The sequence below is a fragment of the Streptomyces sp. NPDC034037 genome (assembly GCF_055575715.1).
On record NZ_JBVISC010000009.1, the window covers coordinates 1 to 57,671 of the forward strand.

The 57,671-nt window shown below is 72.1% G+C and carries 45 protein-coding genes and 2 pseudogenes (1 of these 47 running past the window's edge); 21 read left to right on the forward strand and 26 right to left on the reverse strand.

Going from position 1 to position 57,671, the window contains the following annotated elements:
• On the reverse strand, window positions 1–2,726 hold a 2,726-nt coding region (locus ACZ516_RS28120), incomplete at its 3' end, for a type I polyketide synthase (RefSeq protein WP_469012417.1).
• 119 nt (window positions 2,727–2,845) lie between these two features.
• A complete protein-coding gene (locus ACZ516_RS28125) occupies window positions 2,846–3,913 on the reverse strand; it encodes a cytochrome P450 (protein WP_469012419.1) in 1,068 nt (355 codons plus the stop codon).
• A gap of 319 nt (window positions 3,914–4,232) precedes the next feature.
• Between ACZ516_RS28125 and ACZ516_RS28130 the strand changes: the two genes are divergently transcribed.
• Window positions 4,233–5,036, forward strand: a complete 804-nt coding sequence (locus ACZ516_RS28130; RefSeq protein ID WP_361086199.1) for an alpha/beta fold hydrolase — start codon at window positions 4,233–4,235, stop codon at window positions 5,034–5,036.
• 175 nt (window positions 5,037–5,211) lie between these two features.
• Here the strand turns inward: ACZ516_RS28130 and ACZ516_RS28135 are convergent, their stop codons facing one another.
• A complete protein-coding gene (locus ACZ516_RS28135; RefSeq protein ID WP_358588390.1) occupies window positions 5,212–6,231 on the reverse strand; it encodes a streptomycin biosynthesis protein in 1,020 nt (339 codons plus the stop codon).
• 646 nt (window positions 6,232–6,877) lie between these two features.
• A complete protein-coding gene (locus ACZ516_RS28140) occupies window positions 6,878–7,165 on the reverse strand; it encodes a hypothetical protein (protein ID WP_358588389.1) in 288 nt (95 codons plus the stop codon).
• Between the two features lie 317 nt (window positions 7,166–7,482).
• On the opposite strand from ACZ516_RS28140, the gene ACZ516_RS28145 reads away from it, so the two are divergent.
• The 5 genes from ACZ516_RS28145 to ACZ516_RS28165 all read left to right on the forward strand — a co-directional run bounded on the left by ACZ516_RS28145 (window position 7,483) and on the right by ACZ516_RS28165 (window position 13,759).
• Window positions 7,483–8,643: a TetR/AcrR family transcriptional regulator gene (locus tag ACZ516_RS28145; RefSeq protein ID WP_469012192.1), complete on the forward strand. Its 1,161-nt coding sequence runs from the start codon at window positions 7,483–7,485 to the stop codon at window positions 8,641–8,643.
• Window positions 8,640–9,272 (forward strand): transcriptional regulator, encoded by a 633-nt coding sequence (locus ACZ516_RS28150; RefSeq protein WP_358588386.1) that lies wholly within the window; start codon window positions 8,640–8,642, stop codon window positions 9,270–9,272. Before ACZ516_RS28145 ends, ACZ516_RS28150 begins: the two co-directional genes overlap by 4 nt.
• 91 nt (window positions 9,273–9,363) lie before the next feature.
• Window positions 9,364–11,034, forward strand: coding sequence for a pyruvate, phosphate dikinase (locus tag ACZ516_RS28155; protein WP_469012195.1), 1,671 nt, complete (start codon window positions 9,364–9,366; stop codon window positions 11,032–11,034).
• Window positions 11,035–11,277: 243 nt separating this feature from the next.
• Complete coding sequence (locus ACZ516_RS28160) at window positions 11,278–12,981, forward strand: amidohydrolase (RefSeq protein ID WP_469012196.1); 1,704 nt, start codon at window positions 11,278–11,280, stop codon at window positions 12,979–12,981.
• Window positions 12,982–13,012: 31 nt separating this feature from the next.
• Entirely contained in the window at window positions 13,013–13,759 is a 747-nt protein-coding gene (locus ACZ516_RS28165; RefSeq protein WP_469012199.1) for a helix-turn-helix transcriptional regulator, read from the forward strand.
• A 7-nt stretch (window positions 13,760–13,766) separates the two neighbouring features.
• On the opposite strand, the gene ACZ516_RS28170 is transcribed toward ACZ516_RS28165, so the two are convergent.
• Together ACZ516_RS28170 and ACZ516_RS28175 are read right to left on the reverse strand one after the other, a co-directional pair.
• Window positions 13,767–15,140 carry a cryptochrome/photolyase family protein gene (locus ACZ516_RS28170; protein WP_469012201.1) on the reverse strand — a complete coding sequence of 458 codons (1,374 nt, stop codon included), beginning with the start codon at window positions 15,138–15,140 and terminating at the stop codon, window positions 13,767–13,769.
• A gap of 4 nt (window positions 15,141–15,144) precedes the next feature.
• The gene (locus ACZ516_RS28175; RefSeq protein ID WP_469012422.1) at window positions 15,145–16,722 is read right to left on the reverse strand and encodes an SDR family oxidoreductase; all 1,578 of its coding nucleotides are present in this window, start codon (window positions 16,720–16,722) and stop codon (window positions 15,145–15,147) included.
• Between the two features lie 160 nt (window positions 16,723–16,882).
• Here ACZ516_RS28175 and ACZ516_RS28180 point away from each other — a divergent pair, with 160 nt between their 5' ends.
• The 3 genes from ACZ516_RS28180 to ACZ516_RS28190 are packed head-to-tail and all read left to right on the forward strand — an operon-like array spanning window position 16,883 to window position 19,303.
• Window positions 16,883–17,947 (forward strand): lipoate--protein ligase family protein, encoded by a 1,065-nt coding sequence (locus ACZ516_RS28180; RefSeq protein WP_469012203.1) that lies wholly within the window; start codon window positions 16,883–16,885, stop codon window positions 17,945–17,947.
• Between the two features lie 52 nt (window positions 17,948–17,999).
• Window positions 18,000–18,656 (forward strand): TetR/AcrR family transcriptional regulator, encoded by a 657-nt coding sequence (locus ACZ516_RS28185; RefSeq protein WP_361086180.1) that lies wholly within the window; start codon window positions 18,000–18,002, stop codon window positions 18,654–18,656.
• Window positions 18,653–19,303, forward strand: coding sequence for a DUF2867 domain-containing protein (locus ACZ516_RS28190; RefSeq protein ID WP_469012205.1), 651 nt, complete (start codon window positions 18,653–18,655; stop codon window positions 19,301–19,303). Before ACZ516_RS28185 ends, ACZ516_RS28190 begins: the two co-directional genes overlap by 4 nt.
• On the opposite strand, the gene ACZ516_RS28195 is transcribed toward ACZ516_RS28190, so the two are convergent.
• On the reverse strand, window positions 19,296–20,294 hold the full coding sequence (locus ACZ516_RS28195) for a TIGR03842 family LLM class F420-dependent oxidoreductase (RefSeq protein ID WP_361086174.1): 999 nt from the start codon (window positions 20,292–20,294) through the stop codon (window positions 19,296–19,298). The genes ACZ516_RS28190 and ACZ516_RS28195 overlap by 8 nt on opposite strands.
• Before the next feature lie 116 nt (window positions 20,295–20,410).
• Window positions 20,411–21,031 carry a TetR/AcrR family transcriptional regulator gene (locus ACZ516_RS28200; protein WP_469012207.1) on the reverse strand — a complete coding sequence of 207 codons (621 nt, stop codon included), beginning with the start codon at window positions 21,029–21,031 and terminating at the stop codon, window positions 20,411–20,413.
• Between the two features lie 48 nt (window positions 21,032–21,079).
• Here ACZ516_RS28200 and ACZ516_RS28205 point away from each other — a divergent pair, with 48 nt between their 5' ends.
• A complete protein-coding gene (locus ACZ516_RS28205) occupies window positions 21,080–21,628 on the forward strand; it encodes a GNAT family N-acetyltransferase (protein WP_361086167.1) in 549 nt (182 codons plus the stop codon).
• A 130-nt stretch (window positions 21,629–21,758) separates the two neighbouring features.
• Entirely contained in the window at window positions 21,759–24,104 is a 2,346-nt protein-coding gene (locus ACZ516_RS28210; RefSeq protein ID WP_469012208.1) for an Orn/Lys/Arg family decarboxylase, read from the forward strand.
• Between the two features lie 14 nt (window positions 24,105–24,118).
• Here ACZ516_RS28210 and hydA read toward each other — a convergent pair whose 3' ends face one another.
• From hydA to ACZ516_RS28235, 5 genes are all read right to left on the reverse strand, one after another.
• Window positions 24,119–25,510 carry a dihydropyrimidinase gene (gene hydA, locus ACZ516_RS28215; protein ID WP_469012211.1) on the reverse strand — a complete coding sequence of 464 codons (1,392 nt, stop codon included), beginning with the start codon at window positions 25,508–25,510 and terminating at the stop codon, window positions 24,119–24,121.
• Between the two features lie 213 nt (window positions 25,511–25,723).
• Window positions 25,724–27,007, reverse strand: coding sequence for an aspartate aminotransferase family protein (locus ACZ516_RS28220; protein WP_469012212.1), 1,284 nt, complete (start codon window positions 27,005–27,007; stop codon window positions 25,724–25,726).
• Entirely contained in the window at window positions 27,004–27,846 is an 843-nt protein-coding gene (locus ACZ516_RS28225; protein WP_361086158.1) for a nitrilase-related carbon-nitrogen hydrolase, read from the reverse strand. Before ACZ516_RS28225 ends, ACZ516_RS28220 begins: the two co-directional genes overlap by 4 nt.
• A gap of 195 nt (window positions 27,847–28,041) precedes the next feature.
• Entirely contained in the window at window positions 28,042–29,262 is a 1,221-nt protein-coding gene (locus ACZ516_RS28230; RefSeq protein ID WP_361086155.1) for a hypothetical protein, read from the reverse strand.
• 163 nt (window positions 29,263–29,425) lie between these two features.
• Window positions 29,426–29,677: a helix-turn-helix domain-containing protein gene (locus ACZ516_RS28235; protein WP_358590449.1), complete on the reverse strand. Its 252-nt coding sequence runs from the start codon at window positions 29,675–29,677 to the stop codon at window positions 29,426–29,428.
• A 46-nt stretch (window positions 29,678–29,723) separates the two neighbouring features.
• Here ACZ516_RS28235 and map point away from each other — a divergent pair, with 46 nt between their 5' ends.
• The gene (gene map / locus ACZ516_RS28240) at window positions 29,724–30,491 is read left to right on the forward strand and encodes a type I methionyl aminopeptidase (RefSeq protein ID WP_361086151.1); all 768 of its coding nucleotides are present in this window, start codon (window positions 29,724–29,726) and stop codon (window positions 30,489–30,491) included.
• A gap of 215 nt (window positions 30,492–30,706) precedes the next feature.
• Here map and ggt read toward each other — a convergent pair whose 3' ends face one another.
• On the reverse strand, window positions 30,707–32,521 hold the full coding sequence (ggt, locus tag ACZ516_RS28245; protein ID WP_469012217.1) for a gamma-glutamyltransferase: 1,815 nt from the start codon (window positions 32,519–32,521) through the stop codon (window positions 30,707–30,709).
• A gap of 281 nt (window positions 32,522–32,802) precedes the next feature.
• Here ggt and ACZ516_RS28250 point away from each other — a divergent pair.
• From ACZ516_RS28250 to ACZ516_RS28260, 3 genes and pseudogenes are all read left to right on the forward strand, one after another.
• Window positions 32,803–33,355: pseudogene (locus ACZ516_RS28250) on the forward strand (hypothetical protein).
• Between the two features lie 135 nt (window positions 33,356–33,490).
• The gene (locus ACZ516_RS28255; RefSeq protein ID WP_469012219.1) at window positions 33,491–34,684 is read left to right on the forward strand and encodes a L,D-transpeptidase; all 1,194 of its coding nucleotides are present in this window, start codon (window positions 33,491–33,493) and stop codon (window positions 34,682–34,684) included.
• Window positions 34,685–34,797: 113 nt separating this feature from the next.
• The gene (locus ACZ516_RS28260) at window positions 34,798–36,393 is read left to right on the forward strand and encodes a CocE/NonD family hydrolase (protein WP_361086142.1); all 1,596 of its coding nucleotides are present in this window, start codon (window positions 34,798–34,800) and stop codon (window positions 36,391–36,393) included.
• A 32-nt stretch (window positions 36,394–36,425) separates the two neighbouring features.
• On the opposite strand, the gene ACZ516_RS28265 is transcribed toward ACZ516_RS28260, so the two are convergent.
• The 5 genes from ACZ516_RS28265 to ACZ516_RS28285 all read right to left on the reverse strand — a co-directional run bounded on the left by ACZ516_RS28265 (window position 36,426) and on the right by ACZ516_RS28285 (window position 40,182).
• Window positions 36,426–37,295: an amino acid ABC transporter permease gene (locus ACZ516_RS28265; protein ID WP_469012222.1), complete on the reverse strand. Its 870-nt coding sequence runs from the start codon at window positions 37,293–37,295 to the stop codon at window positions 36,426–36,428.
• Complete coding sequence (locus ACZ516_RS28270) at window positions 37,292–37,936, reverse strand: amino acid ABC transporter permease (RefSeq protein WP_358589809.1); 645 nt, start codon at window positions 37,934–37,936, stop codon at window positions 37,292–37,294. The genes ACZ516_RS28265 and ACZ516_RS28270 overlap by 4 nt, the downstream gene beginning before the upstream one ends.
• A gap of 9 nt (window positions 37,937–37,945) precedes the next feature.
• A complete protein-coding gene (locus ACZ516_RS28275; protein ID WP_469012225.1) occupies window positions 37,946–38,851 on the reverse strand; it encodes a glutamate ABC transporter substrate-binding protein in 906 nt (301 codons plus the stop codon).
• A gap of 29 nt (window positions 38,852–38,880) precedes the next feature.
• Entirely contained in the window at window positions 38,881–39,624 is a 744-nt protein-coding gene (locus tag ACZ516_RS28280) for an amino acid ABC transporter ATP-binding protein (RefSeq protein WP_358589813.1), read from the reverse strand.
• A 114-nt stretch (window positions 39,625–39,738) separates the two neighbouring features.
• Window positions 39,739–40,182 (reverse strand): DUF6278 family protein, encoded by a 444-nt coding sequence (locus tag ACZ516_RS28285; RefSeq protein WP_358589815.1) that lies wholly within the window; start codon window positions 40,180–40,182, stop codon window positions 39,739–39,741.
• Between the two features lie 283 nt (window positions 40,183–40,465).
• Here ACZ516_RS28285 and ACZ516_RS28290 point away from each other — a divergent pair, with 283 nt between their 5' ends.
• Window positions 40,466–42,271: a GDSL-type esterase/lipase family protein gene (locus ACZ516_RS28290; protein ID WP_469012228.1), complete on the forward strand. Its 1,806-nt coding sequence runs from the start codon at window positions 40,466–40,468 to the stop codon at window positions 42,269–42,271.
• Between the two features lie 16 nt (window positions 42,272–42,287).
• On the opposite strand, the gene ACZ516_RS28295 is transcribed toward ACZ516_RS28290, so the two are convergent.
• From ACZ516_RS28295 to ACZ516_RS28310, 4 genes are all read right to left on the reverse strand, one after another.
• Entirely contained in the window at window positions 42,288–43,067 is a 780-nt protein-coding gene (locus ACZ516_RS28295) for an exodeoxyribonuclease III (protein WP_361086134.1), read from the reverse strand.
• A gap of 30 nt (window positions 43,068–43,097) precedes the next feature.
• Complete coding sequence (locus ACZ516_RS28300; RefSeq protein WP_361086217.1) at window positions 43,098–43,730, reverse strand: MBL fold metallo-hydrolase; 633 nt, start codon at window positions 43,728–43,730, stop codon at window positions 43,098–43,100.
• A 63-nt stretch (window positions 43,731–43,793) separates the two neighbouring features.
• Complete coding sequence (pcaDC, locus tag ACZ516_RS28305; protein ID WP_469012231.1) at window positions 43,794–45,104, reverse strand: bifunctional 3-oxoadipate enol-lactonase/4-carboxymuconolactone decarboxylase PcaDC; 1,311 nt, start codon at window positions 45,102–45,104, stop codon at window positions 43,794–43,796.
• Between the two features lie 13 nt (window positions 45,105–45,117).
• The gene (locus ACZ516_RS28310) at window positions 45,118–45,426 is read right to left on the reverse strand and encodes a hypothetical protein (protein ID WP_361086128.1); all 309 of its coding nucleotides are present in this window, start codon (window positions 45,424–45,426) and stop codon (window positions 45,118–45,120) included.
• A gap of 587 nt (window positions 45,427–46,013) precedes the next feature.
• Here ACZ516_RS28310 and ACZ516_RS28315 point away from each other — a divergent pair.
• A complete protein-coding gene (locus ACZ516_RS28315) occupies window positions 46,014–47,510 on the forward strand; it encodes a serine/threonine-protein kinase (RefSeq protein WP_469012232.1) in 1,497 nt (498 codons plus the stop codon).
• 850 nt (window positions 47,511–48,360) lie between these two features.
• Here ACZ516_RS28315 and ACZ516_RS28320 read toward each other — a convergent pair.
• Both ACZ516_RS28320 and ACZ516_RS28325 read right to left on the reverse strand, forming a co-directional pair.
• Entirely contained in the window at window positions 48,361–48,930 is a 570-nt protein-coding gene (locus tag ACZ516_RS28320) for a phosphatase PAP2 family protein (protein ID WP_358581613.1), read from the reverse strand.
• 444 nt (window positions 48,931–49,374) lie between these two features.
• Window positions 49,375–50,268: an extracellular catalytic domain type 1 short-chain-length polyhydroxyalkanoate depolymerase gene (locus tag ACZ516_RS28325; protein ID WP_469012236.1), complete on the reverse strand. Its 894-nt coding sequence runs from the start codon at window positions 50,266–50,268 to the stop codon at window positions 49,375–49,377.
• 465 nt (window positions 50,269–50,733) lie between these two features.
• Here ACZ516_RS28325 and ACZ516_RS28330 point away from each other — a divergent pair, with 465 nt between their 5' ends.
• From ACZ516_RS28330 to ACZ516_RS28345, 4 genes and pseudogenes are all read left to right on the forward strand, one after another.
• A complete protein-coding gene (locus tag ACZ516_RS28330) occupies window positions 50,734–52,947 on the forward strand; it encodes a WD40/YVTN/BNR-like repeat-containing protein (RefSeq protein WP_469012239.1) in 2,214 nt (737 codons plus the stop codon).
• Between the two features lie 94 nt (window positions 52,948–53,041).
• Window positions 53,042–54,146 (forward strand): annotated as a pseudogene (locus tag ACZ516_RS28335) (ricin-type beta-trefoil lectin domain protein).
• A gap of 215 nt (window positions 54,147–54,361) precedes the next feature.
• Window positions 54,362–55,765, forward strand: a complete 1,404-nt coding sequence (locus tag ACZ516_RS28340) for a non-reducing end alpha-L-arabinofuranosidase family hydrolase (protein ID WP_469012242.1) — start codon at window positions 54,362–54,364, stop codon at window positions 55,763–55,765.
• An 87-nt stretch (window positions 55,766–55,852) separates the two neighbouring features.
• A complete protein-coding gene (locus ACZ516_RS28345) occupies window positions 55,853–57,517 on the forward strand; it encodes a glycoside hydrolase family 27 protein (RefSeq protein WP_469012244.1) in 1,665 nt (554 codons plus the stop codon).
• A 61-nt stretch (window positions 57,518–57,578) separates the two neighbouring features.
• Here ACZ516_RS28345 and ACZ516_RS28350 read toward each other — a convergent pair whose 3' ends face one another.
• Window positions 57,579–57,671: the 3' end of an ROK family protein gene (locus ACZ516_RS28350; RefSeq protein ID WP_469012247.1), read on the reverse strand. 1,116 nt of this gene lie beyond the right edge of the window; only the last 93 of its 1,209 coding nucleotides appear in the window; the start codon falls outside the window, past its right edge — the gene reads right to left on this strand; its stop codon occupies window positions 57,579–57,581.

Below are 57,671 nucleotides of genomic sequence, written 5' to 3' on the forward strand. Positions count from 1 at the left end.
CCCCACCCACGATCCCCCGGAAAACCAGACACCACATCCCCACCCGACACCACCACATCCCACAAACCCTCCGGCGACACCACCCCACCAGGAAAACGACAAGCCATCCCCACAATCACCACCGGATCAGCCGAGTGATCTCCCACCGGATTGGCGATGGCTTCGCGGGTGGAGTGACGAGTGGGGTTACTGGTTTCGTTGTTGGTGGAATTGTTGGTGGCGTCACTCTGAAGTGTGGCCAGGAAATCGGCGAGAGTCAGCGGGGTCGGGTGATCGAAGACCGCTGTCGAAGGAATGTCCAGGCCGGTCACCTCGGACAGCCGGTCCCGCAATTCCGCCAGCATCATCGAATCGAAGCCCGCGTCCCTGAACGCCGCTCCGCCGTCGAATGCACCGCCACCCAGCACCTCGCGCACCACCGAAAAGACGGTCTCCTCGGCGGAGACCCCGGCGCGGGGCGTGAACCCCGACGCCGCGGCCCCGGACGCCGGGGACCCGGCCGTTTCCGCGCCCGCCTCGGGCCACCAGTACGACTCCCGCTGGAAGGCGTACGTGGGCAGCTCGACGACCGTGGGCCGCGTGCCGGCGAAAGCGGGGCTCCAGTCGATCCGGACACCCCGTACGTGCAACTGCGCGGCGGTCGCCATGAGGTCGGGCTCGGACAGTGCACCGTCCGGGGTGCTCCAGGCCCCCGCGTCCGGCGTACGGACACCGAGCCGTCCCGTGGCGTCCAGCCACCAGGCGTCGGCGGCGGCCTCCCCGGTGAACTCCGCACCCTCGGGCGGCACTTCACCCGCGGCGACCAGACGCGCGCCCTCCTCCGGCGCCAAGAGGCCACGGCTGACCGCGGCGGCCACCGCGCCGGGCCCGTGCGGGGCGCTCACCGCGTCGGGGCGGACCCCGTACGCCCGCCAGATGCCCGCGAGCGCCAGCGTGACGGCGTACACGCAGGCCGCCGTTGTCTCCGGGCCGGACGTCTCGGTCCCGGTGCCGCGCAGCGCCTCGGCGACGGAGGACAGGCCGTAGGGCGCGAACAGCGCGTCGTAATCGGCGAGGGCGGCGGCGAACCCGGGCGAGGAGGACAGCAGCGCGCGCCCGGCGTCAAGACACGCGTCGGCCGTCGTCGGGAACACGAGGGTCAACGGCCCGGTCGTCGACGCGGCGCTGCCGGTGACGACCGCGTCCGTCGTCGTGCCGAGAGCCAAGGCGTCGAGGGCCGCCACGAAGTCCGCGCGGCTCGCCGCGACGACAACGGCCCGCTCGTCGAAGGCGGTTCGGGTGGTGGCCAGTGAGTGGCCGATGTCCTCGGTCCGGCAGGCGGGGTGCGCCACGACGTGCTCCCGGAGCTTGCGGGCCTGGTCCCGCAGGGCCTGTGTGCCACGCCCCGAGAGCACCCACGGCACGGGCGGCGTCGGAGGTTGCCCGCCGTCGGCGGGCCGGCCCGGAGCGGGCACGGCGCTCGGCGTCGCCCGCGGGGCTGCCGAGACGACGACGTGGCAGTTGGTGCCTCCCATGCTGAAGGAGGACACCCCGGCCACCCGCTCCACGCCCTCGGGCGCGGGCCACCGCTCGGCCCGCGTCTGCACGCTCAGGCCGAGGCCGTCGAGATCGATCTCGGGGTTGGCGGACTCGAAGTTGAGGCTGGCGGGGAGGACGCCGTGGGACAGGGCCAGGGTGACCTTGAGCAGGCCGGCGATGCCCGCCGCCGCCTCCAGATGGCCGATGTTGGTCTTGACCGAGCCCACCCGGAGCGGCTCGCGGCCGCGCCGCCGGGGGGCGAAGACCGCGCCGAGGGCGTTCGCCTCGATGGGATCGCCCACCTTCGTGCCGGTGCCGTGGAGTTCGACGTACTGCACCTTCTCGGGGGTGATCCGCGCCTGCCGGTGGGCCGCGAGCAGGGCATCGGACTGCGCCGCCGCGCCGGGTACGGTCAGCCCGGCGCCGTGGCCACCGTGGTTGACGGCACTGCCCCTGATCACCGCGTGGACGCGGTCGCCGTCGGCCAGCGCCTTGGCCAGCGGTTTGAGTACGACGAGACCGGCGCCCTCGCCCCGCACGAAACCGTTGGCGCGGGCGTCGAAGGCACGGCTGCTGCCGTCGGGGGACAGCCCGCCGAAGGCCTCCGCGAGTTCCGCGCCGTCCTCGGTGATGTTCAGCTGCACGCCTCCGGCGAGGGCCAGCGACGACTCGCCGCTCCGCAGACTGACGCAGGCCAGGTGCGCGGCCACCAGGGACGAGGCCTGCCCCACGTCGACGGTGAGGCTCGGCCCGCGCAGGTCGAGGGTGTACGAGAGGCGGTTGGCGATGACGCTGCGGTGGGTCCCCGCCAGGGCGTGGTGGGTGAGCGGGGCCGCCCCTTCGCGCCGGATGACACCGGCGTAGTCGTTGGCCGAGACGCCGAGGAAGACGCCGGTGGAGCTGCCGCGCAGCACGGCGGGGAGCACTCCCGTCGATTCCAGGGCCTCCCAGGCCAGTTCGAGCGCCAGTCGCTGCTGCGGGTCCATGGCGGCGGCCTCGCGCGGCGATATGCCGAAGAAGCGGGCGTCGAACCGGTCACGGCCGGGAAGCGTGCCCTCGTGCCTGCCGGTCTCGGGCGAGCGGCGGATGGCCGAGCGGCCCTCGTGCAGCAGGCGCCAGTAGTCGCCGGGCGCGGGGGCCTCGGGGAAGCGGCACGCCATGCCGATGATCGCGATCGGCTCGTCCTGCGCCGTCTCCGGCTCCGTCATGCCGTCCGCCACGTGTGCAGCCACTTTCGTTCCCTGCCCCTTCTGATCCCACTGGTTCCGCTGATCGCTGGTCGCACTGGTCGCACTGGTTCCGGGCCCCTACCGGGGCGGGCGAGGCCTCACCACGCCACGCGCAACGAGCCGAGTCCCCGGGTGATCAGTCCGTCCTTCCACACGACGGCGGGCGCCGCGGGCTCGTCCTCGGCCAACCGCAACTCGGGGAAGCACGCGAACAGTTCGAGGAGCGCCGTGCGCACCTGGAGCCGCGCCAGCGGCGCGCCGAGGCAGCGGTGAATTCCGTGCCCGAAGGTGAGATGGGCCGACGACCTGCCGTCCCGCAGAACGTCCGGTTCGGCGAATACCTTGTCGTCACGATTTCCGTGCAGCAAGGAGACCACCACCGCTTCCCCCGCACGCACGCGGATATCGCCCAGTTCGACGTCCTCGAGAGCCACTCGCGGAAAGCTGATGGCCGTGGACGGGGTGACGCGGAGCAATTCCTCGACCAGTACGTCCGCCCGCTCCTCGTCCTTGACGAATTCGCGGGGAATGCGCTCCTGGAGTACGGCGAGGACGGCGAGGCCGATCTGCCCGACGGTCGTCTCGTATCCCGCCGTGAGCAGGGCGAGCCCGAGGCTGACGAGTTCGGCCTTGGTCAAGGAGTCGCCGTCGTGCGCCCGGATGAGGTCGGTGAGCAGGTCGTCGTCGTCCCGCACGCGCTTGCGGTCGATGAGGGTGGACATGTAGTCGACCAGCAGGAGCCGCTGCCGGCTCTTCTCCAGGTCGCTGCTGGCGGTGATGTCGAAGAGCACCTCCACCCAGGAGTCGAAGATGCCCCGGTCCTGCGCGGGCACCCCGAGCAGGTTGCCCAGGACGGCCACGGGAAGTGGTTCGGCGAAGGAGGACACCAGGTCGGCCGGGCTGCCGCGGCGGTTCATGTCCGCCAGCAGCTCCGTCGCCGTCCCCCGCACCAGCGGGGCCATGCCGGTCATCTTTCCGGTGGTGAAGGCGGCCGCGACGATTTTGCGCAGCCGGGCGTGGTCGGCGCCGTCCAGGCTCATCATCGAGGTGGGCGAGGGCATCGCCGAGTTGAGCCGAGGGGCTCCCGGAGCCGCCGCGGCGGCCCTGCTGAAGCGCCGGTCGGACAGTACCCGGCGGCCCAGGGCGTAGTCGCTCACCAACCACATCTCGTCACCGGGAGGCGTGCGTATGCGCTGCACCGGAACGGTGTGCGCACCGGCCATGAATTCCGGTAAGGGACCCAGGTGATGGGAACGCAGTACGGCGGACAATCTGACACCTCGCCTTTTCTCCGGAACCGGCTCGACCCGCCAATTCGCCTGTTCCGTGCGATATTTGGTGGCCCCGGTTCGAGCGTCAGCGTAGCCGCGCACAGGGGATGTGACCACGAACGCTCGGAAAGCCCGGACGAGTTCGTCGGCCCGCTGTGCCAAGTGCGTGCGGTACAGCCCGTGCGCCGAACACATCGAGTACGAGAGGTGTCCCATGGATATCGCGACCAAGCAGGGCACATTCAGCACCGGCCTTCCCCATCTGGCCTTCGGTTCCGGGAAGCCGCTGGTCCACCTGTCCGGATTCACGATGACGCACACGGTGCCGCCGCCCGGTGCGCAGCGGCGCAGAGCGGCGCTGCTGGTGGCGCCGTTCGTCGCCGCCGGGTACGAGGTCTTCTGGACCAACCGCCGCCCGGGCACGCCGGTCGGCACGACGATGGGCGAGCTGGCCGCGGAGCACGCCGAGGCGCTGCGCGCGCACTTCCCGGGTCCCGTGCCGGTGCTCGGCCACGGGACCGGGGGCGCGATCGCCCTGCAACTGGCGCTCGACCACCCCGACGTGGTCGACCGGCTGGTGCTGGCCTGCGCCGCGTACACCCTGGGCCCGGTCGGCAGGCGCTTCCACCGGGACCTGTTGGCGGCGGCCGAGCGCGGTCGTTCCGGCATGCACCGGGCGGCCCCCGCCCTCACCGCGAACCCCGTGCTGCAGCGGCTGCTGATGCTTCCGCTGTGGCTGGCGGGACGGCTGGATCCGCCGCCGCGCGACATCTGCGACCTGAAGGCGACGCTGCTGGCCGAGGACGGCTTCGACGTCCGGGACCGGCTGGGCGAGGTGCGGGCGCCCACCCTCGTGGTGTGCGGCGGCCGCGACCGGATGTGGCCCCAGGAGATGTTCGACGAGACCGCGGCCGGGATACCGGGCGCCCGGCTGGTGCGGTACCCCCGCCGCGGCCACAACCTCCTGGGCACCCCGGAGTTCGCCCGTGACGTCCGCGCGTTCCTCGACGCGCCGTGAGCGCGGCGAGCACCGACGGGCCGTAACCGCCGGCCGTACGCATGAGTCGTACGCGCGAGCCCTACGCCCGCAGGGACATGCAGGGACACGCAGGGACCGGTCGCACCTCGCGGCCGGTCCCTGCGTCATTCGGTGCTCCCCGCCGGGTGCGCGGGCGCGGGCCGGGGGCAGCGGCTCAGCCCGCCTCGGTCGGTCTCTCGGCCGTCCGTTCCGACAGCCTGTCCGCGAGACACTGCCAGGCGTTGGCGCACTCCCGGGCGAGGCGGGCCACCACTTCCTGGCGGTGGGGCGGCACCGCGTCCACGATGCGGGCCCACCCGTCGGCGTCGACGGAGCTGACCCGCAGCGCGCGCAGCAGGACCTTGCCGGCCATGGTGAGCCGCAGCGAGGGGTCCTTGCTGAGGCTCACCAGCAGGACGTCGCTGGCCTGGCCGTCCGGCCGGAAGGAGCGCCGGGCCACCGCCCCGGAGGGGTTCTCCCGGGTCCCGGCCTGCCGCTGTTGCGGCGTGACCAGGGGTTCGCCCCGGTTGAGCCGGGCCCGCACGTCGCTGGCGGTGGCCGCCGAGATCCCCGCGAGCCTGGCTATCTCGCGCAGCGAGGCCTCCGGGTTGGCCCGCATCAACTCCCCCGCGCGCAGCCGCCCCTCGGCTCCGTTGCGCGGGCGCACCCGTCCGTCCCGGCCGATGCTGGCGTTCGGTTGCTCATTTTGCGCAGTCGTACGCTGCCGCACGGCGCCCACCGTGTTGGCGGCCAGGCCCACGACCTCGGCGATCCTGCGGTCGGACCACTGCGGGTGGGAGGCGACGATGCGGGCGGCGGCGGCCTTGCGGTCGGACAGCGAGAGCGGCAGTCCGTGCTCGCTGTTGAGCTGGACCGCCAGGACGAAGGCGTCTGCCTCCGGGCCGTCGAAGAAGCGGACCATGATGCGGTCGTCGCCGCGCAGCAGGGCGGCGCGCAGGCGGTGCGCGCCGTCGATGACGTGCATCGTGGGGCGGTGCACCACGATGGGCGGGAGCGGTGTGTCCAGGGCCGCGAGCAGGTGGACGTGCTCCTCGTCCTCCCCGCCGATGCGCGGGCCGCCCGTCGTGCGCAGGGTCTCGACGGGTACGTACTCGGTGGCCGGCGACTGCGCGCCCCCGGCGCCCGGGGCCGCGCCCGTCCCGCCCTCGCGTCCCGGAACATCGACACCGGGCACCGCCGCCGTCCGAACGGCATGGGCTTTTAACCTACCGATCATTGATCAATCACCTCGGGGTGCGTGGTTGAGAGGGCCGGAGGGCGATCGTGCGTCGGTGGAAATGGGCAGCCGGACGCGGCCGCTCCCGCTGTGACGTGTGGTTCCGCGGTGACTCAGCGACGCGGCAGGCCGAGCGGGCGGAGGAGATAAGTCGATAGAACGGCTACGGTTCGGCGGCCGGCCCGGGCGCCGCTCGGGCGCACCGCCTCACCTTTCCCCACACCGTTTCCGCGTCACGTCACCGCGATAATTCCGGCCGGGCGGAGACGGATACGGAAATAGCCGTTACGGTGAAACAAAACCGCAGTCCGCGCAGCCGTCGCATACGAACCTCGCCCCCGTAGCAGAATATCCCCGTCCCGACGGATTCATTGCTCGCCCCTCGGTTACGGAACACCGTGACACTGCGCAAATTTGATCGCTTTCGGCCGATGTCTGTCAAGACGAAGCGCCTATGAGAGCATTCGGTACAGCCCTCACGGACTGCTGGTTTGAACCGCTTCCAACGCCTCTGACCCCGGTCGCGCACGGGTGACACGGCGGCGGCCCGGGGGCGTACCGACCCTGTGGCCCGCGTGGTCCAGGCTGGCGAAACATGCGGTCATCACGTACGGAGAGCGGCGTTCCGATCCCGGCGGCGCACTTCGGCGAGCAGGTCCGGCCATCTGAACGGGGTGCCGCCGTGGGCCCGCCGGAGCCGACGCAGCAAACGCCGGCGCGTGAGCCGGAATGCCATGGCGCACACCATCAACACAATTCCCGGCACCACCGCCATAAAGGAAAGCCCGAAAACATGGCGGGGACGCGGCCTGTAGGCACCGAGGACGGCGCAGCGCGCGATGGCGTCGATCTCATCGCGACTGAGTAACTCATAAGCTGATCGTTCGGCCATCGATCGAGCATCCCAACGCCGGGGAAGTCGGGCAAGAATTCTTCGAGGGAAATTCGGCGGAGGCACGCCGGGCGAACGGCGAAAACCACTTTTCCGAGAATTAAACCTCTGCTTCCGGCCTAGGGCGGCGCCCCCGGGCTGCGGCCGCTGTCGCTGTGTCGACTTCTCCCCGCGGGCGGGACGCGGCAGCCGCCAATCTCGGATGGTGCCACCATCGGGATGTTCCGTGTATCTTCCTTCGTGAGCGCGAACACTTGCGCTCCGGGGCCGCAACGGCTAGGCGCCGAACGGCCACGCACCGACGGAAGGAGTCGCGGATGGGCCGGCTGACCCGGGCCCAGCAGCAGGAGCGCACCCGCGCCGCCGTGCTGACTGCGGCGCAGGCCGAGTTCACCGCGTGCGGCTACGCCGCGGCGAAGGTGGACCGGATCGCCGAACGGGCCGAACTGACACGGGGCGCGGTGTACTCGAACTTCCCGAGCAAACGCGCCCTCTATCTGGCGGTGCTGATCGACATGGTCGAACGCGGCGCCGCCGCGGAGCACGACGACGCCGTCGAGCTCGCCTGTCCGGCGCCCTCCGCCGGAGCCTCCACCGCCCAGGTGCTCGGCGCCTTCGCCCGCAGCTGGCTCGAACGGCTGCCGCTGGCCGAGCACACCCCCGCCGTCGGCCGCGTACGGCTGCGGGCCCTGGCCGAGGTGCTGGACGACGAACCGATGCGCGCCGCGTTCGGCCAAGTGACGCGCCTGGAGGCGCTGTTGCTGGCGCTCGCGCTGGAGTCCCTGGACTCGCACGCGGGCGCCGACGCGCCGCCCGCCCGACAGGTACGACGGGCCCAACTGGTCCTGCGGCTGCTGGACGGCCCGGGCGCCTCGGCGGATCCGGCACTGGGCTTCGGCGACCCCTTCGACATCGCCCAGGCGTGCGCGCACCTGGCGGGGCTCCCCCTCGCCGACACCTGGAATCCGCCGCACCTGCCCTACGTCCCGCCCGCGCGAGCCTGCCGTGACCCGTGGCACCCGCCGCGGGAGCTGCGGGACCTGCTCGACGGGCGGCCGGTCGGCTTCGCCGGGGACGGCGTCATCACGGTCCTCGGCACCCGCCGCCTGGAAGCCGCGGAAGAGGCAGTCCGCGCCGCGCGGGCCGGCGATCTGATCACCGTGGCCGTCACCACGGCCGACCCCGCCGAGATCGGACGCCTCGTCCGGCTGAGAATCGGCGACTTCGCACGTAGCCTGTGGCGCGTGTTCGAACCCGAGGACCGGCCGCGCCTGCGTCTCGTCCTGGACGACCGCGGCCTGGTGGCGTCGGCCGTCGGTGTTCCCGACGCCGACGACACCACCGAGTACGCGGTCCGCGTCCGGCACGACACGATCGTCACCCGAGCCCAAGGACCGGGTGCCGCGCACGCCGCGGCCACCTTCGACCGCATCACCGCAGACGTCTCCCACACCGAACCCGATGGGGCCGCGCCATGACCCAGCCCGTTTCCTCCCACGCCACCAGCACCGATCTGCTGGTCCTCCACGCCCTTCGCTGCATCGGCTTCTCGGGCCTGTCCGCAGTCGCCGGGGCGACGGGACTGTCCGAATCCGACGTCGAGTCGGAACTGATCGACCTCGCCGTCGCCGGACTCGTCACGCGCACCGCGGGCGACTTCGGCGGCTGGGGCCTCACGGACGCCGGCCGCGCCGCCGACGCCGAGCGGATCGCCGACGAGGTGGCGGCGGCCGGGGTGCGGCCCGCGCTCTCCGCCGCCTTCGACCGGTTCCTCGTCCTCAACCCCGAACTGCTCGACCTGTGCACGGCCTGGCAGACCCGCACCGTCAACGGCACCATGACGATGAACGACCACAAGGACTCCGCGTACGACGCCCGGGTCCTCGACCGGTTCACGGAGTTCCACCAGCGTGCCGAACCGCTGTGCGCGGAGCTGTCCGCGGCGCTGCTCCGGTTCCAGCGCTACCCCGTCCGGCTCGGCGACGCGCTCGCCCGCGCCAGGTCCGGGGCGCTGGAGTACGTGACGGACAGCACCGCCTCGTACCACACGGTGTGGTTCCAGCTCCACGAGGATCTGCTGGCCACCCTCGGCATCCCGCGCCACTGAGCCCCCGACTCCCTCGCCCCCGGCTCCCCGGCCCGTGGCATCCCGCTCCCCGCAGCCGAATCAGCAGAGGCGACGCAGAGGTGACGAAGCGATGACCTGGATCCACCCGCTCTCGGCAGAGGTCGAGGAGAGCGCGGACGTCCTCGGCGGCAAGGCGCACGGGCTCGTCGTGCTCCGGCGTCTGGGACTGCCCGTGCCACCCGGGTTCGTCATCGGCACCCGGGCCTGCCGCGCCTACCTCCGCACCGGCCGGTCACCCGACGGCCTGGACGCCGAACTGGCGGACGCGGTACGCGACTTGGAGGCCGCCACACGCCGCACGCTGGGCGGCTCCGAACGCCCGCTGGCCGTGTCGGTCCGCTCCGGCGGGCCGGTGTCGATGCCCGGCATGATGAGTACCGTGCTCAACCTCGGACTCACCTCCAAGGCGACCGCCGCGCTGGCCGCGGAGAGGGGCGACCAGCGCTTCGCGCTGGACTCCCGGCTGCGGTTCCTGACCAGCTACGCCTCCGAGGTCGTGGGCGTGGGTCAGGAGGCCCTGGCGGCGGTCGAACGGGCGATCGCCGGCCAGGAGGGCCAGGTGAGTGCCTTGGAGACGGCGATCCACCAGGTCGAGCGGCTGATCCAGGAACAGAGCGGCGAGCCCGTACCGGAGGACGCCACCCGGCAGTTGGCACTGGCCGTCGAGGCGGTGTTCTCCTCGTGGGACACCCCTCGCGCCAAGACCTACCGCGCCCTGCACGACATCCCCGGCGACCTCGGCACCGCCGTGACCGTTCAGGCGATGGTGTTCGGCAACCGCGACGAGCGCAGCGGTACGGGCGTCGCCTTCAGCCGGGACCCCAACACCGGGGAACGCCTCCCGTTCGGCGAGGTCCTCTTCGGCCGGCAGGGCGACGACGTCGTCTCCGGCACCTCGCTCACCGGCCCCCTGCACGAGCTGGCCGAGCGGGAGCCCGACGTGTGGGTCGGGTTGTTGGCGGCCCTGGACCGGCTGGAGGAGCACTACCGCGACGCCTGCTACGTCGAATTCACCTTCGAGGAGGGTGAGTTGTGGATCCTCCAGGTGCGCCCCGGGCGGTTCGTCGGGCGTGCCGCGGTCCGGGTCGCGGTGGAGCTGGCCGAGGCGGGGACGATCGACCGCGCCGAGGCCCTGCTGCGCGTGGCGCCCCAGCACCTCGCCCAGGTACGAACCCCGCGGATCACGGCCGTGGAGCCGGGTGACGTCCTCACCCGGGGGCTCGGCGCCTCACCGGGAGTCGCCGTCGGCCGGATCGCCACCACGGCCGACAGCGCGGCGCGGCTCGCGGCCGGCGGGCCGGTCGTCCTGCTGCGCCCCGAGACCTCCCCGCTCGACATGCACGGCCTGGCCGCCGCGGCCGGGGTCGTCACCGCGCGCGGCGGACCGACCAGTCACGCGGCCGTCGTGGCGCGGGCGATGGGCAAGCCCGCCGTCGTCGGGGCCTTCGGCCTGACCGTCGACGCCGCCGAGGGCTGTGTCCGGGTGGGCGGCCGTACCCTGCCCGAGGGCACCCTGATCGCCCTCGACGGGACGAGCGGCGAGGTGGTCGTGGGCGAGCCCCGTGTCACCGCGGCCGCGACCGACCCCCATCTGCGCCGGCTGCTCGCCTGGGCGGACGCCGTCGTGGGCGCCCCCGCGGACGCCGTCGCGGGCACCTCCACCGACGGCCGTGCCGAGGAGGACCGCCTGGCCGCGGCGCAAGAGGCCCTCCGCGCGACGGGCCACGGCGCGCGGCCCTGAACCGGGGAGCGGCGCCCGCGATCAACCGTCCCCGCCGAACGCCCACGCGCGGCACCTCGTCTGCCCGGGTTTCCGTCGTTCGCCGTCTGCGGACACGCCGTGGCCGGTCGCGCAGTTCCCCGCGCCCCTTGGGGACGTATCGGTGAAACGACCGATGTGCCTCGCACCGGAGTCCCGTCATAGTCCTCGGGAAGATCGTTTGTGGGCCGGCGTCGTGCCGGCCGCCCGGGAAAGGACGCTTCTGTGGACACGTACGCGGATCTGGTGTTCGTCGGCGGCCAAGTGGTCACCGTCGACGCGGAGTTCTCCGTAGCCTCGGCCCTGGCGGTGACCGGTGGGGTCATCAGCGCCGTCGGCGGGCGGGACGATGTCGCGCCGTTCGTCGGGCCCGGCACCCGCGTCGTCGAGCTGCGGGGGGCGACGCTGCTGCCCGGGATCAACGACTCCCATCTGCACGGATGCGCCTTCGGCATGGCGTCACCGCCGCTCTCCCTGGACCTCGGGCACCCCGCCGTGGCCTCCCTTGCGCACGTGGCCGACGCGGTGCGGGAGGCCGTCGGGCGCGTGCCGCGCGGGCAGTGGGTCACCGGGCACGGCTGGGACACCGGCTACCTCGCGGAGTGCGTCCGCGACCCCGCCCGGACGCCCTCGCGGCACGACCTCGACGCCGTGAGCCCGGAGCACCCCGTCGTCCTCTACTCCTTCTCCGGGCACGCCACCTGGGTCAATTCCAAGGCCCTGGAACTCATCGGGATCGACCGGCACACCGTCGCGCCGCCCGGCGGGGCCATCGTCGTGGACGGCGCCGGGGAGCCGACCGGGCTGCTCCATGAGGGGGCCCAGGCCCTCGTGCAGAACGCGCTGCCCCCGCTGAGCCGGCAGGAGCGCGCCGACGCCATCAGGTCGACCCTGCGCACGCTCGCCGGACTCGGCGTCACCAGCTACACCGAGCCCGGGCTCGGCCCCGGCGGCGACGGCATCATGCGCGGCGCGCTCGGCACCGGGACCCTGGACGTCTACCGCCGGCTGCTGGCCGACGGCGAGCTGACCGCCCGCCTCGGCGTCCTGCTCCTGCCCACCGCAATGGCCGGCACCGCCGAGGAGTTCGCCCGCGCTCTGGGCACCCTCGGCGAGTACGGCGACACCGATCCGCGCCGCCTCGCGGTCCACGGCGTCAAGATATTCGCCGACGGCATCGTCCCCAACAAGACGGCCTGGATGCATGAGCCGTACGTCGGCGGCGGCTGCGGCGCCCTGTGCGTGGGCGGCGCGAGCGACACCGAGCGGACCGCCGAGATCGACGCCATGATCCGGTACGCCCATGTCGCGGGCCATCAGCTGGGCGTCCACGTCACCGGCGACCGGGCCTGCGACACCGTCGCGGACGCCTTCGCGGCGGCCCTGGCCGAACACCCGCGGCCCGACGCCCGCCACTACCTCATCCACGGCGACTTCCTCACCCCGCACAGCATGAAGGTGCTGGCCGCGCACGACCTGGGCGTCAACATGAACCCCACCATCAAGTGGACCGTCGCCGACATGGAGGAGGAGTTCGTCGGCGCCGAGCGGGCCGCGTACGCGTGGCCCTACCGCGACGCCCTCGACGCCGGCGTGCGGGTCGCCAGCGGATCCGACGCCCCGGTCACCGACCCGGACTGGCGCCAGGGCATCGCCACCATGGTGCTGCGCGAGTCGAAGGCCGCCGGCCGGGTCAGCGGCCCCGAGCAGCGCATCGGCCTGGCCAAGGCGATCCGTACGTACACGATCGACGCGGCGTGGCAGGACTTCGCCGAGGACTGGAAGGGCTCCCTGGAGCCGGGCAAGGTCGCCGACCTGTGCGTGCTCGACGGGGACCTGCTGGGCGCCGATCCCCACGACATCCCCCGGATGCCCGTCGTCCTGACGGTCATGGACGGGCGGGTCGTGCACGACACCCTGGGCGATTGACGTCCTCCGCGCACAAGATCATCCTTGGGGGATGGCAGGGAAGCGGAGCACGGCGGACATCCTCGACGCGGCCGTCCACGTCCGCGCGGCCGCCCGGAGCGCCACGAGCGGCGCGGCCGGTGTCGACACGGTCCTGACGGCGCTGTCGCGGGTGGTGGAGTACGACCACGCCTCCCTGGCCCGCTGGGACGCGCGGCGCCGGCGCCACATCACCTTGGCCGGGAGCTACCCGGCCGACGCCACGGCGTACATCGAGACCCGCCTCCACCACGACCCCGTGTTCGCCGTGCTCCGCGGGCCGGCCCGGGGCGGCCTCTGGCTCGGGGACGTCCCCGGGCACCTCCTCGCGGCGTCCCCCGGCTTCCAGGAGGTGCTCTCCCCGCTCGGCATCGCGGACGGGGTGGCCCAGTGCCTGTTCGCCGAAGACGGACGGTACGTCGGCATGCTGAACGTCAGCACCCGCCGGCCACGGAGCACCCCCGACCCGGCGCGCGCCGTCGTCACGCTCCTCACGGAGGCCCTCGCCGCGACCCTCGACGCGGGCACCCGTTCCACCGCGGCGCCGCATCAGCGGCCCGGCGGGCTCTCGCCGCGCGAGCTGGAGGTGCTGGCCGAGCTGACCGCCGGCCGCACCAACCGCGAGATCGCCGAGCGGCTCCACGTCACGCCGCGCACCGTGGGCACCCACATCGAGCACATCCTGGCCAAGCTCGACCTGCCCAACCGCGCGGCGGCCGCGGCCAGAGCGGCGGCCTGGGGCATCGCGCCCGCCCCCTGACGCGAGGTCAGTCCAGGCCACGGGCCCGCCGGAACCGGGCGAGCCCGTCGGCCAGGTCGACGACCGGCTCCGGATAGTCGTGGCGCGCTCGCTCGGCGGCCGTCAGCTTCCACGGCTCGTGGACGGCGGCGCCGCGCACTTCGGCGAGTTCGGGCACCCAGCGCCGGACGTACGCGCCGTCGGGGTCGTACCGCTTGCCCTGGAGCACGGGGTTGAGGACCCGGTTGGGGCGGCTGTCGGTGCCGGTCCCCGCCATCCACTGCCAGTTCAGCTGGTTGTTGGCGAGGTCACCGTCGACCAGCAGCCGCTGGAAGTGCCGGGCGCCCACCCGCCAGTCGACGTAGAGCGTCTTGGTGAGGAAGCTCGCGGTGAGCAACCTGCCGCGGTTGTGCATCCAGCCCTCGTGCAGGAGCTGGCGCATGGCGGCGTCGACGACGGGATATCCCGTACGCCCCTCCTGCCACGCGCGGATGTCCCGCGCCGCCGACTCCGGTGAGCGCCAACGGTCGCCGCGCGTGCGGTAGTCGGCCGTCGCCGCCCGGGGTCGGGCCGCGAGCACCTGGTGGTGGAAGTCGCGCCAGCACAGCTGGCGGACGAAGTCCTCGGCGCCCGGCGTCGCCCGGGAACGGGCCCCGTGGACGAGTTCGGTGCAGGAGAGCGTGCCGAAGTGCAGATGCGGCGACAGCTTGGAGGTGGCGTCGCCCGCGAGGTCGTCGTGGCGTTGCCCGTACGCGTCGATGCCGCCGCGCAGCCAGGCCTTCCACCGCGCTCTGCCCTCGCTCTCGCCGCCGCGCGCGAGCCCCGGCGAGAGGCCCGCGACGGCGTCGCGCCCGGGAAGGGGGTCCGAGCGGACGTGGTCGGGGACGCGCACGGCGCGCGGGGCGCCGAGCACCGGGCGGGGCCCCTGGGCGGACCAGCGGCGGAAGTACGGGGTGAAGACGGCGAAGTGGTCGGAGTTCGCCGGGGTGGCCCCGCCCGGCGGGAGCACGGTGATCACACCGTCGTGGACGTGCAGCCGGCGGCCGTCCGCCTCCAGCGCCTCGCGCAGGCGCCGCTCCCGGCGGTGCGCGTACCGGCTGACGCCCGCCGCCAGGTGGAGGTCGCCCGCGGCCGCCTCCGCCATGACGGCCCGCACCTGCTCGACGAGGTCGCCGCCGCGCACCACCAGGCGCCCGCCGCGCTCCCGCAGCCGCCGGTCGAGGTCGGCCAGGCAGTCCGCGAGGAACGCCTGCCGGTTCGGCCCCGCGAAGCCGGTGCCCTCGATGGCCCGGTCGCGGACGAAGAGCGGGACCACGGCGTCGCCGCCCGCGAGGGCGGCGCGCAGCGGCGGATGGTCGTGGACGCGCAGGTCGGAGGTGAACAGGACGACGGAGGTGTTCATGGCGCTACTCCTGTGGGTCCGGCGCCGGTACGGCGGCCGGGGGCGGCGTCGAGGGTGACGCCTGTCTTTCGTCCCGCCGCGCCTCTTTGGACGCGGCCTTGGCGATGTTGCGGGCCATGCCGCCGAACACGACCGCGTGGAAGGGCGACACGCTCCACCAGTAGGCGTGGCCGAGGAGGCCGTGCGGGTGGAAGAGGGCACGCTGGCCGTAGCGGGTGCGGCCGTCGTCGTCGCGGTCGGCGCGCATCTCCAGCCAGGCCAGGCCGGGCAGCCGCATCTCCGCCCGCAGCCGCAGCAGCCTGCCCGGTTCGATCTCCTCGACCCGCCAGAAGTCGAGGGAGTCGCCGACCCGCAGCCGTGCCGCGTCCCGGCGGCCGCGGCGCAGCCCGGCGCCGCCGACCGCGCGGTCCAGCCAGCCCCGCACCGCCCAGGCCAGCGGGAAGGAGTACCAGCCGTTGTCGCCGCCGATGCCCTCGATGACCCGCCACAGGGCGTCCGGCGGGGCGTCGACGGTGATGTGGCGGTGGTCGGTGTAGAGACTGCCGCCCGCCCAGTCGGGGTCGGTGGGCAGCGGGTCGCTCGGCGCGCCGGGCAGCGCCGCCGACGACCAGCGGGTGGTGACCTGCGCCTCCTTCACGCGCCGCAGGGCGAGGCTGAGCGCCTCGTCGAAGGGGACGGGGGTGCCGGGCGGGTCGGGCACGTACCGCGCGATGTCGTGTTCGTCGCAGACCACTTCGTGCCGCAGTGATTCGGCGAGGGGCCGGGCCAGGGCGCGGGGCACGGGGGTCACGAGGCCGATCCAGAGGCTGGAGAGGCCGGGGCTGAGCATCGGCACGCGCACGATGAGGCGGTGCGGCAGCCCGGCGACCGTCGCGTACCGGCGCATCATCTGCTCGTACGTGACGACGTCGGGGCCGCCGATGTCGAAGGCGCGGTTCACGTCGGACGGCATGCGCGCGCTGCCGACGAGGTAGCGCAGGACGTCGCGCACGGCGATGGGCTGGACGCGGGTGCCGACCCAGCTCGGCGTGACCATCACCGGGAGCCGTTCGGTGAGGTGGCGCAGCATCTCGAAGGAGGCGGATCCGGAGCCGATGATGACGGCCGCGCGCAGGACGGTCGCGGGGACCTTCCCGCGCAGGAAGATCTCGCCGACCTCCGCGCGGGAGCGCAGGTGCGGCGAGAGCGTCTCGGGCGGTACGTCCGCCGGGGTGAGGCCGCCGAGGTAGACGACCCTGCGGACGCCGGCGGCGTGGGCCTGTTCCGCGAAGGTCCGCGCCGCCTTCCTGTCGGTCTCCTCGAAGCGGTTGCCGGTGCCGAGGGCGTGCACCAGGTAGTACGCCACGTCGATGCCCCGCAGCGCCTCGGCCAGCGAGGAGGCGTCGGTGACATCGCCCTTCACGACCTCCGCCCGTGGCGCCCAGGGGTGGTCACGGAGTTTCTGCGGCGTACGGGCCAGGCAGCGCACGCGGTATCCGGCGTCGAGCAGCTCGGGCACCAGGCGGCCGCCGATGTACCCCGTCGCCCCGGTCACCAGGACATGCCGGCCCGTTTCGGCGCCCTCTCGCGCGTGCACGCTCACGGTCTCCTCCACCTGCTCGCCCTCGTCCCGACGTCGGTCCGGCACCGCGTGGTGCGTCGTCCTTGCCCCATCTTCCGTCGGGGAGGACATTCCGGCACTCGGCTAGCGTGGAGGGACGATGCGGAACAGCGGGGCGCCCCGCGGGCTTGGAGGAAGCACGGTGCACGGTGAGTACAAGGTCCCCGGCGGCAAACTGGTCGTGGTGGATCTGGACGTCGAGGGCGGTGAGCTGCGGCGCACCCGTGTGGCCGGTGACTTCTTCCTGGAGCCGGACGAGGCGCTGGAGGCGATCAACGGCGCCCTGGACGGCGCCCCCGCCGACACGGACGCCGCGGGCCTGGCCGCCCGTGTCGACGCGGCGCTCCCCGAGGGCACCGTGATGTACGGCCTGACGTCGGAGGGCATCGGGGTGGCCGTGCGCCGGGCGCTGGCCCACGCCACGGACTGGACCGACTACGACTGGCAGCTCGTCCACGAGGGGGCGCAGCCGCCCGCCCTGCACATGGCCCTGGACGAGGTGCTGACCCAGGAGGTCGCGGCGGGGCGGCGCCCGCCGACGCTGCGGGTGTGGGAGTGGGGCGCCCCATCGGTGATCATCGGCAGTTTCCAGTCGCTGGCCAACGAGGTCGACGCGGAGGGCGCCGCCCGGCACGGGATCGAGGTCGTGCGCCGCATCTCCGGCGGCGGCGCGATGTTCGTGGAGCCGGGCAACACCATCACGTACTCCCTGTCCGTCCCGGACGCCCTCGTGCAGGGGCTCTCCTTCCAGGACAGTTACGCCTATCTGGACGACTGGGTGCTCGGTGCCCTCGCCGACATGGGCATCAAGGCGTGGTACCAGCCGCTCAACGACATCGCGACGGACGCCGGGAAGATCGCGGGCGCCGCGCAGAAGCGCATGGTGGCGCCGGGCGGCGGCCCGGGCGCGGTCCTGCACCACGTGACGATGTCCTACGACATCGACGCGGACAAGATGCTCGACGTGCTCCGCATCGGCAAGGAGAAGCTGTCCGACAAGGGCACCAAGAGCGCCAAGAAGCGGGTGGACCCGCTGCGCCGGCAGACCGGTCTGCCGCGTGAGGCCGTCATCGACCGCATGATCGACTCCTTCCGTTCCCGGTACGGCCTCGCCCAGGGGCAGGTCACCGAGGCGGAGCTGGCCCGCGCGCGGGATCTCGTACGGACCAAGTTCGCCACCGCCGAATGGACGGCCCGGGTGCCCTGAGCCGAACGGGGGCCGCCCCGTCGGGTGTTGACGCGCCCAGTAACATACATACATGGATGTAGGTGAAGGGAGAGTCACCCAGGCGGAGCGGCGCGCCCGCACCCGCGGCGCGCTCCTGGTCTCGGCCGCCCGAGGCCTGTCGCGCTACGGCTACGGCAACCTCGCGCTCGAGCAGGTCGCCCGCGACGCGGGCTATACGCGCGGCGCCCTGTACCACCAGTTCAAGGACAAGCAGGACCTGACCCTGGCCGTGATCCGGTGGATCGGGGAGACCTGGCTCCAGGAGGTGGCGCCGCGCGTCGAGCGCGAAGCGCACCCGGTGGCGGCCCTGCTCACCCTGGCGCGCGGCCACGCCGTCTACTGCCGGCACACCGGCGCCCGGGTGGCGAGCGCGCTCCGGCTGGAGTTCAGCGGCCAGGACCACCCCGTCGGCCAGGAGATCGAGCAGGCGTACGAAAAGCTCGTCACGCGCTGCACCCGCCTCATCGAGGCCGCGCGGCGCGCCGGCGCCCTGCCCGACGGCCCGCCGGCCCGGACCCTCGCCCTCGCCTTCGTCGGCGCGCTCGACGGCACGGTGATCGCCCTGGCCGGCCAGGAACCGCACGACGAGCTGCTCACCGTCCGCGCCGTCGCGGGCGTCCTCGGGCTCGACCCCTTGTCGCACCGCCCCGCCGGGCGGCCGACCGACCAGACGGAGGCACCGTCATGAAGCTCCCGAAGAGCGCGCACACGTCCCGGCCGTGGCGGATCCACGAGATAGCCCCCGACTTCCGCCTCTACGACGTGTGGGCGCTGCCGACGCCCGGCGGCCCCGGCGACTTTCCGCTGCTGATCCAGGACACCGTCGACGGCGACACCTCGGACAGCCCCTCCCCGGTGGCCCGCGCCCTCTTCAAGATCCGCTGGAAGCTCGGCGAGCTGTTCGGCTGGGACGACCCGGCCACCGGCGTCGGCACGCGCGTGCCGACGCTGCGCGACCGGCTCCCGCGGGACCTGCGCGAGGGCCCGACCGGCCCGAAGTTCACGACGCTGCCCTTCAGGCCGGTCTTCCTGACGGACGACGAGTGGGCGTCCGAGATGGGCAACCGCACCGTGCACGCGGTGATGCACCTGACGTGGGTGCCGGACGGCTCCGGTGGCCACCGGGGTCAGATGGCCGTCCTGGTGAAGCCCAACGGGCTCTTCGGGAGGGCCTACATGGCGGCCATCGCCCCGTTCCGGCACTGGCTGGTGTACCCGCCGCTGATGCGCAGGATCGACGAGAAGTGGCGGACGCACGGCGGAGGTCCAAACGCGCCCCGCTCACCCGGAGTGCCGCCCTCATCCCCGGGTTCACCCGACGCGCCGCTCAGGTGAACTCGGGGATGAGCGAGGTGCCGTAGGCGTCGATGACGTCCTCCCGGGCGTCGTGCATCGCGTACACCGCGAACTGGTCGACGCCCAACTCCCGCAGCTCCCGCAGCCGTTCGCGGTGCGCCTCGACGGGGCCGAGGAGGCAGAACCGGTCGACGATCTCGTCGGGCACGAACGCGGTGTCGGGGTTCCCGGCCCGCCCGTGGTGGCTGTAGTCGTAGCCCTGCCGCGCCTTGATGTACGCGGTGAGGGCCTCCGGCACGAGCGAGGAGTGCTCGCCGTACCTGGCGACGAGGTCGGCGACGTGGTTGCCGACCATGCCGCCGAACCAGCGGCACTGCTCGCGGGCGTGCGCGAGGTCGTCGCCCACGTACGCCGGGGCGGCGACGCAGATCTTCACGTCGGCCGGCTCGCGCCCCGCCTCGGCCGCCGCGTCGCGCACCGCCTTGACCATGTACTCGGTCAGATAGGGATCGGCGAGCTGGAGGATGAACCCGTCCGCCTTCCGGCCGGCGAGCGCGAGCGCCTTCGGGCCGTACGCCGCCATCCACACCGGCAGCCGCCCGTCCCGCACCCAGGGCAGCCGCAACGGGTGCCCCTCGACGTCCGCCTCGCGGCCCTCGGCGAGGTCGCGGATGACGTCGATCGCCTCGCCGAGCCGGGCCAGCGTGTTGGGCCGGCGGCCCGCGACGCGCATCGCGGAGTCGCCCCGCCCGATGCCGCAGACGGTGCGGTTGCCGTACATGTCGTTGAGCGTGGCGAAGGTGGAGGCGGTCACCTCCCAGGTCCTGGTGCCCGGGTTGGTGACCATGGGGCCCACCGTGAGCCGCGTGGTGTGTTCGAGGATGCGGCTGTGGATGACGAAGGGCTCCTGCCACAGCACCGCGGAGTCGAAGGTCCAGCCGTAGCGGAAGCCGTTGCGCTCCGCCCGCCGCATGAGCCCGACGACGGTGGAGGCGGGCGGGTCGGTCTGCAGCACAAGTCCGAAATCCACGGCGGGACCTCCTGGTCGGGGCACTGGCCCACGTACCGAACCGATCTCCCCGGGTGATCCGGGAAGGGACAATCGTGGACTTCCCCCCAGGCCTTGGCAAGAGGACCTCGCCGGGGTCAGCCGCCGGGTCGCCCGCCCGGCGGGACGCCGTGCGCGACCGTGAGCGCGGCCAGGTGCGCGTCGAGGAGTTCGACCTGTCGGGACGGCGGGAACGCCGGGGGGTCGAGCAGCGACTGCACCACCAGGCCGAGCACGAACGCCTGGGCGCCGGCGGCGACGCTCGCCGGGTCCCCGGGGGCCAGTTCACCAAGCCGCTGGGCCTGCTCGACAAGGTCGCGCAGCCTCTCGCGGCCCCGCGCGTACCTGCGGGCGTGGCCGGCGCTCAGCTCGGGGTCGGCGAGCGCGGTGTCCCAGGAGGAGACCCAGACGCGGTTGCTGTCGGTGGCCGCGTCCGTCAGCGGCAGGATGTCGAGGAGCGCGGCCCGTACGGCGGCCAGACCCTCCCCCGCCGTACGCCGGGGGCGGGCGGCGGTGCGCCGGTCCAGCAGGTCCAGGGCGTGGGCGACCAGGTCGCGCTTGGTGCGGAAGTAGTGGGTGAGCAGGCCGGTGCTCGCGCCGAGTTCGGCGGCGACGGCGCGCATCGTCAGCCCGCCGAAGCCGTGCGCGGCCAGCACCCGCCACACCGCCTCGGAGACGTCGCGGCGGCGGGCCTCGTGATCGCCCTTGGTACGTGGCATGCTGCTACGGTACATAACCGTAACGCTTGTTGTGTGAATGGGGTCCCGATGTTCTCCCTCCCGCTGCGGGGCGACGCCCGCCTGCGCCCTTTGGAGATATGGCACGCCGAGGAGTTCGCCGCCCACCTGGACCGGGCGCGCGAGCACATCCGGCCCTGGGTGGGGAGCGCCTTCGTGGCCACCGGCGTGGACGGCGCCCGGGCCACCCTGCGCCGGTACGCCGAGGGGCAGGCCGCCGACGGCGCCCGCCTCTACGGCATCTGGCTGGAGGGCACCCTGGTCGGCGGCGTGTTGTTCGTGTCCTTCGACGCGGCGGCCGGCACCTGCGAGGTGGGCTGCTGGCTGGAACCGGCCGCCGAGGGCCGCGGCCTGGTCACGCAGGCGTGCCGCGCCCTGCTGGAGTGGGCGTTCACCGAGCGCGGCCTGCACCGCGCCGAGTGGTGCTGCCGCGGCGACAACGCCCGCAGCGCGGCGGTCGCCGAGCGCCTTGGCATGACGCTGGAAGGGGTCCAGCGCGAGTCCTGGCCCTACGAGGGCACGCGCCACGACACGCAGAACTGGGCGGTCCTCGCCTCCGAATGGCCCCCCTCCGCCTGACCCCGGTCGGCCGGTCGTGGGCCGTCTTTCCCTCCATTGGGGTCATTTGGCCCCCGCCCGGCGAGCCGCCGCGTCGCGGGCCGCGGAGACTGGGCGGGGCGTCGCCGTACGCCCGGAAAAGAGGGGCACCATGTCGGACAACGTGGTTCTCGTCGCCGTGCCCGAGCATTCCCGGGACGACGGCGCGGGCGTGGGCCAGCTGGCCCGGGTCCGTGACGCGCTCGCGTCCCAGGGTTTCGACGTGCGCCGGGTGGCCGGTGCCCGGGACGCCGAGGCGGTGCTCCGGACCGAGGCGGGTCTCGCCGCCGCGCTGGTGGCCTGGGACCTGCCCGCGGGGCCCGGCACGGACGGCCTCGGCGGGGACGGGGCCACCGGTGGCGCCGAGGTGCTGCGGCGCATCGGCCGGCGCTTCACCGGTCTGCCGGTCTTCCTCGTCATGGCGGACGAGGGCCTGCGTGAGCTGCCGCTGTGGGTCTCGCAGACCGTGGTCGGCTACGTGTGGCCGCTGGAGGACACCCCGGGCTTTGTCGCCGGGCGGATCGCGACCGCCGCCCGCGCCTACCGGGAAGCGCTCCTGCCGCCGTTCTTCAAGGCGATGCGCCACTTCGACGACGCGCACGAGTACTCCTGGCACACCCCGGCGCACTCCGGCGGCGTCGCCTTCCTGAAGTCACCGGTGGGGCGGGCCTTCCACGACTACTTCGGCGAACGCCTCCTGCGCAGCGACCTGTCGATCTCGGTGGAGGAGCTGGGGTCGCTGTTCGAACACACCGGCCCGATCGGCGAGGCCGAGCGCAACGCGGCCCGCGTGTTCGGCTCCGACCTCACCTACTTCGTGCTGCACGGCGACTCCACGTGCAACCGCCTGGTCGGCCACTTCAGCGTCACCCGCGACGAGGTCGCGCTGGTCGACCGCAACTGCCACAAGTCCGTGCTGCACGGCCTCGTCGTCTCCGGCGCCCGGCCGGTCTTCCTGATCCCCACACGCAACGGCTACGGTCTGGCCGGGCCACTGCCCCCGGCCGAGATCGCCGCCGGCTCCGTGGCCGCGCGGATCGCCACGAACCCCCTCACCCGCGACCTGCGGACCCCGGACTGCCAGTACGCGGTGTTCACCAACTCCACCTACGACGGCCTGTGTTACGACGCCGCCACGGCCGCCAAAGCCTTCGCCGCCAGCACGCCCCGGCTGCACTTCGACGAGGCGTGGTTCGCCCACGCCCGCTTCCACCCGCTGTACGCCGGGCGGTACGGCATGTCGGTGGACCAGGAGAGCTTCCCCGGCCCCGACCGGCCCACCGTCTTCGCCACCCAGTCCACGCACAAGCTGCTGGCGGCGCTCTCGCAGGGCGCGATGGTGCACGTCAGGCCCGCGCCCCGGGCGCCCGTGGAGCACGACCGGTTCAACGAGGCCCTGATGATGCACGGCACGACCTCGCCGCTCTACCCGATGATCGCCTCCCTGGACGTGGCCACCGCGATGATGGACGGGGCGCAGGGGCACTGGCTGGTCGACGAGGCGGTGAGCGAGGCGGTCCGCTTCCGTCAGGAGATGGTGCGCATCGGCCGCCGGATCCAGGCCGCCGGGGACCGGCCGCCCTGGTTCTTCGGCGTGTGGCAGCCCGGGACGGTGACGGATCCGGCCGGCGGCGCCCCGATGCCCTTCGACGAGGCCCCGGCCGACCTGCTGCGCACCGAACCCGCCTGCTGGCGGCTCGAACCGGGCGCGGACTGGCACGGCTTCCCGGGCCTGACCGACGGCTACTGCCTGCTCGACCCCATCAAGGTCACCCTGACCTGCCCGGGGATCGACGCCACCGGCCGCATGGGCGACTGGGGCATCCCCGCCCGGGTGCTCACCGCCTACCTCGCCCAGCGCGACATCGTCGTGGAGAAGACGGACAGCTACACCACCCTGGTCCTGTTCTCCATGGGCATCACCAAGGGCAAGTGGGGCACGCTGCTCGACGCCCTGATGGACTTCAAGGCCCTCCACGACGAGGACACCCCGCTCGACCGGGTGCTGCCGGACCTCGTCGCCGCACACGGGCGCCGGTACGCGGGCCTGACCCTGCGCGGGCTGTGCCAGGAGATGCACGACCAGCTGCGCTCGGCCCGCCTGGTCGCCCTGCTGGACGACGCCTTCCAGCAGCTGCCCGAGCCCGTCGCCCCGCCGCAGTGGTGCTACCAGCGGCTCGTCCGCGGCGGCACCGAACGCGTCCGGCTGGCCGACGCGGCGCACCGGGTCGCCGCCGCCATGGTCACCGTCACCCCGCCCGGCATCCCGGTGCTGATGCCGGGCGAGAGCGTCGGCGACCAGGGCGGTGCGCTGCTGCGCTATCTCACCGCCCTGGAGACGTTCGACCGCCGCTTCCCGGGCTTTCGCAGCGAGACCCACGGCGTGACGGTCGACCCCGACACCGGCGACTACCTGATCGAGTGCCTGCTCCCCCAGGAGGTTCGGCCCACCTACTGATCAGCCCCTGCCAATCAGCCCACGTACTGACAGGTGGAGCGCGGCGTGTACACGCCGTGCCCGGCCCGTCCGGTGTAGGTGCGGCGGTCGATGACGACCTCGCCGCGCGAGAGGACCGTCTCCACCTGCCCCATGACCCGCCTGCCCTCGTACGCCGAGTAGTCCACGTTCATGTGATGGGTCTCGGCGGAGATGACCTGTTCGGCATGCGGGTCGTAGATCACGATGTCGGCGTCGGAGCCCGGGGCGATGGTGCCCTTCTTGGGGTGGAGGCCGAACATCCGGGCCGGGGCGGCGCAGGCGATCTCCATCCACCGGCGGCGGTCGATGTGCCCGTCGACGACGGCCTGGTGCAGCAGGTCCATGCGGTTCTCCACCCCCGGCAGACCGTTGGGGATCTTGGAGAAGTCGCCTCGTCCCAGCTCTTTCTGGCCGGTGAAGCAGAAGGGGCAGTGGTCGGTGGAGACCACCTGGAGGTCGTTGGTGCGCAGGCCCCGCCACAGGGCCGCCTGGTGCTCGCGCGGCCTCAGCGGCGTGCTGCACACGTACTTGGCGCCCTCGAAGCCGGGCTCGGCGAGGTTGTCGGTGGACAGGAAGAGGTACTGGGGGCAGGTCTCGCCGAAGACGTCCAGGCCCTTGTCGCGGGCGGCGGCGATCTCGGCGACGGCCTCCTCGGCGGAGACGTGGACGACGTACAGCGGGGCCCCGGCGACCCGGGCGAGCTGGATCGCGCGGTGCGTGGCCTCCGCCTCGAGCAGCACCTTGCGCACCTCGCCGTGGTGGCGGGGGTCTCGCTCGCCGCGGGCCAGCGCCTGCTCGACCAGGACGTCGATGGCGATGCCGTTCTCGGCGTGCATCATGATCAGCCCGCCGTTCACCGACGCCCGCTGCATGGCCCGCAGGATCTGGCCGTCGTCCGAGTAGAAGACCCCCGGATACGCCATGAACAGCTTGAACGAGGTGACGCCTTCCTCCACGAGGCGGTCCATCTCCTTGAGCGACCGCTCGTCGACGTCGGAGAGGATCATGTGGAAGGCGTAGTCGATGGCGCACTTGCCGTCGGCCTTGGCGAACCAGGCGTCGAGCCCCTCGCGCGGGCTGCGCCCCACGCTCTGGACGGCGAAGTCGACGATGGTGGTGGTGCCGCCCCAGGCGGCCGCCCTCGTGCCCGTCTCGAACGAGTCCGACGCGAACGTTCCGCCGAAGGGCAGCTCCATGTGCGTGTGCGCGTCGACACCGCCCGGGATCACGTACTTCTGCGCGGCGTCGATGACCCGGTCGGCGGTCCACCGCTGACTTCCCGGCAGCGCCATGGCCACCACCCGGCCGTGCTCGACCAGCACGTCCGCGTGCACTTCCTCGCCGGCGGTGATCACCAGGCCGCCGGTGATGAGAGTCCGAGTCATGGGCGAGCAGTCCCTTCACGTCGTGTCCGACGAAGAGCACGGTCGGCCGGCGGGCTCCGGCGGCCGGGCGGCGAGATGAACTAGGGCGTGTTTCGAAAGTAGCGTCGTCCGCCCGCAGGGCGGGCCTGGCGGCGTCTGGTGCGTGCGATCCCGACAACGCGGCGAGCGTGCGTGCCAGGCGTCGCCAGGCAGACGGGACTTTCGAAACATGCCCTAGGCGCTGTGCAGGGCTTGTTCGAGGAGCGCGGCGCCCTCTTCCGCCTCCGCGACGGTCAGCGACAGGGGTGGGGCGACGCGCAGCACGCTGGTGTTGTGGCCGCCTCCCTTGCCGATGAGCAGACCGCCCTCGCGGGCCGCCTCGAGGACGGCGGCGGCCGCCCGCTGGTTGGGCCGGTCGGTGCCGGGCTCGACCAGTTCGATGCCGATCATCAGGCCGCGCCCGCGCACCTCGCGTACGACGGGCAGCTGGGCGCAGATCGCCCGTACCCGCTCGATCAGCAGGCCGCCGACGCGTCGCGCGTTGCCCTGGAGGTCGTGCTCCAGGAGGTACGTGAGGTTGGCGAGGCCCGCCGCCATGGTGACCGGGGAGCCGCCGAACGTCGAGATGGAGTTGGCGTCCAGACAGTTCATGACCTCGGCCCGGGCGACGACACCGCCGATCGACATGCCGTTGCCGATGCCCTTGGCGAAGGTCAGCATGTCCGGCGGGCCGCTTGCCGCGTGGGCCTGCCAGCCCCAGAAGTGCTCGCCCGTGCGGCCCCAGCCGGTCTGCACCTCGTCGGAGATCCACAGGACGCCGTGCTCGGCCAGGACCTCGCGGAACGCCGCGTACAGCCCGTCGGGGGGCGAGGTGAAACCGCCCACGCCCTGGATCGGCTCGGCGATCAGCGCCGCCGCTCCCCCGCGCGCCTGCCCGAGCATGTCCCGCAGGTCGGCGACGCAGGCCGCGGTGAACTCGGCGTCACGCAGACCGGCGTAGGGCCCCCGGCTGCGGACGCCCCCGTGCACGTACAGCGTCTGGAGCGGCGAGAGGCTGGTCGGGGACCACGACTGGTTGCCGGTGATGCCGACGGACGTGAACGAGCGCCCGTGGTAGCTGTTGCGCATCGCCAGGATCTGGTTGGAGCGGCGGTGGGCGGTGGCGAGCAGCAGGGCCGCGTCGTTGGCCTCGGTGCCGGAGGTCGTGAAGAAGACGCGGGCGTCGGGGATGCCGGACAGCGCCGCGATGCGCTCGGCGAGTTCGACCATCGGCCGGTTCAGGTAGAGCGTCGAGGAGTGGATGAGCCGGCTCGCCTGCTCGCTCACCGCCTTGGTGACCTCGGGCAGGGCGTGCGCGGTCATGGTGGTGAGGATGCCGCCGAAGAAGTCGAGGTACTTCCTGCCGTCGGCGCCCCAGACGTGGCGGCCCTCGCCGTGGGTCAGTTCGAGGGGCCGCTGGTAGTAGAGCGCGAGCCACTCGGGCAGCACCGCCCGGTGGCGGTCGTACAGTTCACTCACGGCCGTACCAGCCCTTCATAGGCGTCGGGGCGTCGGTCCCGGTAGAACGCCCACTGTTGGCGCACCTCTTCGATGAGCCCGAGGTCGAGGTCCCTGATCAGGAGTTCCTCCGCCTTGTCGCTCGCGGGTTCCCCGACGAACCGGCCGCGCGGGTCGACGAAGTAGGAGGTTCCGTAGAAGTCGTTGTCGCCGTACTCCTCCTGGCCCACGCGGTTGATGGCGGCGACGAAGTACTCGTTGGCGACGGCCGCCGCGGGCTGCTCCAGCTGCCACAGGTGCGCGGAGAGACCGCGGTGGGTGGCGGAGGGGTTGTAGACGATCTGCGCGCCGTTCAGGCCGAGTTGGCGCCAACCCTCGGGGAAGTGGCGGTCGTAGCAGATGTAGACGCCGACCTTGCCGACGGCGGTGTCGAAGACGGGCCAGCCGAGGTTGCCCGGCTTGAAGTAGTACTTCTCCCAGAACCCCTTGACCTGGGGGATGTGGTGCTTGCGGTACTTGCCGAGGTAGTCGCCGTCGGCGTCGATCACGGCGGCGGTGTTGTAGTAGAACCCGGACTGCTCGACCTCGAAGACCGGGACGACGATCACCATGCCGGTCTCACGGGCGAGCGCCTTCATGCGGGTGACGGTGGGGCCGTCCGGCACGGGCTCGGCCCAGCGGTAGTGCTCGGGCTCCTGGACCTGGCAGAAGTAGGGGGCGTTGAAGACCTCTTGGAACCCGATGACCCGCGCGCCCCGGCGGGCCGCCTCGCGGGCGTGCTCCTCATGTTTGGCGATCATGGATTCGGTGTCGCCCGTCCAGGTCGCCTGGACTAGTGCGGCGCGTACGACGCTGGCCATGAGCTGCTCCTTCACTGCCCCGGGAGGACGTGTCCTCCCGGCCTTGAGAAGATGTCAGAGAGCTTCTACGCCCGTAGACTCGCTACGTGGGTCAGGAGAACGTATGCCCGTGGTGACGGGCTGAGCAAGACCATCGTCACCGACCGGCGGAGTCGATCACGTTTCGTACCCATGCGGACGAGACGGGCGCGGACGTCAGGCGGTGAACCCCGCCACGCGCAGGGCGTGCAGGAGGTCCCAGTGGTGCGCCTCGGAGACCGCGCGGGCCGTCTCCAGGAGCAGCGGCACGAGGCGCTCGGGGTCGGTGAGCGCGCAGCGGGCCGCGTCCTCGGGGGTGCGGACGCGGACGTAGGAGTCGAGGAGCGCGCGGGCCTCGCGCTCACGGCCCGCGTCGATCAGCGCGAGGAGCGCCTCGGCTATCTCGGGGGCGGGACGGGTCACGCCCTGGCGCAGCAGCGTGCGGCAGTCGTCGGCGCGGCCCGCGCCGGCGAGCGCGTCCGCGAGGGCGACCAGCCGGTCGGGCGGGAGCGAGGCTGCCTCCCACAGGAGGGTCGCCCAGTCGGCGGCGAGGCCTGCGCGGTCCAGTTCCTCGGCGAGTGGGGGCAGGTCGGCCGCGGGCCAGGCCGCCGCCTCCGCGAGGACGGCGTGCGCCTCGCCGGTGCGGCCCTCGTGGCGCAGGCGCAGGAGGGTCTGGGCGATCCCCTCCTCACCCGGGGGGAGGTCGGTGGCCTGCGCGTCGTCCGAGGGAACCTGGGCAGCTGCCCAGTCGTGCCCCGAGGCCGGGCCGGGGGACCCCTGGTGGGCCCGCGCGGCGGCGTCCTCCGGGCGAAGGCCGGGGCGCAGTCCGTGGAGGTGCGAGGCGCGGTCCTCGCCCGAGGAGAGGCCGGGGGCGTGCCACGCGGAGCGTTCCGCCGCGTCCAGGCGGGCCAGCCGCTCCTGGAGTTCCACGCAGCGGGCGGTCGCCCGTTCGTGGTCGTCCCGCACCCACGCCAGGTCGAGGTTGACGCGGTCGGCCTCTTCGGGGCCGGTGGCCTCGGCAAGTTGCCGGCTCAGGTCCGCCTGGCGTTCCAGGGCGAGCCGCTGCTCCCCGAGCATCGCGTCGAGCCGGGCGCGGAGCAGGTCGCGGGCGCCGGGCCGGGTGTCGTACGCGGTGAGCGACGCGCGGTGCAGGACGCGGGCCCGGTCGGTCTCCCGCTGGTCCTCGGGGGTGCCCCGGTCCGCCGCGAGGTCGTGGAGCAGCGCCTGCACCACGTCCCAGGGCGGCACTTCCGTGCCCTCCAGGCAGGCCCGCATGCCGTCCGGGTCCCGGTGCCAGAACACGCCGCACCAGCCGGTGGACTGGTCGAGCCGCCCCACCAGCTCCCGCAAGTACCTCGCGAACTCCCCCACCTGGTCCGGGAGTTGTCCCACTGTCATCAGTTCAGCACCGCCCCGTGGAGACCTGGAGTCTTCCGGTCCGGAAGATAACACCTGCCGTGTCACGGGACGGCTACACGCAGTTTTCCATGATAGTTCTCACGCCCCTCGGGGCCCAGAGGGCCTACGGGGACCACCGGGAGCGAGGCGCGCCGGGGAGTCGTCACGCCGGCGCCGGCTCGCACCGTACGACCAGCTCGTCCAGCGAGAGCCCCAGCACGGTGGCCAGCGCCGCCACGGTGAACAGCGCCGGCGTCGGCGCCCGTCCCGTCTCGATCTTCCGCAGGGTCTCCGCGGAGAGTCCCGCCTCCGCGGCCACGGAGACCATGCTTCGCGCGCCCCGCGCGTCCCGCAGCAGCCGTCCGAGCCGCTCGCCGCGCTCGCGCTCTTCGGGGGTCAAGGGTGTCCGCACCATGCGGCCATCGTACGGCCCCCATTTAAATACCGGTATAGTAATGGGCATGGTGGAACTCAAGACGGAACAATCGATCGACGCGATGCGTGAGGCGGGCCGCGTCGTGGCACAGGCCCTGACGGCGGTCCGGGAGGCCGCCGCGGTCGGCGTGTCCCTGCTCGACCTCGACGCGACCGCGCACGCCGTGCTCCGCGAGGCCGGCGCCTCCTCGCCCTTCCTCGGCTACCGCCCGGACTTCGCGCCGGTCCCCTTCCCCGCCGTCCTGTGCACCTCGGTGAACGACGCGATCGTGCACGGCGTCCCGACGGCGTACCGGCTGCGCGACGGCGACCTGGTCTCCGCCGACTTCGGTGCGCAGCTCGGCGGCTGGGCCGGCGACTCGGCGATCAGCTTCACGGTGGGGACCCCGCGCCCGGAGGACCTGCGCCTCATCGACACGGCGGAGCGCGCTCTGGCGGCGGGCATCGCCGCGGCGGTGGTCGGCAACCGCATCGGTGACATCGCGCACGCCATCGGCACCGTCTGCCGCGCGGCGGGGTACGGCATCCCCGAAGGGTTCGGCGGGCACGGCATCGGGCGGCGCATGCACGAGGACCCGGGCGTGCCGAACGAGGGCCGCCCCGGCCGCGGCATGCCACTGCGGCCCGGCATGGCGCTGGCCATCGAGCCGATGGTGATCGCGGGCGGCGGCGACGACTACCACCCGGCGCCGGACGGCTGGACGCTGCGCACGAACGACGGCAGCCGCGCGGCCCACGCCGAACACACCGTCGCGATCACCGAGACCGGCCCAAGGATCCTCACGGCCCTGTGACCCCGGGGCGTACGCCGAGGGCCGCGCGCCGGGCGCCGGGCGCCGAGGGCTCAGGGCCCTACCGCCGAGGGCTGTACGCCGAGGGCCGCGCGTCGGGGCCCGGCGCCGGAGGCCGTGCGCCCAGGGCCCCGCGCCGGGGCCCGAGGGCCGTGCGCCGGGGCCCGAGGGCCCTGCTACCGAGGGCCCTGACCGTGCGAGGCCCCCGCGCGCGGCGGTCACTCGGAGGGGTGGACCACCATCGCCGAGCCGCCGCCCCTGCGCTCCTTCTCTGCCGCCGCCAGCCACTTCCCGCCGGGCAGCCGCTGCACGCCCGTCGCCGCCCCGATCTCGGGGTTGCGCTTGAAGGAGTGGCCGAGCGCCTCCAGGGAGGTGCGCAGCCCGCTGTCCCACAGGCCCGGTTCCAGCTCGGTCTGCGCGGCGTTGCGCTGGCTCGCGCGCGGCGCGGCGATCGCCTCGACCAGGGGCAGGCCCCGGTCCACGAAGCCGGTCAGGGTCTGCAACACGGTCGTGATGATCGTCGCGCCGCCCGGCGAGCCGAGCGCCACCACCGGCCGGCCGTTCTTCAGCACGATGGTCGGCGCGATCGAGGAGCGCGGGCGCTTGCCCGGGCCCGGCAGGTTCGGGTCGTGCACCGCCGGGTCGGCGGGCGCGAAGGAGAAGTCCGTCAGTTCGTTGTTGAGCAGGAAGCCGCGCCCCGGCACCGTGATGCCGCTGCCGCCCGTCGACTCGATGGTGAGGGTGTAGGCGACGACGTCGCCCCACTTGTCGGCCACCGTGAGGTGCGTGGTGTTCTCGCCCTCGTACGTCGTGGGGGCCGCCTTGTCCGCCGTCGCGCACGCGCGGGGCCGGCGCGGGTCGCCGGGCGCCAGCGGGCTCTTGAGCACCGCGTCGTCCTTGATGAGGCACTCACGGCTGTCGGCGAACCGCTGCGAGAGGAGTTCCTTCGCCGGTACGTCCTCGAAGGCGGGGTCGCCGACCCAGCGGCCCCGGTCGGCGAACGCGACGCGGCTGGCCTCGATGTATCGGTGCAGGTACTTCTTCTTGGAGGCCTTCGACAGGTCGGTGCGCTCCAGGATGTTCAGCGCCTCACCGACGGTCGTGCCCCCGGAGGACGAGGGCGCCATGGAGTAGACGTCCAGCCCGCGGTAGGTGGTCCTGGTGGGCTTCTGCCGCTTCACGCCGTACGAGGCGAGGTCCCGAAGGGAGAGGTCGCCGGGGCGCACGACGCGGCCGGACGCCGGGTCCACGGGCGGCTTGTTGACGGTGCGCACGAAGTCCTTGGCGAGCTCGCCGTGGTACAGGGCGCCCACGCCCTTGCGGCCCAACTCCGCGTACGTACGGGCCAGGTCGGGGTTCTTGAACGTGGAGCCGACCACCGGGAGCTTGCCGCCGGGCAGGAACAGCTTCGCCGAGGCGGGAAAATCCCTGAACCGCTTCTCGTTCGCCTCGGTCTGCGCACGGAAGGTCGCGTCGACCTCGAAGCCGTCGCGCGCGAGGCGCTCGGCGGGCTTCAGGAGCGTGCCGAGCTTCTCGGTGCCCCAGGCGTCCAGCGCCGACTGCCAGGTGGCGGGGGTGCCCGGCGTACCGACGCCGAGGCCGCTGGTGACCGCGTCCGCGAAGGGGATCGGCCTGCCGTTCTCCAGGAACAGCCCGGAGTCGGCGGTACGCGGGGCCGTCTCGCGGCCGTCGATGGTGCTCACCTTGCGGGTCCCGGCGTCGTAGTGGACGAAGTACCCACCACCGCCGACCCCCGCCGAGTACGGCTCGGTGACGCCGAGCGCGGCGGCGGTGGCGACGGCCGCGTCCACGGCGTTGCCGCCCTTGCGCAGGACCTCGATGCCGGCGGCCGAGGCGTCCGGGTCGACACTGGCGACCGCGCCCCCGTACCCGACGGCGACGGGCGCCTTCTTCGGGGCCGCCGGGGTGTGTTCCGCCGAACGCGCGGGCGAAGGGGGCGTGGCGGCACCGACCGACACCAATACCCCTCCGACCGCCAATAGCGTCAGATGACGTGCGACAGCGCGACGCATTCGTACCTCCAGTCAACAGCCGTCCGCGCAGCGTAACTTCGCGCGAGCCCTTCCGTCAGGACCGCCTCGAACACTGCTCCGAAAGGGCGCTAGGGCGTGTTTCGAAAGTAGCGTCGTCCGCCCGCAGGGCGGGCCTGGCGGCGTCTGGTGCGTGCGATCGCAAGGCGGAGGGTCGCCCCGATACTGGTGGTATCGGGGCGATCCCGACAACGCCGCGAGCGTGCGTGCCAGACGCCGCCAGGCAGACGGGACTTTCGAAACATGCCCTAGCATGCGCCCCCATGACTGAAGGGGTGCGCGATATCGTCCTCGGCTGGCTCGCGCGCGGCCGGCTGCGCGGGCGCGGGCTCCGCCGCGAGCAGGCCTTCTTCGGGCTGCCGGACAACGCCGAGTCGCTGCTCGTGGTCAACCGCGACCCGCCGGATGGCGGCCCACCTGCACTCGCTGCTGCCGGGCGTACGGGTGAACACCGAGCCGGAGCCGGTCCCCGATCGGGGAGCGTTCCAGATCGGCGCCGAGCGCTACCGCCTGGAGGCCGGCCTGACGGAGTACGTCATCCTCGCGCGGCTCACCGCCGACCAGGACGGGGACGCGCGGCCCGTCTTCCTCCTGTGCGGTCGGCGCGCGGTCACGAGCCAGGCGGCCGCCCGCTACCTGGCCCGCCACCACGAGAAGCTGGCGCGCAAGCACGGCGGCCGCTCCTTCGTGCTGCTCCTGAAGGTCGTCAACTCCCAGGCGTACGGACCGGACGTCGTCGAGCTGGTCGGGGACGTGACGCACGCCGCCCGGGCCCCGCTGCCCGCCCCGGTCCGCGCCTCCCATCGCGGCACGTGACACCATCCGCACGGACCGTCGATCCCGCAAAGGCCCCATCTGTGACCTGGCAGTCAATTTCCGGACATGGGGCAACCCGTCCCCGCTCCGCGGCCTCTTCCCGTGCGGTCCACATTCGCATGGAGGTACGTTTCCTTGTCCCCGCAGAGCTCTTCGAGCCGCCGACGCCCCCTTCGCACCCGCCACGCGGCTGCCGCGGGCCTCGCGGTCCTCACCGCCGCCCTGACCGCCTGCTCGGGCGGCGGCGGCTCGTCCGGCGCCGGTGCGGCCGACGAGAAACCGCGGATCTCGGTGAACCTCACGGGGCGGCAGGCCGAGGCGGGCGGCCCGGTGATCGTCAAGCTGGCCGAGGGCAGGCTGAAGCAGGTGACCGTCACCGACGCCAAGGGCGGGAAGCTGCCCGGCGAGGTCGCGGCGAACGGCACCACGTGGACGTCGCGACGCGTGGCGGCGCCCGGTACCGCGTACCGGGTCGAGGCGGTCGGTGACGGGGGCGGCAGCGCGAAGGCGTCCTTCGGGACGGCCCCGCCCGACAAGGTCAACAAGGTGACGCTCGCCCCGAGCAAGGGCACCACCGTCGGCATCGCCCAGCCCCTGTCGATCACCTTCGACCACCCGGTGCGCAACAAGGCCGAGGTCGAGAAGCGGCTCAAGGTGACGACCTCGAACGGCACCACCGGCTCCTGGGGCTGGATCAAGAACTACGACGGCAAGGACCGCGTCGACTGGCGGCCCAAGGAGTACTGGAAGTCGGGCACGCAGGTGAAGCTGGACGCCCGGCTCAGCGGCGTCGACTCCGGTGGCGACGACTGGTTCGTCCGCGACTACGCCACCCGCTTCACCGTCGGCGGGAGCCAGGTGGTGAAGGTGAACCTGGACAGCAAGACCGCGACGCTGGTGCGGGACGGCCGGACGGTCAGGTCGCTCCCGATGTCGGCGGGCACCCCCGGTGGCGAGAAGGCCTCCTGGGGCGGCACGTCCGTCCTGATGTCGAAGGAGGGCACGATCAACATGCGCTCCGAGACCGTGGGCCTGTCGGGCAGCGACAGCTACGACAAGATGGTCGACTACTCGATGCGGCTGACCTGGTCGGGCATGTACGCGCACGCCGCGCCCTGGAACGTCGCGTACTTCGGCAACACCAACCACAGCTCCGGCTGCGTCGGCATGAGCACCGGCGACGCGGGCTGGCTCTACCGCGAGGTGCGGCCGGGCGACCCCTTCGAGGTCACCGGCAGCGGCTCCAAGGGCATCCCGGACCCGGGCAACGGCTACGGCGAGTGGAACCTCTCCTGGGCCGACTGGCAGGCCAAGAGCGCCCTGAGCTGACGGTACGACCGTCAACAATCGTTACCGGGGCGTAACTTACCCACGGGTTACCCCCGGTAAAGCCCTGCGGTTACCGTCGGGTCACTTTGCACCGTCCGAGTGAGGAGTGACCCGTGGGACTGCCGCACCATGCCTTGCGTACGACCACCGTGGGGGCCGTGTCGGCGGCCCTCGTCGCCGGGACCGCCCTCGGTCTCGCCCCGGCGGCCCAGGCGGCGCCGGCCGCCGCGCCGCGGGCCGCGAGCTCCGCCGACGTGCGCTTCGTCGACATCCCCGGCGAAGGCGGGACGATCCTCAAGGCGAACGTCTTCACGCCGAACGACGCGCGGCCCGGCGGGAGATACCCCGCGATCGTGCTGCCCACCAGCTGGGCCATGCCCCAGATCGAGTACGTCGCCCAGGCCCAGAAACTGGCCGACTCCGGCTATGTCGTGGTCAGTTACAACTCACGCGGCTTCTGGCAGTCCGGCGGCGAGATCGAGACCGCGGGCCCCAAGGACCTCGCCGACGCCTCCAAGGTCATCGACTGGACGCTGGCGAACACCCCGGCCGACCCGTCGAAGGTCGGCATGGCGGGCGTCTCCTACGGCGCGGGCATCAGCCTGCTGGCCGCCGGGCACGACAAGCGGATCAAGGCCGTCGCCGCGCTGAGCGGCTGGGCCGACCTGATCGACTCGATCTACAGCGGGCGCACCCAGCACGCTCAGGCCGCCGCCCTCCTCGGCGGCGCCGGCGCCCTCACCGGCCGGCCGAGCGCCGAACTCCAGCAGACCCTCAAGGACTTCCTCGCCTCCAACCTGGACAAGGAGGACGAGATGATCGCCTGGGGCGCCAAGCGCTCCCCCGTGACCCGCCTGGACCAGATCAACGACAACGGCGCGGCCATCATGCTCGGCAACGCCTGGGGTGACACGCTCTTCCCGCCCAACCAGTACGCCGAGTTCTACGAGCGGCTGACCGGACCCAAGCGCCTGGAGTTCCGGCCCGGTGACCACGCGACGGCCGAGGCGACCGGCCTGCTCGGTCTGCCCAACGACACCTGGACCTCCACCCGGCGCTGGTTCGACCACTACCTCAAGGGCGAGGCCAACGGCATCGACAAGGAGCAGCCCGTCCAGCTCAAGTCCCGTTCCACGGGCGGCTACGAGGGCTATCCGGACTGGAAGGCGGTGGGCCCCACCCGCGCCAAGATCGCCATGGCGGGCTCCACCACGATCCGTACGAACGTCGACTCGGGCGCCAACGGCGGCCTCGCGATCCTGTCCAACGCCCTGGACCAGTTCCTGAAGATCCCGCCGACCGCCTCGGTGCCGCTGCTGCCGCGCCGCTACACGGGCGTGTGGCAGTCGGAGCGGTACTCCGCCACGCAGCGGGTGCGCGGGACGGTGAAGGTGCACACCACGCTCACCGGCACCGAGGAGAGCGGCACCCTCGTCGCGTACCTGTACGACGTGGGCCCGCTCGGCCTCGGCAAGCTGGTCAGCAACGCGCCGTACACCTTCCACGGCAAGACGCCCGGCGAGCCGTTCGGCGTGGACCTGGAGCTGTTCTCCACGGCCTACGACGTGCCGGCGGGCCACCGGCTCGCCCTGGTCGTCGACACGGTCGACCCGCTCTACATCGAGCACAACCCGTCCGGCGCGCAGCTGACCTTCTCCTCACCGGAGGCGGACCCGTCGTACGTGTCCGTCCCCCTGCGCGAGCAGTGATCTCCGGCTGCTGCCGGGTGGGCCTGCCTTCGCTACCGCCCGCCGGGCAGCAGCGTCCCTGGTTCGGCCGGCGCGACTTCCGCGGCCTCCGTCTTGGGATTGCGCCGCTGACGCTTGGACACCCACTGGGCGAGCCACGACAGCAGCATGCACATCCCGATGTAGACAGGTGAGATCACCATGACCACGGGGATGAAGGGCAAATCGTAGTCGAGATTCGACGCGATCAGTTTCCCGGCGTGGAGGAACTCCTCGTAGGTGATCAGAAAGCCGAGCGAGGTGTCCTTGAGGGCCACCACCAACTGGCTGATGATGGCGGGCAGCATGGCGCGCAGGGCCTGGGGCACGAGGACGTGCGTCATGACCTGGGTCTTGCGCATCCCGAGCGCGTACGCGGCCTCCTCCTGGCCGCGCTCCATGGAGTTGACGCCGGAGCGGAAGACCTCGGCGAGGACCGAGCCGTTGTAGAGGGTGAGCCCGGTGACGAGCGCGGGCAGCGGCTGCACCTTCAGCGCCACGAAGACGAAGAAGATCATCACCAGGACGGGCATCGCGCGGAAGAACTCCACGAGGACGGTGGCCGCCCAGCGCACGGGCCGGTGGTCCGAGAGCCGGCCCATGGCGAGCAGCCCGCCGAGCGCGAGCGCGAGCACCGCGGAGATCGCGAACGCCTTGAGCGTGTTGCCGAGCCCCCGCAGGAGCAGCTCCTGGATGCCCTGGTACTCGAAGGGCGTCCACTTGGTGGCGGTGAACTGGTCGGTGTCGAAGAGCAGATACACGAGCCAGCCGACGAGGGCGAGCACGGCCAGGGTGGAGAGCGCCCCGTAGAGCTTGTGGCGCCGTACCGTCTTCGGGCCCGGGAAGTCGTACAGGGCGGTGGAGTCGTGGGCGAGGGCTTTCATCGGGCGACTCCCCAGCGCTTTTCGAGGACATTGAAGATCGCGCTGATGGCGAGGGTGATGATGAGGTAGCCGAGGGCGATCCAGACGAACGTCCAGATGATGTTGTAGCCCAGCTCGTTGAGCGTCTTGTACGTGCCGAGCAGTTCGGTGACGCTGAAGGCGCCCGCGATCGCGGAGTTCTTGGCGAGCGCGATGAGGTTGGAGCCGACCGGTGCGATGACGGCCCGGAAGGCCTGCGGCAGGACCACCGTCGACAGGGTCTGCCCGAAGGACATCCCAAGGCTCCGGGCCGCCTCGCCCTGCCCCTTGGGCACGGTGTTGATGCCCGAGCGCAGCGCCTCGCAGATGAAGGCGGAGGTGTAGCAGCCGAGGGCGAGGACCGCGAACACCTTGAAGGGCAGCACGAGCCCGAAGCGCGGCAGGCCGAGCAGCACGGCGAAGAAGAGCAGGGTGAGCGGCGTGTTGCGCAGGACCGTCACCCAGGCCGTGCCGAAGGCGCGGAAGGAGCCGATGGGCGCGACGCGGAACGAGGCCATCAGGAAGCCGAGCACGAGGGCCAGGAGCGAGGCGTAGACGGTCAGTTCGACGGTGCCGAGGAAGCCGTCGCCGAACGTGGAGAAGTTGTCGGTCAGTACGTCCACGAGGCCTCCTCAGTTCGCCGGGTAGCGGTCGATGGCGGGCGGTTTCGGCGCCGGTACCCCGGAGAGCCCGAGCGTGGCGTCGTAGGCCTTCTTCCAGTCGCCGTTCTTCTCGCCGGCGCCGAGGGCGTCGTCGACGGCGAGGCGCAGCGCGTTGTCGCGCCGGGGTACCCCGATGCCGTACGGCTCCTTCGAGAACGGCTTGCCGACCACCTTGAGTTCGTCGGGCACCTTGGCCGCGTAGCCGATCAGGATGGCGTCGTCGGTGGTGACGGCGTCGACCTGATAGGTCAGCAGGTTGTCGACGCAGACGGAGTAGGTGTCGTAGGCGACGAGGTCGGCCTTCGGGTAGTCCTGCTGGATGCGCTGGTAGGGGGTGGACCCGGCCGCCGAGCAGACGCGTTTGCCGTCGAGGTCGCCCGGCCCGGTGATGTCCTTCTCGTCGTGCCGCACGAGCAGGCCCTGGCCGGCCAGGTAGTACGGGCCGCCGAAGCCGACGAGCTTCTTGCGGTTGTCGTTGATGGTGTACGTGCCGACGTAGAAGTCGATCTGCCCGTTCTGCAGGGCGGTCTCGCGGTTGGCCGAGGCGATGGTCCTGAACTCGATGCGCCGGGGGTCGAGGCCGAGCGACGCGGAGACCATCTTGGCGATCTCGATGTCGAAGCCGGAGTAGGTGCCCGTCGCGGGGTCCTTCTCGCCGAGGTAGGGCTGGTCCTCCTTGGCGCCGACGATGAACCGGCCGCGGCTCTTGGCCTTGCGCCAGGTCGACGACCGGGGCAGTTCGAAGCCGGCCGCCACCCGGTACTCGGGGAGTTTCCCGGCCGCGGGGCCCTTCGTCGGCGGGCTGCCCTCCTTGCCGCAGGCGGCGCAGGCGAGTGCGGCGAGGACGAGTGCGGCCGCGAGCCGGGCCGTGCGCATGGTGTGTCTCTTCACGAGCGTCGCCCCCGTCAGTGCTTGAGGATCTTGGAGAGGAAGTCCCTGGCGCGTTCGCTCTCCGGGTGCGTGAAGAAGTCCTCCGGGGCCCGGTCCTCGACGACGCGGCCGTCGGACATGAAGACGACGCGGTTGGCGGCGGAGCGGGCGAAGCCCATTTCGTGGGTGACGACGACCATGGTCATGCCCTCGCGGGCGAGCTGCTGCATGACTTCCAGGACTTCGTTGATCATCTCGGGGTCGAGGGCCGAGGTCGGCTCGTCGAAGAGCAGCGCCTTGGGGTCCATGGCCAGCGCGCGGGCGATGGCGACGCGCTGCTGCTGGCCGCCGGAGAGCTGCGCGGGGTACTTGTCGGCGTGGGTGGACAGGCCCACGCGCTCAAGGAGTTCCCGGGAGCGGCGGTCCGCCTCGTCCTTCTTGCGGCCCCGCACCTTGGTCTGCGCCAGGGAGACGTTCTGCAGCACGGTCTTGTGGGCGAAGAGGTTGAAGGACTGGAAGACCATGCCGACCTCGGTGCGGAGCCGGGCGAGCGCCTTGCCCTCGTCGGGCAGGGGCCTGCCGTCCAGCCTGATCTCCCCGGACTGGATCGTCTCCAGCCTGTTGATCGTCCGACACAGTGTGGATTTGCCCGACCCCGACGGGCCGATGACCACGACCACCTCCCCCTTGCCGACGGTGAGGTTGATGTCCTGGAGGACATGCAGCTCTCCGTAGTACTTGTTCACATCGCGCAGTTCGATCAACGGATCGACGGCCATGGCGAGACCTGCCCACTCTCAGCTGTGTACGTCCGCGCAAACTATCCACGTGAAAACGGGACCTAATGGACGACACGCACGCATGGGCATTAACCGTATTTGCGGCAGCCGCGGCTACGTCTCGGAGGCCTCGGAGTAGATCTGCGACAGCTCGGGCGCCCCCTGCACCGCCCAGTCGAGCCCCGCCTCGACGACCGGGATGTCCCGCCCGGACCTCAGCCGTACGACGGGGCTGCCGCCGGGCCACACGTGCCAGACGGCGCCCGGCACGGTGCGCACCACGACCGTCCCCAGGTACAGCCCGGCGTCGTTGCCGAGCCAGGGCAGCAGTTCCGGGTCGTCGCGCCAGCGGGGCAGCAGCTGGTCGAGGGCGGTCAGTGAGGCCGGGGAGTCGTCCAGTTCGAGGCCGGCCGCGGCCGCCTGGGACCGCAGCAGCTCGCACTCCGAGAACAGCTCGGCCACGGCGTCCGGGTTCCGCGCGAAGGCCGCCGCGAGCCCGTCGGCCGGGTCCGCCACCACGTGCCGACGGCGCCACTTGGCGAGGAACGGAATGTTCATGATCGGCCTCTCCGTCGAGTGGCGCCACCGGTCGCGCGGCCGGACGCTGCCGCTGTGGTGTCCCAAAGGTAACCGGCATCAGTTGATCACGAAATCCTCCGAATCACCCTTCGGGGGCCGCCGGGTGGACCATCCGCGGGCCCGAGGGGGCGGGAGCCGGCGGCGGGCGGTGACCGGACGTCACATGAAGCGGGCGGGCAGCGTGTTCGCGTGCCCCGTGCGACGAGTTCGCGTCGTGTTCCCGCCCCGCTCATTGACGCGCCTCCGACGCCTCCTTAGCTTCATGGCGCATCCACCATCACCCTCGGGAGGGTCCGTCGTGCGCCGACACATCTGGGGAACGGCCGCCGTGCTCGCCCTGCTCGCGGGTGCCGTGCCCGTGGCGTCGGCGCACACCACGGCCGCTTCGCCCCGGCCACTCCCCTTGGAGCGGCTCTTCGACAACAGGGCGGTCAGCGACGACGCCCGGCCCGGTGCCGCCGACTTCGACGGGGCGGGCGGCTCGCTCTCGGCGCGGGACCTTCGGGCCGCGGGCTGGACCCCCGGCCGCTCCCTGGACCTCGACGGAGCGCGGCTCGCCCGGCCGCGCACCCGGCCGGGCGAACGGGACAACGTGCGGGCCGACGGCCAGTCGGTGCGGGTGCGCGGCCGGGGCCATGCTCTCGCCTTCCTGGTCGCGGGCACCGGCGGCGCGGCGAGCGGCACCGGGACGGTGCGCTACCGGGACGGCTCGCTCAGCCGCTACCGGCTCACCGCACCGGACTGGCGTTCGGGCCCGCTCGCCACCAAGGCCGTCGCCCTGCCGCACATCAACACACCCGGCGGCCAGCTCGCCGAGAAGGCACGGCTGTACGTGGTGACCGTGCCGCTTGTCCGGGGGCGCGAGGTGGCCTCCGTCACCCTGCCGCCCGACCCGGGCGCCCCTGACCTGCACGTGTTCGCCCTTTCGGTAAGGGCGCGGACCCAGGGGTGGACCGGCAGCTGGTCGGCGGCGAGCGCCGGGTACACGGCGGTGGGGCCCTGGAGCGACCGCACCGTGCGGCTCGTCGTGCACACCAGCGCGGGCGGGCCGCGGGTGCGCGTCCGGCTGGCCAACACCTTCGCGGCGGCCCCGGTACGGATCGGCTCCGCGACCGTGGCGGTGCAGCGGGCCGGGGCCACGGCCGCGGGCGTGCCGCGGCGGCTCTCCTTCCGGGGCCGGGCGGGCACGGAGATCCCGGCGGGCGCCCGGGCGGTCAGCGATCCGCTCGAGTTCCGGGTGCCCGCGGACACGAACCTGCTGGTCAGCTTCCATCTGCCCGGTCCGGTGGCGACGGCGCCCGTGCACAGCCAGGCCGTCCAGCGCTCGTACGTCAGCGGGCCGGGCGACCACGCGGCGGACGCCTCCCCGGCCGCGTACACCTCGACGATCACGACATGGCCGCTGCTCACGGGTGTCGACGTAGGGGGCGGGCCCGGCTCCGTGGTGCTGCTCGGCGACTCCATCACCGACGGCGTGAAGTCGACGCCGGACGCCAACCGGCGCTGGCCCGACGTCCTCGCCACCCGGCTCCTGAACCAGTCGCGGGTTCCGCGCTACGGCGTCCTCAACCAGGGGATTTCGGCCAACCGCGTGGTCGCCGACCGCTATCCCGGCGACGGCGTCTCCACGGACACGGGCGGGGTCAGTGCCCTGCACCGCCTGGACCGCGACGTCCTCGCGCAGACGTCGGCGCGCACGGTCGTGGTCTTCGAAGGGGTCAACGACGTGCGCTGGGGGGCCTCGGCGCGGGAGGTGATCGCGGGCCTGCGGGAGATCGCGGAGCGCTCCCGGGCCAGGGGGCTGCGGGCGGTGGCGGCGACGATCGCGCCCTGCGAGGGCGAGTCGCTCTGCACGGCGGCGGCGAACACCCGGCGGGAGGCGGTCAACGCCTACCTCCGCGGCGGCGGGGACTTCGACGCCGTGCTCGACTTCGACGAGGTGCTGCGCGACCCCGCGCACCCGGCGCGGCTGCTCCCCTCCTATGACAGCGGGGACCACCTGCATCCGGGGGACGCGGGGCTCGCGGCGCTGGCGGACTCGGTGGACCTGCGCCAGCTGGTGCCCTGAGGGGGCCCTGAGAGGCTCAGAGGTCCAGGTCGACCACGACCGGTGCGTGGTCGGAGGCGCCCTTGCCCTTGCGCTCCTCGCGGTCCACGTACGAGTCGGTGACGGCCTTCGCGAACGGTTCGTTGCCGTACACGAGGTCGATGCGCATGCCCTTGTTCTTCGGGAAGCTGAGCTGGCGGTAGTCCCAGTACGTGTACGGGTGGTCGTACTTCAGGGGGCGGGGCACGACGTCGGTCAGGCCCGTCTCGCGCAGGGAGGCGAGGGCGGCGCGCTCGGCGGGGGTGACGTGCGTGGCGCCGACGAAGAGCGCCGGGTCCCAGACGTCGTCGTCGGTCGGCGCGACGTTGAAGTCGCCGAGGACGGCGAACGGGCGCGAGCCGCCCGCGTCCCCGGCGACAGCGGCCTTCAGGGCCTCGAACCACTGGAGCTTGTAGGCGTAGTGGGCGTGGTCGACCTCGCGGCCGTTCGGCACGTAGACCGACCAGAGGCGGACCGGGCCGCAGGTGGCGGAGACGGCGCGGGGCTCGTCCGCGCCCTCGTACCCGGGGTCGCCCGGCAGGCCCCTGACGACGTCCTCCAGGCCGACCCGGGAGATCAGCGCGACGCCGTTCCACCGGCCGGTGGCGTGGACCGCCGACTCGTAGCCCAGCTCGCGCAGCTCGGCGGCGGGGAAGCCCTCGGCCGTCGTCTTGGTCTCCTGGACGCACAGCACGTCCGTGCCGGTGCTCTCCAGCCAGGCCAGGAGCCTCGGCAGCCGAGCGGTGATCGAGTTCACGTTCCAGGTCGCGATGCGCATGCCTCACAACCTACCGGCCGCCACCGACAGTCAGAGTTCGGCCGTCTCCCCCGGCGTCAGACGCAGGTGCTCGGCGCCGCCCAGGGCCCCGATCTGGTGGTCGTAGATCGGCCGGGCGAGGTCGGTGAGGAGCGCGTCGTGGATGTCGTAGGCGCGCTGCGGCCTGACCTCCCGTACGTAGTCGATCACCTCGGAGATCTTGTTCCAGGGCGCCATGACCGGGAGCAGCAGGGTCTCCACGGGCTGGTCGGGGACGGTCAGGGCGTCGCCCGGGTGGAACACCGAGCCGTCGACGAGGTACCCCACGTTGGTGATGCGGGGGATGTCCGGGTGGATCACGGCGTGCAGCTCGCCGTGCACCTGGACGTCGAACCCGGCGGCCGTGAAGGTGTCGCCGTGCCCGACGGTGTGCACGCGGCCCGGGAAGGCGGCGGTGAGCTGGTCCGCGACCGACTTCAGCGTCCAGATCTCGGTGTCGGGGCGGTCCTCCAGGGCGGTGCGCAGCCGGCTCTCGTCGAAGTGGTCGGGGTGCTCGTGGGTGACCAGGATCGCGTCGGCGCCGAGAGCCGCGTCGCCCTCGCTGAAGCCGCCCGGGTCGATGACCAGCGTGCGTCCGTCCTTTTCGAGACGCACGCACGCGTGGGACTTCTTCGTGAAGGTCATGCGCTTCGCGCGCGAGGAGGAGCTGTCGGCGGGGTTCGTCATGCCAGTCATCCCCCCATCCTGCTACTCCGGGGGCGTGGTTTCCTCACGGATCACGGCCTGGGCGACCTTGAAGGCCGAATTCGCCGCGGGAACGCCGCAGTAGACGGCGGCCTGGAGCAGCACTTCCTTGATCTCGGCCGGGGTGAGGCCGTTGCGCAGGGCGGCCCGCGTGTGGAAGGCCAGCTCGTCGAGGTGGCCGCCGGCGACGAGGGCGGTGAGGGTGACGCAGCTGCGGGAGCGGCGGTCCAGACCCGGGCGGTTCCACACCTCGCCCCAGGCGTAGCGGGTGATGAGCTCCTGGAAGTCGCCGGAGAAGTCGTCGGCGGCGGCCAGCGCCCGGTCCACGTGGGCGTCGCCGAGCACCTCCCGGCGGACCTTGAGCCCCGCCTCGTACGGGTCGCTCCTGACCGGGCCGGCCACGGCCTCGGGCTGCTCCGGCGAGGCGATCTCCGCCACGGGTGCCACGGGAGCCATGGGCGTGACGGGGGCTGCGGGCGGCGGGGTGGTGACGGGCTTGCCGAGCGTGGGTGTGATGATCGCCGTCTGCGTGTCCTGCCAGGCCGTGGAGAAGTGGCGCACGAGCAGGTCGGTGACGGCCGCGGGCTGCTCCACGGGCGCGAGATGCGAGGCGCCGGGCACGACGGCGAGCCGCGAATCGGGTATCCCGGCGACGAGGGTGCGGGCCTCGCCCTGGCCGGTGACCTGGTCCTCGGAGCCGACGAGGACCAGCGTGGGCACGCCGATCCGGCCCAGTTCGGCGCGCACGTCGAAGGCGGCGAGGGCCTCGCAGGCCGCGATGTAGCAGCCGGGGTCGGTGGTGCGCACCATCTGCACGGCCCAGTCGGTGATCGCGGGCTGCGCGGCGGCGAAACCTGGCGTGAACCAGCGCTCGGGCGCGGAGCGGGCGATGGGGTCGAGGCCGTTGCTGCGCACGATCACACCGCACCGGCGGAACTCGTCGGCGGTGCCGAACCTGGGCGACGCGGCGATCAGCGCCAGCGAGGCGACCCGCTGCGGATGCCGCAGCGCCAGCTCGGCGCCGATGGCCCCGCCGAAGGCGCAGCCGGCGTACCCGAAGCGCCGCACGCCCAGCTCGTCGAGGGTCGCGAGCAACCGCCCGGCCAGCTCCCCGACGGACCCGCACGGGTGTGCGGGGGCGCCGCCGTGCCCGGGCATGTCGAACCGGAAGACCCGCCAGTGCCGGGTCAGCTCGGGTATCTGGCGGTCCCACATGTGCCATGTGGTACCCAGTGAGGCACCCAGGATCAGGACCGGGGCGTCTTCTGGCCCGTCAAAGCGGTATTGCAGGGTGTTCATCGGTGTCTCACTCACCCGCCAGACCCTCTCATCTGTCACGAGATGTCACATCGCCGGGGTGAACGTAGCTCACCTCAGCCCTCTCGCGACGGCGGATCGCCGGCCGCCCGTTCGCCGCCGACCGGAGCAGCCGGAACGGCTGCGAGGAGATCCCCACCACCGACGGGTCGAAGTCCAGCAGCATGACCTGGTCGCGCTCCAGCCAGGACTCGTACCCGACGTGCCCGTTGGTGGTGGCCGACCTCAACAGGCCCGGCAAGTTGCGCTGCCGTCGGTACGACGCGAAGGCGCGTACGGGAAGGGCGTGCTCGAACGGCAGGGCCCACGCCTCCACCATCGGGCGCCGTAACTCCGTCCTGTCCGGGGCGACGTAGAGCTGACGTATGCAGGGGCAAGCAGTACCGGACACTGGGCACGGCCACGCACAGCGGTCTGGCCGGGGGCACTTTTCAGCTCCGGTCGCGTCAGACGCGCGGAAACCGGTCGCCGGCACGTCATGCACGGAGACGACACATCGACTCTTGGCACCCAGCGAGTGCCCTGTTCCAGTCAGCGGGTGAGATTCGTCGCACGCCACTCGCACATCGGGTACCGCGTTGGACAGTCGGCAGCAGGCCGCCGCTTCTCGTCGGTTTCACCCTGCGCCTGCACGTCCTTCAGGGGGTGTCATCGCCAGCCGTTCGTGGCCCACGGCAGCAGCAGGGACGAGTCGGCGTACCGGCACCGGCTCGCGCACCCGGTCGTCGGCGACATCGGTTCGCCGGGCGCTCTGCGGCGGCAGCGTCGACGCCTCTCCCCCGCGGGCCCGAGCAAGCGTCGGCTGGCGGCGCCAGGGATGGCTCAATCTTTCCGGGGTACTTGCGTTCGGGGCCGTGTCGACCACCACCTGGACGAGCCCCCGCCTTTGCAGCGATGGGAGATGGCATGGGACTCCGTGAGTCGGCTCTCGCACTGACCTCGCGGTTCTCCGCCGAAGTGCTGGCCGGTCGGTATCGTCTGGACGCGCTCATCGGCTCGGGCGGTGCGGCCGACGTACACCGCGGTGTGGACCTGCGTCTCAAGCGGCCGGTGGCGGTCAAGGTCTTCCGGCCGGGCACCGACATCGGCATGGAGGAGCGCTTCCAGAGCGAGGCCGTGATCCTGGCCCGGCTGCAGCACCCCGCGCTGGTCACCGCCTACGACGCCGGAACACACCACGGCCACGCCTACCTGGTCATGCAGCTGATCGACGGGCCCACGCTGAAAGACCGCATCGCCGAAGGCACCCTGACCCCCGGGGAGACCGCCGCACTCGGCGCCGCACTCGCCGAGGCGCTGGCCCATGCCCACGAGGCAGGGGTCGTGCACCGTGACGTCAAACCGTCCAACATCATCCTGGACGCCTCGGGCCGCCCGCACTTGACCGACTTCGGTATCGCCCGGCTGCTCGACGCCACCACTCACACCGCTACCGGCGCACTCATGGGCACCGCCGCCTACCTGTCTCCCGAGCAGGTGCTCGGCCGGCCCGTCGGCCAGCGCGCCGACATCTACGCTCTTGGCCTGGTGCTCCTCGAATGCCTCACAGGCAGGCTCGAATACGACGGCGGGCCCCTGGAGGCCGCGATCGCACGACTGCACCGCCAACCCGCATTGCCCAGTTCTCTGCCGGAACAACTCGGGCATCTGCTGCGGGACATGACGGCCCTGGACGAACCAACTCGGCCGTCGGCACAGGACTGCGCCACGGCACTGGGCACTCTCACCGGCACGACGGGGCCCGCACTCCTCTCTTCTGCGGCATACGTCACGAACGCCGTTTCGCACCCGGTTCCGGCACGGGACACGAATCCCACGCACACGGACCCCGCGCGCACCGCCCCCTCGGCCGCCGCCGCGGTCGCCGTCACGCCGAAGGCCACACCCGCCCGGCGCCATGCCTTGGTCGCCGGGGGAACCGCCGCACTCGCCACTGTCCTGGCCGTCACCCTCGGCATCTCCGACAGCCCGCGGCACCAGGGAAACAACGAGAGCGGGAAACGAACCACCAGCGGCCCCTCCGCGAAATCCGATTCCCCCAGCTCTTCCGAGGGACGGAACGACACGTATCCCACGCCCCCGCCGTCATCCGCTCAGGAGACCTCCGCCACGTCGTCCGGTGACGCCGCCCACGACTCACGCACCCGTTCCGCCACTGCCCCTCCCCCGGCCGGGCGGGAACGATCCGTCAGCGCTACGACCGGTCCTGGTGCAGCCGCCAGGGGACCCGCCGGGTCAGCCGGTCCCCGAGCGGCCCCCACAGAGCGAGCTCCCCACACGGCAGGACAGGCGAAGACGGAATCGCCCGGCGGGAAGGCCGGTAAGCCCGCAAAAGAGAAAAAGGTCAAGAAGGCGCAGAAGAACGAGAAGGCAGGCAAAGAAAAACCGTCCAGGGCGCGTTGAAGGCCCGCCTGTGCCGCACAGCGCTGCGGCTGAGCGCGGCCGATGGCGGCTGCTCAGTACGTACAGCAAGTCGTCGCGCTCAGTTGCCCCAGCGCTGCGGCGCAGCCCCCACTTACGCACGCCTCAGTCGCAACGACGATGCCGCCCGGCACAGCGCGCCGACTTCAATGAGAGAAAAGTACGACCGTTCCCATGTACAGCGCTCGGCAGCGCATCGCTTCCGTGCCCGCCAAATCCAGACCGGACCGGCGCGGAACGCGCTCCGGAGCCCACCCGCCCGTGAGCGCTGCCGACATCGCGCTTGTGCGAGCCAGTCTCCCGGTCGCGAACCGCATGTCACCGAACTCGACGTCCAGCGCGAACGTCTGGTGCGGGCTCTGCTGCGCATCGCCCACACGGCGGAACTCCCCCGTCCCCTCACAGCGACCGCGACGTCGGCGGACAGAACGATGAGTACACCTCGGTGCGGTGAGCACACGCAGGCACGCCGGCTCCTTGGAGCTTGAGCATCTCGCAGAAGCCTCCGGCCTGATTGACCAGGTCCCGGTAGGTACCGCTCTCGGAAATGCGGCCCTGGTCGGGGACGATGATGCGGTCGGCGAGTGGGGCGTTGCGGCGGTCGGCTCATCCTCACAAGCACGGGGGCGGTGCAGTGGAACCCCCGGGGAGGGGCCGGGAATGCGGCCCGTACGTGAGCGAGAAGGCCGTGCGTGCAGTCCTCGGCGACGCTGTGGCCTGAGCGGTGCCGTACCGTCGAACGGCCGATACTGTCCCCCTTGGGGGGCCGCAACCGCGATGGGCCACGGGAGATCTCGTGGCCCAACGTCGCCTCCACAAGGTCGCGGCCGGTCTACGTCAGGAGGAACACTGCGGTGGTGGCCGCGCCGAGCGAGGCGCCCGCCACGGTCTGGGCGGTGGAGTGGTAGGTCAGCGCGACGCGCGACCAGCACACGGCGGCGACGAGCACGTACGCGGCGATCCACCACGGGGAGGCAATGACCGCCAGCATCGCGACGACTGCGGAGGCGACCGCGGAGTCGACGCTGATCTTCCAGGCGGAGTTCACTGCCAGGAGGACGACGGTCATCGCCCACAGCGCGATCATCGCGACGAGGATACCCGTGGGCGCGTGGCCAAGGATCATCGCCACGGAGCCGAGGCCGATGGAGCCGAGGATCACGAAGAAGATCGGGGCGCGCTGCGTGCGGTCGACGACGTGCCTGTCGCCCCAGGTTCCGCGTTTGCGGTGCCACTCGATGTAGGCCGCGGGGATGATCCCGGCGCAGACGGCGCCGAGGAGCCCCCAGGGGAGGCCGGTCCAGTCGCCGGCGGCGGCCAAGCCGATGCCCAGCATGCCGACGAGGAGGACGTTGCGGGGTTGGAGTGCGTCGGTGATGGTGCGAGCTGCGGTGGTGCTCATGCGTGTGCTCCGATAGCGGCGAGCAGGGTGTGTGTGCCGGGTCGGCGGTGGTCTTGACGTAAGCCTTGGCGACGAGGCGGAGCCATGCGACTTCGCTGCTCTGGCTCGTTGCCGGGGCCTGTTCGAACGCGGCGAACTTCGTTCCGGTGGGGCGGCCTAGTCACCAACCACGTTGACATATCTGGACCGCAAGGCCCTGACCTGCTCTTACGCCCCTGACCTGGACCACCTAGACCCCACAGGACGCACTCGCCCACCTGTGCCATGTGGTCCCCAGTGAGGCACCAAGGATCAGGACCGGGGCGTCCTCCGGCCCGTCAAAGCGGTATTGCAGGGTGTTCGACGGTGTCTCACTCACGCCCCAGACCCCCTCACGTCTCCCGGACGCCCCTATAGCGTGGGGGTACGGGGGACCTGTCTGACCAGGTCGAAGACCTCGCGGGCCTAGCGTGCCAGGCCCATGAATCTCAGGGCCAGCAGTGCCATGCCGGGTTTGGGCAGCTCGTGGCCGTAGCCCTGGAAGCTGTTGGCCTCGACCGGTGGCTGCGTGCCGGCGTCACCGTAACGGGTCCTTGTCCAGTTCGGCTGGGGCTGGTCGGTGAAGACCGGGGTCTGGCCGACACCGTGGACGTTGGTCCACTGTTTGATCTCTTCGCCGAGGTTGTGGTGGTCGAGGGCCTCGTCCTGAGTGCCGTGCCACAGTTGGATGCGCGGCCGCCGCCCGGTGTGGCCGGGGTGGGCGGCGCGGGCCAGGTCGCCCCACTCCTGCGGGGTCTTGGTGATGTTGCCTGTGGAGCAGTCACTGTTCCAGCCGCGGAAGGTGCCGGTGTAGAAGCAGTGGTACGGCACGCCCATGAACGCCGATCCGGCTTTGAACACGTCCGGGTAGTCGGCGAGCATGACATTGGTCAGCATCGCGCCGGAGGAGATGCCGGTCATGTAGACCCGGTGCTGGTTGGCGCCGCGTTTCGCGACCTCCCACCGCACCATGGACATCACGCCGGCCGGGTCGCTGGAGCCGTCGTGCTTCAGCGCGGCGTCCGACGCGACGTCCCAGCACTTGATGTCACCCGTGATCGAGGGGTAGACCACGATGAATCCGTACCGGTCGGCCAGTGACGCGAATTCGGTGTTCTGGTACACGTCAGGGCCGGAGCCGGTGCACCAGTGCGCGACCACGAGCACGGCCGGATGACGGGGCAGCTTGGCCGGCACGTACTCGTACATCTGGAGGTTCGTCGGGTTGTGGCCGAAGTTGTCGACCAGGGTCAGCGTCGCCGTGGACGCCGGTGACGCAGACGTCACGCCGCCCGCCATGACGCTCAGGGCCACAGCCACCGCAGTGGCCGCCCTCCTCAACCACCCTCCGGCCCTGCCGACGGGTGTCGCCCCCGCCAGGCGGGCGGCCGCGCCCGCGAATCGGCGCCTTTGTCTGCTCATGCTTCCTCCACCGTGCGGGACGTGTCGAAGCGCTTGAACAGACGCGAGGTTAGCGACACACCGTTCCGTCCGACAAGCCTCGCGACCCATCAAATTCTGGTTCAGGCAACCCCGTTGGAGGAGCAGTTCCGATGCCAGACAGAGGCAGGGGAGGAATCTCCGTACCGACCCTTGTAGGCCCCTGGGCGTTCGCCTAGCCTGGCAGCCACGTCGAAGCGCTTCGAATGCGTCACCCGCGTTTTCTGCCGGCCCTCGCCGTTCAGCCCTCCCGCGCTGTACCGACAGCCATCCCCCTGTTCTCCGCGGTCGGGTACGGGAGCGCCCGCGGCCTCCCCCTTTGTCCTGCACGGAAAGAGGAGAGTCATGCGCGCATTCCACCTCAGCAGACGAGCCGCACTCGCCGGGACCGCCGCCACGGCCGCGGTCGCCGCCCTGCCGGGCCTGCGAGGACGTGCCGAGGCAGCGGGGAGCGGTGCCGAGGCCGCGGGCCCCGTCTACCGCTGGCGCAACGTCGTCCAGGGCGGGACCGGGTTCGTCACCGGCGTTCTCTTCCACCCCTCCCGCCGAGGCCTCGCCTACGCCCGTACGGACATCGGTGGCGCCTACCGCTGGGACGACCGGACCGACCGCTGGGTCCCGCTCACCGATCATCTCGGCTGGGACGACTGGAACCTGCTCGGCGTCGAGGCCCTGGCCGTCGACCCCGCCCACCCGGACCGGCTGTACCTCGCCCTCGGCGCGTACACCCAGTCGTGGGCCGGCAACGGGGCCGTACTGCGCTCCGAGGACCGCGGTGCCACCTGGAAGCGCACCGACCTCACCGTCAAGCTGGGCGGCAACGAGGACGGACGCGGTACGGGAGAGCGGCTGCTCGTCGACCCCCGCGACAGCGACACGCTGTGGCTGGGCACCCGGCACGACGGCCTGCTCAAGTCGACTGACCGGGGCGCCAGTTGGCGGCCCGCGAGCTTCCCGGCGGCGCCCGGTGCCACCGGTCAGGGCGTCACGTTCCTCGTCGCCGCGGGCCGTACGGTCTACGCCGGCTGGGGCGACTCCGACGGCACCGCCGGCCGTCCCCACTTGTACCGCACCTCTGGCGGCGCGACCTGGGAGGCCGTCCCCGGGCAGCCCGCCGGCACGGCGGCCAAGGTGCCGATCCGCGCCGCGTACGACAGGCACACGCAAGAGCTGTACGTGACGTACGCCAACGCGCCGGGGCCCAACGGCCAGTCCGACGGCAGCGTGCACAAGCTGCGCACCGCCGACGGCAAGTGGACCGAGGTCACGCCCGTGAAGCCGGGCGGAACCTCGAGGGACGGGTCCGTCGACTCCTTCGGCTACGGCGGTGTCGCCGTCGACGCCCGCCGCCCCGGCACGGTGGTCGTCTCCACGAACAACCGCTGGGCCGAGACGGACACCGTCTTCCGCTCCACGAACGGCGGCCGCACCTGGACGTCCCTGAAGGACAGGGCCGTCCTCGACGTCTCCGAGACCCCCTACCTCAAGTGGGGCACGGACAAGCCCAAGTTCGGCTGGTGGATCCAGGCCCTCGCCCTGGACCCGTACGACTCGCAGCATGTCGTCTACGGCACCGGCGCGACCCTCTACGGCACCCGCGACCTCACGCACTGGGCCCCGCAGATCCGCGGCCTGGAGGAGGCGTCCATCCGCCAGTTGGTCTCGCCGCCCACCGGTGAGGCGCACCTGCTCAGCGGGTCCGGGGACATCGGTGTGATGTACCACGAGCGGCTCACGGCGTCGCCGTCGCGCGGCATGGCGTCGAACCCGGTGTTCGCCACCTGCACCGGCCTGTCGCTGGCGGCGGGCAAGCCGTCGTACGTGGTCCGGGCGGGCTGGGGCAACGAGGGCAACGGCGCCTTCTCGAACGACGGCGGCAGAACCTGGGCGCCCTTCGGCGCGCAACCCGCCCACGCCGAGGACGCGCCGGGGCCGATCGCCACCAACGCCGACGGCAGCGTGCTGCTGTGGTCCTTCGGCGCGGCGAACCTCGGATTCCGCTCGACGGACAACGGCGCCACCTGGTCCGAGGTCGCCTCCTTCCCGAAGGGTGCCGCTCCGGTCGCGGATCCCGTGGACCCGGCCCGCTTCTACGCCTTCGACACCGCGACCGGCACGGTGTTCGCCAGCACCGACAGCGGCCGGACCTTCGCCGCGCGAGCCGGTGGCCTGAGCGCGGGCGACAGCGAGTTCCAGTTGACGGCTGCTCCGGGCCGCTCCGGCGACCTGTGGCTCAGCCTCAAGGGGGACGGCCTTCACCGGTCGACCGACGCGGGCGCGACCTTCGCCGAGGTCGGCAGCTGCCGTGCCGCGCACACCCTGGGTTTCGGCAAGGCCGCGCGGGGTGCGTCCTACCCGGCGATCTACCTGGTCGGTGCCGTCGAGGGCGCCAACGCCATCCACCGCTCCGACGACCAGGCGAAGACCTGGACGCGGATCAACGACGACCAGCACCAATGGGGTTGGACCGGAGCCGCCATCAGCGGTGACCCGCGGGTGTACGGGCGGGTCTACGTCGCCACCAACGGACGCGGAGCGCAGTACGGGGAGCCCGCCTGACGCCCGTCCCGGGCAACCGCCCTGCACGGGAGTGCGGCCGGACGGCGGCCGGCCCTGTTGCTGGAGCACTCACTCACAGAACTGAGGAGACTGCATGAGAAGGTCTTGGTTTCTCTCCCTGATCGCGCTTGTCGCTGTCACGTTCGGGGTGACGGCGACGGGTGTGGCCCCGGCCTCCGCCGCCTCCACCACGCCCTTGCGGGTCATGCCGTTGGGCGACTCGATCACCTGGGGTGTGGGAAGCAGTACCGGCAACGGCTACCGCGCGCCGTTGCGGGACCGGCTCGTGTCGGACGGCCATCCGCTCGACTTCGTGGGCACGGTGCGCAGCGGTTCGATGTCCGATCCGGACAACGAGGGCCACCCCGGGTACCGCATCGACGAGATCGCCGCGCTCGCCGACGCCTCGCTGACCCGCTACCGGCCCAACGTCGTGACACTGCACATCGGTACCAACGACCTCCAAGGGGCCTCCGAGGTCGACAGCGCCATCGGCCGGCTGAGGTCGCTGGTCGGCCGGATCACCGCCGACGTCCCCGACGCCACCGTCCTCGTCGCCTCCCTGGTGGTGTCCACCAGCAGCTCGGAGGAGCGGTTCCGGGGCACGTACAACCAGGCCACCCGCCGTATCGTCAGTGACGCCCAGGCCGCGGGCAAACACGTCGCGTTCGTCGACATGAGCGCGCTGACCGCGGCCGACCTGGCGGACCCGCTGCATCCCAACGACTCCGGCTACCAGAAGATGGCCGACGCCTTCCACCGCGGTGTCCGGTCCGCGGACAGCGCCGGGTGGCTGAGGAATCCCGCCCCTGCGCCCGCCCGCGTGCGGTCCGGCGTGGCGGGCAAGTGCCTGGACGTCAACGGCGCCCAGAGCGCCGATGGAACCGCCGTCCAGACATGGAGCTGCGGGGAGGGCGCCCACCAGTACTGGTCGGCCTACACCGACGGCACCCTGCGCTCCCTGGGCAAATGCCTCGACGCCGCGGGCGGCAGCACGGCCAACGGCACCAAGGTGCAGCTCTGGTCCTGTCACGGTGGCCCCAACCAGGTCTGGCAGCCCTACGACGGCGGCTACCGCAACCCCGCCTCCGGCCGCTGCCTCGATGTGCCGGGCGCTTCCACGGCCGACGGCACGCAGCGTGCTGTGGGACTGCAACGGCGGCCCCCAGCAGAAGTGGACCACCCTGGCCGGCGGCTGACCCCCCGTCCCGGGGCCGCAAAAAGCCGCCCTGTCACATGCGTTGACTTCCGCACGGGACACCCTCTACGTTCGGCGCCACTCCTCGTCCGGTAACTCGACCCACGTTCGAAATACCGGTCAAGGGCGATGCGGGGAAGGTCCACCGGGTCGACGGTCCAGACAGCCGGGGGCGGGGCCGGACCGGGAACGCTCACTCAACGAATGAGGTCCGAATTGCGCAGGCTACGTTTCAGCCGCAGACAACTGTCCGTGGTGCTCGCGACCTTGATCGCCGCGGCGACGCTCGTCGTCAGTCCCTCTCAGGCGGCCACCACCGGTGCCGTGCGCGGTGCCGGTTCCAACCGGTGTCTCGATGTACCGGGCGCCGCCCGGACCGACGGCACGGGCGTGCAGATCTGGGACTGCTCCGGCGGGAGCAACCAGCAGTGGACGCTGACGGACGGCAACCAGCTGACGGTGTACGGCGACAAGTGCCTGGATGTCCCGGGCCACGCGACCACGGCCGGCACCCGGCCGGTGATCTGGTCCTGCAACGGCGGTACGAACCAGCAGTGGCGGGTGAACGCCGACGGCACGATCGTCGCCGTGGAGTCCGGGCTGTGTCTGGACGTCAGCGGCGGCGCCACGGCCAACGGCACGGTGGTGCGGCTGTGGAACTGCAACGGCGCCGACGCCCAGAAGTGGACCGGCCTGGCCGGCACGCCCCCCTCGTGTTCCCTTCCGTCGGCCTACCGGTGGACGTCGACCGGTCCGCTGGCACAGCCGGCGAACGGTCAGGTGGCGCTCAAGGACTTCACCACGGTGACGTACAACGGCCGGCACCTGGTCTACGCGACCACCTCCGACGGGACGTCGTGGGGTGCCACGATGTTCCGTCCCTTCACGAACTGGTCGGACATGGCCTCGACCGGCCAGACCAAGATCAGCGGGTCCGCGGTGGCGCCCAAGCTCTTCTACTTCGCCCCCAAGAAGATCTGGGTGCTGGTCTCGAACGGGTGGGGAACCGCTTGGCCCTTCACGTACCGCACGTCCAACGACCCGACCGATCCCGCGAGTTGGTCCGCGCCGCAGGCGCTGTTTACCGGCAGCGTCCCCACCGGCGGCCCGATCGACCCGACCGTGATCGCCGACGGCCAGAACATGTACCTGTTCTTCGCCAACGACAAGGGCAGCATCTTCAAGTCGACCATGCCGATCGGGAACTTCCCGGGCAGCTTCGGCTCGTCGTACACGACGGTGATGAGCGACACCGAGGAGAAGCTGTTCGAGGCGCCGGAGGTCTACAAGGTCCAGGGCCAGAACCAGTACCTCATGATCGTTGAGGCGAGGGGGGCGGGCGGCCGCTACTTCCGCTCGTTCACCGCCTCCAGTCTGAACGGTCCGTGGACCGTCCAGGCCGGCAGCGAGAGCAGCCCCTTCGCGGGCAAGGCCAACAGCGGTGCCACCTGGACCAACGACATCAGCCACGGCGACCTGGTCCGCACCAACCCCGACCAGACGATGACCGTCGACCCCTGCAACCTCCAGTTCCTCTACCAGGGCAGGTCCCCTTCATCGGACGGCACCGACTACCTGAAGCTGCCCTACCGGCCGGCCCTGCTCACCCTGCGGCGCTGACCCGCGCGCGTGTGATCGCACGCGCGTGACCCTGCCCCTTGTGAGAGGCGGAGCGGCTTCCGCTCCGCCTCTCGGGAAGGACCTCCCATGGTTTCCCTGCGCAGACGACTGCTGCGTCTCCTCACAGCCACCGCACTGGCGCTCACCGCCACCGCCACCGCCTCTGCCTCCGCCTCTGACACCGTCGCCACGGCCGCCGAGGCCGCACCGGGCAGCCCCGCGCCCACCCCTCCGCTGGGGTGGAACAGCTGGAACAGCTTCGGGTGCGGGATCACCGAGGCGCAGGTGCGCGAGGCCGCCGACGCGATGGTGTCCTCGGGCATGCGGGACGCCGGATACCGGTACGTGGTGGTCGACGACTGCTGGTTCGACCCGCGGCGTGACGCGGCCGGCAACCTGCGGGCCAACCCCACCAAGTTCCCCGGCGGAATGAAGGCGCTCGGTGACTACATCCACGGCAAAGGACTGAAGTTCGGCATCTACCAGGCCCCCAACGAGAAGACGTGCGCCCAGGGCGTGGGCACCTACCCCGGCTCCACCGGCAGCAAGGGCCACGAGGCGCAGGACGCCACCACATTCGCCTCCTGGGGCGTGGACTACCTCAAGTACGACTGGTGCTCCAGCAGCGGCACCCTCCGCGAGCAGGTCGCCAAGTTCACCCTGATGCGCGATGCCCTGCGCGCCACCGGCCGGCCCATCGTCTACAGCATCAACCCCAACAGCTTCCACTCCCCCGCCGGTGACAAGTACAACTGGGGCGAGGTCGCCGACCTGTGGCGGACGACCGAGGACCTGCTCGACATCTGGCAGAACAACAACACCAACAGCTACCCCATGGGCGTCGGCAACGTCCTCGACGTCACCGCGCCGCTCGCCGCGCAGTCGGGACCCGGGCACTGGAACGACCCTGACATGCTGGTCGTGGGCCGCCCCGGCCTGTCCCTGACCGAGTCCCGCTCCCACTTCGCCCTGTGGGCGCTCATGAGCGCCCCCCTGATGGCGGGCAACGACATCCGCACCATGTCCGCCGACGTGAGCGCGATCCTGCGCAGCCCGCGCCTGCTCGCGGTCAACCAGGACCCGCTGGGCGCGGGCGGGCGCCGGGTCCGCGACGACGGCGCCACCGAGGTGTTCGCCAAGCCGCTGTCCGACGGATCCGTGGCGGTCGGCCTGTTCAACCGGGGCGGCGCCACCGCGACCGTCACCACCACGGCCTCCCAAGTCGGGCTGTCCGGCGGCTCGTTCTCCCTCACCGACCTGTGGTCGGGCGCTGCGTCGACCACCTCCGGGCAGATATCGGCCAGTGTCCCCGCGCACGGTGTCGCCGTGTTCAAGGTGACGGGCGGCAGTCCTCTGGCCGCCACCACCGCACGCCTGCGCGGTACCGGCTCCGGCCGCTGCCTGGACGTGGACGGTGCCGCCACGGCGGCCGGGACCAAGACGCTGATCTGGGACTGCCACACCGCCGCCAACCAGCTGTGGACCACCTGGGCCGGCGGCGAGGTCCGCGTCTACGGCGACAAGTGCCTGGACGCCTCCAACCAGGGAACCACCAACGGCACGCCGGTCATCATCTGGCCCTGCAACGGCCAGAACAACCAGAAGTGGACCGCCGGTTCCGACGGTTCGCTCCGCAACGCCCATGCCGGGCTGTGCCTCGACGTCGACGGGGCCGGGACGGCGAACGGGACTCCGGCCGTCCTGCGGACCTGCAACGGCCAGAGCAGCCAGAAGTGGTCCGCCCTCCGGTAACAGGCAGCCACTGCCCCCGACACGTCAGGCCGCGTGTACGTTCAGCGCGTTCCGCGCGCGGTCACCGTGAGCGGGGGGTGCGGCCCTGGGGGAACAGGGCCTGGATGCTGACCGCGGCGGCGCCGCGGGCCCACTGCTCGAAGGGGTGGGGGCG

Coding starts and splice junctions, on each gene's coding strand:
- ACZ516_RS28125 (WP_469012419.1), bottom strand. CDS start 3,913: ATGTGGTTGGTGAGCGACTACGCCCTGGGCCGCCGGGTACTGTCCGAC.
- ACZ516_RS28130 (WP_361086199.1), top strand. CDS start 4,233: ATGGATATCGCGACCAAGCAGGGCACATTCAGCACCGGCCTTCCCCAT.
- ACZ516_RS28140 (WP_358588389.1), bottom strand. CDS start 7,165: ATGGCCGAACGATCAGCTTATGAGTTACTCAGTCGCGATGAGATCGAC.
- ACZ516_RS28145 (WP_469012192.1), top strand. CDS start 7,483: ATGGGCCGGCTGACCCGGGCCCAGCAGCAGGAGCGCACCCGCGCCGCC.
- ACZ516_RS28150 (WP_358588386.1), top strand. CDS start 8,640: ATGACCCAGCCCGTTTCCTCCCACGCCACCAGCACCGATCTGCTGGTC.
- ACZ516_RS28155 (WP_469012195.1), top strand. CDS start 9,364: ATGACCTGGATCCACCCGCTCTCGGCAGAGGTCGAGGAGAGCGCGGAC.
- ACZ516_RS28165 (WP_469012199.1), top strand. CDS start 13,013: ATGGCAGGGAAGCGGAGCACGGCGGACATCCTCGACGCGGCCGTCCAC.
- ACZ516_RS28170 (WP_469012201.1), bottom strand. CDS start 15,140: ATGAACACCTCCGTCGTCCTGTTCACCTCCGACCTGCGCGTCCACGAC.
- ACZ516_RS28185 (WP_361086180.1), top strand. CDS start 18,000: ATGGATGTAGGTGAAGGGAGAGTCACCCAGGCGGAGCGGCGCGCCCGC.
- ACZ516_RS28190 (WP_469012205.1), top strand. CDS start 18,653: ATGAAGCTCCCGAAGAGCGCGCACACGTCCCGGCCGTGGCGGATCCAC.
- ACZ516_RS28200 (WP_469012207.1), bottom strand. CDS start 21,031: ATGCCACGTACCAAGGGCGATCACGAGGCCCGCCGCCGCGACGTCTCC.
- ACZ516_RS28205 (WP_361086167.1), top strand. CDS start 21,080: ATGTTCTCCCTCCCGCTGCGGGGCGACGCCCGCCTGCGCCCTTTGGAG.
- ACZ516_RS28210 (WP_469012208.1), top strand. CDS start 21,759: ATGTCGGACAACGTGGTTCTCGTCGCCGTGCCCGAGCATTCCCGGGAC.
- hydA (WP_469012211.1), bottom strand. CDS start 25,510: ATGACTCGGACTCTCATCACCGGCGGCCTGGTGATCACCGCCGGCGAG.
- ACZ516_RS28225 (WP_361086158.1), bottom strand. CDS start 27,846: ATGGCCAGCGTCGTACGCGCCGCACTAGTCCAGGCGACCTGGACGGGC.
- ACZ516_RS28230 (WP_361086155.1), bottom strand. CDS start 29,262: ATGACAGTGGGACAACTCCCGGACCAGGTGGGGGAGTTCGCGAGGTAC.
- ACZ516_RS28235 (WP_358590449.1), bottom strand. CDS start 29,677: ATGGTGCGGACACCCTTGACCCCCGAAGAGCGCGAGCGCGGCGAGCGG.
- map (WP_361086151.1), top strand. CDS start 29,724: ATGGTGGAACTCAAGACGGAACAATCGATCGACGCGATGCGTGAGGCG.
- ggt (WP_469012217.1), bottom strand. CDS start 32,521: ATGCGTCGCGCTGTCGCACGTCATCTGACGCTATTGGCGGTCGGAGGG.
- ACZ516_RS28265 (WP_469012222.1), bottom strand. CDS start 37,295: ATGAAAGCCCTCGCCCACGACTCCACCGCCCTGTACGACTTCCCGGGC.
- ACZ516_RS28275 (WP_469012225.1), bottom strand. CDS start 38,851: ATGCGCACGGCCCGGCTCGCGGCCGCACTCGTCCTCGCCGCACTCGCC.
- ACZ516_RS28280 (WP_358589813.1), bottom strand. CDS start 39,624: ATGGCCGTCGATCCGTTGATCGAACTGCGCGATGTGAACAAGTACTAC.
- ACZ516_RS28285 (WP_358589815.1), bottom strand. CDS start 40,182: ATGAACATTCCGTTCCTCGCCAAGTGGCGCCGTCGGCACGTGGTGGCG.
- ACZ516_RS28290 (WP_469012228.1), top strand. CDS start 40,466: ATGGCGCATCCACCATCACCCTCGGGAGGGTCCGTCGTGCGCCGACAC.
- ACZ516_RS28295 (WP_361086134.1), bottom strand. CDS start 43,067: ATGCGCATCGCGACCTGGAACGTGAACTCGATCACCGCTCGGCTGCCG.
- ACZ516_RS28300 (WP_361086217.1), bottom strand. CDS start 43,730: ATGACCTTCACGAAGAAGTCCCACGCGTGCGTGCGTCTCGAAAAGGAC.
- ACZ516_RS28310 (WP_361086128.1), bottom strand. CDS start 45,426: ATGGTGGAGGCGTGGGCCCTGCCGTTCGAGCACGCCCTTCCCGTACGC.
- ACZ516_RS28315 (WP_469012232.1), top strand. CDS start 46,014: ATGGGACTCCGTGAGTCGGCTCTCGCACTGACCTCGCGGTTCTCCGCC.
- ACZ516_RS28320 (WP_358581613.1), bottom strand. CDS start 48,930: ATGAGCACCACCGCAGCTCGCACCATCACCGACGCACTCCAACCCCGC.
- ACZ516_RS28330 (WP_469012239.1), top strand. CDS start 50,734: ATGCGCGCATTCCACCTCAGCAGACGAGCCGCACTCGCCGGGACCGCC.
- ACZ516_RS28345 (WP_469012244.1), top strand. CDS start 55,853: ATGGTTTCCCTGCGCAGACGACTGCTGCGTCTCCTCACAGCCACCGCA.